This window comes from Frigoribacterium sp. Leaf415 (assembly GCF_001424645.1).
Classification (GTDB): domain Bacteria; phylum Actinomycetota; class Actinomycetes; order Actinomycetales; family Microbacteriaceae; genus Frigoribacterium.
Genome location: NZ_LMQR01000001.1, coordinates 508399 through 566069, shown reverse-complemented (window position 1 = coordinate 566069; position 57671 = coordinate 508399). Strand labels below are relative to the sequence as shown.

51 protein-coding genes (2 of these 51 only partly in view) are annotated in these 57671 nt (G+C 70.8%); 24 read left to right on the top strand and 27 right to left on the bottom strand.

Features of this window, described 5'->3' with window-relative positions; genetic code table 11:
* A protein-coding gene (locus ASG28_RS02655; protein ID WP_055971745.1) for a sensor histidine kinase crosses the window boundary here: on the bottom strand, positions 1–804 show its 5' portion. Its footprint begins 690 nt before the window's first position; only the first 804 of its 1494 coding nucleotides appear in the window; it begins with the start codon at positions 802–804; its stop codon lies beyond the left edge, outside the window.
* Positions 805–967: 163 nt separating this feature from the next.
* On the opposite strand from ASG28_RS02655, the gene ASG28_RS16845 reads away from it, so the two are divergent.
* The gene (locus ASG28_RS16845) at positions 968–1522 is read left to right on the top strand and encodes an Rv3235 family protein (protein WP_235477481.1); all 555 of its coding nucleotides are present in this window, start codon (positions 968–970) and stop codon (positions 1520–1522) included.
* Positions 1523–1597: 75 nt separating this feature from the next.
* Here ASG28_RS16845 and secA read toward each other — a convergent pair whose 3' ends face one another.
* The 6 genes from secA to mtrA form a co-directional block, all read right to left on the bottom strand.
* Entirely contained in the window at positions 1598–4444 is a 2847-nt protein-coding gene (secA, locus tag ASG28_RS02645) for a preprotein translocase subunit SecA (RefSeq protein ID WP_055971742.1), read from the bottom strand.
* 201 nt (positions 4445–4645) lie between these two features.
* Positions 4646–5350, bottom strand: coding sequence for a ribosome hibernation-promoting factor, HPF/YfiA family (gene hpf / locus ASG28_RS02640; protein ID WP_055971739.1), 705 nt, complete (start codon positions 5348–5350; stop codon positions 4646–4648).
* Between the two features lie 117 nt (positions 5351–5467).
* On the bottom strand, positions 5468–6205 hold the full coding sequence (locus tag ASG28_RS02635) for a ComF family protein (RefSeq protein ID WP_055971736.1): 738 nt from the start codon (positions 6203–6205) through the stop codon (positions 5468–5470).
* A 102-nt stretch (positions 6206–6307) separates the two neighbouring features.
* On the bottom strand, positions 6308–7948 hold the full coding sequence (locus tag ASG28_RS02630; protein ID WP_055971734.1) for an LpqB family beta-propeller domain-containing protein: 1641 nt from the start codon (positions 7946–7948) through the stop codon (positions 6308–6310).
* Positions 7949–8000: 52 nt separating this feature from the next.
* Positions 8001–9773, bottom strand: coding sequence for an MtrAB system histidine kinase MtrB (gene mtrB, locus ASG28_RS02625; protein ID WP_235477478.1), 1773 nt, complete (start codon positions 9771–9773; stop codon positions 8001–8003).
* 9 nt (positions 9774–9782) lie between these two features.
* Entirely contained in the window at positions 9783–10463 is a 681-nt protein-coding gene (gene mtrA, locus ASG28_RS02620; protein WP_043594311.1) for an MtrAB system response regulator MtrA, read from the bottom strand.
* 149 nt (positions 10464–10612) lie between these two features.
* On the opposite strand from mtrA, the gene ASG28_RS02615 reads away from it, so the two are divergent.
* From ASG28_RS02615 to ASG28_RS02595, 5 genes are all read left to right on the top strand, one after another.
* Positions 10613–11836, top strand: a complete 1224-nt coding sequence (locus ASG28_RS02615) for a hypothetical protein (protein WP_055971729.1) — start codon at positions 10613–10615, stop codon at positions 11834–11836.
* The gene (locus tag ASG28_RS02610) at positions 11833–12471 is read left to right on the top strand and encodes a DUF4129 domain-containing protein (RefSeq protein WP_055971727.1); all 639 of its coding nucleotides are present in this window, start codon (positions 11833–11835) and stop codon (positions 12469–12471) included. Before ASG28_RS02615 ends, ASG28_RS02610 begins: the two co-directional genes overlap by 4 nt.
* The gene (locus ASG28_RS02605; protein ID WP_055971725.1) at positions 12468–13652 is read left to right on the top strand and encodes a DUF4350 domain-containing protein; all 1185 of its coding nucleotides are present in this window, start codon (positions 12468–12470) and stop codon (positions 13650–13652) included. The genes ASG28_RS02610 and ASG28_RS02605 overlap by 4 nt, the downstream gene beginning before the upstream one ends.
* A 70-nt stretch (positions 13653–13722) precedes the next feature.
* On the top strand, positions 13723–14676 hold the full coding sequence (locus ASG28_RS02600) for an AAA family ATPase (RefSeq protein ID WP_055971723.1): 954 nt from the start codon (positions 13723–13725) through the stop codon (positions 14674–14676).
* Between the two features lie 2 nt (positions 14677–14678).
* The gene (locus tag ASG28_RS02595; RefSeq protein WP_055971720.1) at positions 14679–15971 is read left to right on the top strand and encodes a DUF58 domain-containing protein; all 1293 of its coding nucleotides are present in this window, start codon (positions 14679–14681) and stop codon (positions 15969–15971) included.
* Positions 15972–16002: 31 nt separating this feature from the next.
* On the opposite strand, the gene ASG28_RS02590 is transcribed toward ASG28_RS02595, so the two are convergent.
* A complete protein-coding gene (locus ASG28_RS02590) occupies positions 16003–16998 on the bottom strand; it encodes a stage II sporulation protein M (RefSeq protein ID WP_055971715.1) in 996 nt (331 codons plus the stop codon).
* 18 nt (positions 16999–17016) lie between these two features.
* Here ASG28_RS02590 and ASG28_RS02585 point away from each other — a divergent pair, with 18 nt between their 5' ends.
* Positions 17017–17901: an RDD family protein gene (locus tag ASG28_RS02585; protein ID WP_082454264.1), complete on the top strand. Its 885-nt coding sequence runs from the start codon at positions 17017–17019 to the stop codon at positions 17899–17901.
* A 34-nt stretch (positions 17902–17935) separates the two neighbouring features.
* On the opposite strand, the gene ASG28_RS02580 is transcribed toward ASG28_RS02585, so the two are convergent.
* The 3 genes from ASG28_RS02580 to ASG28_RS02570 all read right to left on the bottom strand — a co-directional run bounded on the left by ASG28_RS02580 (position 17936) and on the right by ASG28_RS02570 (position 19959).
* Complete coding sequence (locus tag ASG28_RS02580; protein ID WP_233568399.1) at positions 17936–18187, bottom strand: metal-sensitive transcriptional regulator; 252 nt, start codon at positions 18185–18187, stop codon at positions 17936–17938.
* A 148-nt stretch (positions 18188–18335) separates the two neighbouring features.
* Positions 18336–19757 (bottom strand): phosphomannomutase/phosphoglucomutase, encoded by a 1422-nt coding sequence (locus ASG28_RS02575; protein WP_055971710.1) that lies wholly within the window; start codon positions 19755–19757, stop codon positions 18336–18338.
* The gene (locus tag ASG28_RS02570) at positions 19747–19959 is read right to left on the bottom strand and encodes a DUF3499 family protein (protein ID WP_054146594.1); all 213 of its coding nucleotides are present in this window, start codon (positions 19957–19959) and stop codon (positions 19747–19749) included. Before ASG28_RS02570 ends, ASG28_RS02575 begins: the two co-directional genes overlap by 11 nt.
* A gap of 71 nt (positions 19960–20030) precedes the next feature.
* Between ASG28_RS02570 and ASG28_RS02565 the strand changes: the two genes are divergently transcribed.
* Positions 20031–20480: a metallopeptidase family protein gene (locus tag ASG28_RS02565; RefSeq protein WP_055971707.1), complete on the top strand. Its 450-nt coding sequence runs from the start codon at positions 20031–20033 to the stop codon at positions 20478–20480.
* A 73-nt stretch (positions 20481–20553) separates the two neighbouring features.
* On the opposite strand, the gene ASG28_RS02560 is transcribed toward ASG28_RS02565, so the two are convergent.
* The 5 genes from ASG28_RS02560 to manA all read right to left on the bottom strand — a co-directional run bounded on the left by ASG28_RS02560 (position 20554) and on the right by manA (position 27700).
* Positions 20554–21969: a DUF5719 family protein gene (locus tag ASG28_RS02560; protein ID WP_055971702.1), complete on the bottom strand. Its 1416-nt coding sequence runs from the start codon at positions 21967–21969 to the stop codon at positions 20554–20556.
* The gene (locus tag ASG28_RS02555) at positions 21962–24793 is read right to left on the bottom strand and encodes a glycosyltransferase (RefSeq protein WP_055971699.1); all 2832 of its coding nucleotides are present in this window, start codon (positions 24791–24793) and stop codon (positions 21962–21964) included. Before ASG28_RS02555 ends, ASG28_RS02560 begins: the two co-directional genes overlap by 8 nt.
* Before the next feature lie 166 nt (positions 24794–24959).
* Positions 24960–25295: a WhiB family transcriptional regulator gene (locus ASG28_RS02550; RefSeq protein WP_167599050.1), complete on the bottom strand. Its 336-nt coding sequence runs from the start codon at positions 25293–25295 to the stop codon at positions 24960–24962.
* 185 nt (positions 25296–25480) lie between these two features.
* A complete protein-coding gene (gene galE, locus ASG28_RS02545; RefSeq protein ID WP_055971697.1) occupies positions 25481–26440 on the bottom strand; it encodes a UDP-glucose 4-epimerase GalE in 960 nt (319 codons plus the stop codon).
* Positions 26441–26533: 93 nt separating this feature from the next.
* Positions 26534–27700: a mannose-6-phosphate isomerase, class I gene (gene manA, locus ASG28_RS02540; protein WP_055971694.1), complete on the bottom strand. Its 1167-nt coding sequence runs from the start codon at positions 27698–27700 to the stop codon at positions 26534–26536.
* Between the two features lie 154 nt (positions 27701–27854).
* On the opposite strand from manA, the gene ASG28_RS02535 reads away from it, so the two are divergent.
* From ASG28_RS02535 to ASG28_RS02525, 3 genes are all read left to right on the top strand, one after another.
* Positions 27855–29051 carry an acyl-CoA dehydrogenase family protein gene (locus ASG28_RS02535; RefSeq protein WP_055971691.1) on the top strand — a complete coding sequence of 399 codons (1197 nt, stop codon included), beginning with the start codon at positions 27855–27857 and terminating at the stop codon, positions 29049–29051.
* 64 nt (positions 29052–29115) lie between these two features.
* A complete protein-coding gene (locus ASG28_RS02530; protein ID WP_055971688.1) occupies positions 29116–30435 on the top strand; it encodes an O-antigen ligase family protein in 1320 nt (439 codons plus the stop codon).
* Positions 30432–31751: a hypothetical protein gene (locus ASG28_RS02525; protein ID WP_055971686.1), complete on the top strand. Its 1320-nt coding sequence runs from the start codon at positions 30432–30434 to the stop codon at positions 31749–31751. The genes ASG28_RS02530 and ASG28_RS02525 overlap by 4 nt, the downstream gene beginning before the upstream one ends.
* A 66-nt stretch (positions 31752–31817) precedes the next feature.
* Here ASG28_RS02525 and ASG28_RS02520 read toward each other — a convergent pair whose 3' ends face one another.
* On the bottom strand, positions 31818–32609 hold the full coding sequence (locus tag ASG28_RS02520) for a polyprenol monophosphomannose synthase (RefSeq protein ID WP_055971684.1): 792 nt from the start codon (positions 32607–32609) through the stop codon (positions 31818–31820).
* Positions 32610–32730: 121 nt separating this feature from the next.
* The gene (locus tag ASG28_RS02515; protein ID WP_157485621.1) at positions 32731–34158 is read right to left on the bottom strand and encodes a hypothetical protein; all 1428 of its coding nucleotides are present in this window, start codon (positions 34156–34158) and stop codon (positions 32731–32733) included.
* Positions 34159–34205: 47 nt separating this feature from the next.
* Between ASG28_RS02515 and ASG28_RS02510 the strand changes: the two genes are divergently transcribed.
* The 3 genes from ASG28_RS02510 to ASG28_RS02500 are packed head-to-tail and all read left to right on the top strand — an operon-like array spanning position 34206 to position 36330.
* Positions 34206–34943, top strand: coding sequence for a glycosyltransferase family 2 protein (locus ASG28_RS02510; protein ID WP_055971681.1), 738 nt, complete (start codon positions 34206–34208; stop codon positions 34941–34943).
* A complete protein-coding gene (locus ASG28_RS02505; protein WP_055971678.1) occupies positions 34940–35311 on the top strand; it encodes a DUF2304 domain-containing protein in 372 nt (123 codons plus the stop codon). Before ASG28_RS02510 ends, ASG28_RS02505 begins: the two co-directional genes overlap by 4 nt.
* Positions 35311–36330, top strand: a complete 1020-nt coding sequence (locus ASG28_RS02500; protein WP_055971676.1) for a glycosyltransferase family 2 protein — start codon at positions 35311–35313, stop codon at positions 36328–36330. The genes ASG28_RS02505 and ASG28_RS02500 overlap by 1 nt, the downstream gene beginning before the upstream one ends.
* A gap of 40 nt (positions 36331–36370) precedes the next feature.
* On the opposite strand, the gene ASG28_RS02495 is transcribed toward ASG28_RS02500, so the two are convergent.
* Genes ASG28_RS02495 through ASG28_RS02485 form a run of 3 tightly spaced genes read right to left on the bottom strand, consistent with a single transcriptional unit; the run spans position 36371 to position 41551 of the window.
* Positions 36371–37765, bottom strand: coding sequence for a hypothetical protein (locus tag ASG28_RS02495; protein ID WP_055971673.1), 1395 nt, complete (start codon positions 37763–37765; stop codon positions 36371–36373).
* 7 nt (positions 37766–37772) lie between these two features.
* Entirely contained in the window at positions 37773–39074 is a 1302-nt protein-coding gene (locus ASG28_RS02490; protein WP_055971670.1) for a lipopolysaccharide biosynthesis protein, read from the bottom strand.
* The gene (locus tag ASG28_RS02485) at positions 39059–41551 is read right to left on the bottom strand and encodes a glycosyltransferase (RefSeq protein ID WP_055971668.1); all 2493 of its coding nucleotides are present in this window, start codon (positions 41549–41551) and stop codon (positions 39059–39061) included. Before ASG28_RS02485 ends, ASG28_RS02490 begins: the two co-directional genes overlap by 16 nt.
* Before the next feature lie 204 nt (positions 41552–41755).
* Here ASG28_RS02485 and ASG28_RS02480 point away from each other — a divergent pair, with 204 nt between their 5' ends.
* Positions 41756–43030, top strand: coding sequence for a glycosyltransferase family protein (locus ASG28_RS02480; protein WP_157485620.1), 1275 nt, complete (start codon positions 41756–41758; stop codon positions 43028–43030).
* A 24-nt stretch (positions 43031–43054) separates the two neighbouring features.
* On the opposite strand, the gene ASG28_RS02475 is transcribed toward ASG28_RS02480, so the two are convergent.
* Both ASG28_RS02475 and ASG28_RS02470 read right to left on the bottom strand, forming a co-directional pair.
* The gene (locus ASG28_RS02475) at positions 43055–45448 is read right to left on the bottom strand and encodes a hypothetical protein (RefSeq protein WP_157485619.1); all 2394 of its coding nucleotides are present in this window, start codon (positions 45446–45448) and stop codon (positions 43055–43057) included.
* Positions 45448–46026: a hypothetical protein gene (locus ASG28_RS02470; RefSeq protein ID WP_055971659.1), complete on the bottom strand. Its 579-nt coding sequence runs from the start codon at positions 46024–46026 to the stop codon at positions 45448–45450. The genes ASG28_RS02475 and ASG28_RS02470 overlap by 1 nt, the downstream gene beginning before the upstream one ends.
* Positions 46027–46204: 178 nt before the next feature.
* Here ASG28_RS02470 and ASG28_RS02465 point away from each other — a divergent pair, with 178 nt between their 5' ends.
* The 6 genes from ASG28_RS02465 (at position 46205) to ASG28_RS02440 (ending at position 52385) form a co-directional block, all read left to right on the top strand.
* Complete coding sequence (locus ASG28_RS02465) at positions 46205–47107, top strand: ABC transporter permease (RefSeq protein ID WP_055971656.1); 903 nt, start codon at positions 46205–46207, stop codon at positions 47105–47107.
* Between the two features lie 5 nt (positions 47108–47112).
* Positions 47113–48342 carry an ABC transporter ATP-binding protein gene (locus ASG28_RS02460; protein WP_055976748.1) on the top strand — a complete coding sequence of 410 codons (1230 nt, stop codon included), beginning with the start codon at positions 47113–47115 and terminating at the stop codon, positions 48340–48342.
* Positions 48314–49360 (top strand): glycosyltransferase family 2 protein, encoded by a 1047-nt coding sequence (locus tag ASG28_RS02455; protein WP_055971653.1) that lies wholly within the window; start codon positions 48314–48316, stop codon positions 49358–49360. Before ASG28_RS02460 ends, ASG28_RS02455 begins: the two co-directional genes overlap by 29 nt.
* An 81-nt stretch (positions 49361–49441) precedes the next feature.
* On the top strand, positions 49442–50572 hold the full coding sequence (locus ASG28_RS02450; protein WP_055971650.1) for a glycosyltransferase family 4 protein: 1131 nt from the start codon (positions 49442–49444) through the stop codon (positions 50570–50572).
* Positions 50569–51411: a glycosyltransferase family 2 protein gene (locus ASG28_RS02445; RefSeq protein ID WP_055971647.1), complete on the top strand. Its 843-nt coding sequence runs from the start codon at positions 50569–50571 to the stop codon at positions 51409–51411. The genes ASG28_RS02450 and ASG28_RS02445 overlap by 4 nt, the downstream gene beginning before the upstream one ends.
* On the top strand, positions 51408–52385 hold the full coding sequence (locus ASG28_RS02440; RefSeq protein WP_157485617.1) for a hypothetical protein: 978 nt from the start codon (positions 51408–51410) through the stop codon (positions 52383–52385). The genes ASG28_RS02445 and ASG28_RS02440 overlap by 4 nt, the downstream gene beginning before the upstream one ends.
* Before the next feature lie 82 nt (positions 52386–52467).
* Here ASG28_RS02440 and rfbA read toward each other — a convergent pair whose 3' ends face one another.
* From rfbA to ASG28_RS02420, 4 genes are read right to left on the bottom strand one after another with little or no spacing between them, the layout of a single operon-like run.
* Positions 52468–53331, bottom strand: coding sequence for a glucose-1-phosphate thymidylyltransferase RfbA (gene rfbA / locus ASG28_RS02435; protein WP_055971641.1), 864 nt, complete (start codon positions 53329–53331; stop codon positions 52468–52470).
* Position 53332: 1 nt separating this feature from the next.
* Entirely contained in the window at positions 53333–53947 is a 615-nt protein-coding gene (locus tag ASG28_RS02430) for a dTDP-4-dehydrorhamnose 3,5-epimerase family protein (RefSeq protein ID WP_055971637.1), read from the bottom strand.
* A gap of 37 nt (positions 53948–53984) precedes the next feature.
* Positions 53985–54215, bottom strand: a complete 231-nt coding sequence (locus ASG28_RS02425; protein ID WP_055971634.1) for a hypothetical protein — start codon at positions 54213–54215, stop codon at positions 53985–53987.
* Positions 54216–54239: 24 nt separating this feature from the next.
* On the bottom strand, positions 54240–55148 hold the full coding sequence (locus ASG28_RS02420; protein WP_055971631.1) for a M15 family metallopeptidase: 909 nt from the start codon (positions 55146–55148) through the stop codon (positions 54240–54242).
* A gap of 256 nt (positions 55149–55404) precedes the next feature.
* Between ASG28_RS02420 and rfbB the strand changes: the two genes are divergently transcribed.
* The 3 genes in view from rfbB to ASG28_RS02405 are tightly spaced (each overlapping or abutting the next) and all read left to right on the top strand, a layout consistent with a single transcriptional unit that may run on beyond the window.
* Positions 55405–56388, top strand: a complete 984-nt coding sequence (rfbB, locus tag ASG28_RS02415; protein ID WP_055971628.1) for a dTDP-glucose 4,6-dehydratase — start codon at positions 55405–55407, stop codon at positions 56386–56388.
* Positions 56388–57278, top strand: a complete 891-nt coding sequence (rfbD, locus tag ASG28_RS02410; protein ID WP_055971625.1) for a dTDP-4-dehydrorhamnose reductase — start codon at positions 56388–56390, stop codon at positions 57276–57278. The genes rfbB and rfbD overlap by 1 nt, the downstream gene beginning before the upstream one ends.
* Positions 57253–57671, top strand: the 5' end (the start) of a protein-coding gene (locus ASG28_RS02405) for a glycosyltransferase family 4 protein (RefSeq protein ID WP_055971622.1). The gene runs 721 nt beyond the window's last position; 419 of the gene's 1140 nt are visible here — the first part of the coding sequence; its start codon is at positions 57253–57255; its stop codon lies beyond the right edge, outside the window. Before rfbD ends, ASG28_RS02405 begins: the two co-directional genes overlap by 26 nt.

The following is a 57671-nucleotide window of genomic DNA, read 5'->3' as shown; positions in this document are numbered from 1 at the left end:
ACGCAGCGGGATCGCCCGCAACGACACCGTGACCCCCCGCGCCTCGATGTCGGTGCGCCAGGGCGCCCGACCCGTGACGACCAGCGGCAGGGACTCGTCGATCACGAGCTTGCCCGCGAGCAGCCCGGTGGTGACCTCGGCCAGCGACTCGCCCTCGAGCTCGCCGGCGAACCCCATGCGGTTGAAGGCCGACAGACCGTTGGGGCTCGCGAAGGTCACCATGCCGTCGACGTCGAGGCGGAGCAGTCCGTCGGAGGCGCGGGGTGCGCCTCGTCGCGGACCCGTCGGCGCCCCGAGGTCAGGGAAGTCGCCGGCGGCGATCATGGCGAAGAGGTCGTTGGAGCACTGGTTGAAGGTCAGCTCTTGGCGGCTGGGGGTGCGGGCCTCGCTGAGGTTGGTGTGCCGGGTGATGATCGCGATCGGTGCGTCGGTGACGTCGGGTCGGCTGGCCCCGAGGCGACGGAGCACGGGCACGGCCCGGACGCGCGTGGGCGTCTCTTCGTACCAGTCGGGTGCGGCCGAGTCGACGATGCGGGTCGTCGTGAACGCCTGCTCGATCTGTCCGCGCCACTCGGGGCGCACCTCTTGTCCGACGAAGTCTCGGTAGAACAGCGTGGCCGAGCTCGAGGGCCGCGCGTGGGCGACGGCGACGAAGCTGCCGGCCTGCGTGGGCACCCAGAGGACGATGTCGGCGAACGCGAGGTCGGCGAGCAGCTGCCAGTCCCCCACCAGCAGGTGCAGCCACTCGACGTCCACCTCGCTCGAGAGGCCCTGGGCGAGAACGAGATCACTGAGCGTCGACACCCGCTCAGTCTAGGTCGACGACCCGTCCGGAGACGTCGGTCGCCTCCGAACGGGACCGCGCGCCCGCGAATTCTCCACAGACCGTCGAGTCGGTCTGGTTTTGCCATTCCACATGTCATATCTTCTAGTCATGCCCGGACGCACGTGAACAGGAAGACTGCCCATGCCCTCGAACACCCACGCCCTCGCCCTCGCCGAGCCCCTCGGGCCCACGGCCCCACCTCGGCCGCACCTGAGACCCGTCCCGCCCCTCGGCGACCCGGGCCCGGCCGTGCCGACCGCCCCGGTGTCGGCCCCCACACCCGGCGGTCGACCGTCCGGTGCCAGGCCCCACGTCCGGCCCGTCCCACCGGTCGGCGCCCCGTCCGAGTCACCCTTCCCGGACGATCCGGACCTGCTCGTCGAGAACCTGGTGCGCTGCGTCGTCGAGATCCTGGCCGGGGCACGCGAACTCGACCAGGTCTCCCGGTGGGTCACCGAAGACGTCTACCGCACCCTCCACAAGCGCGTCGTCCTGGCGGCCCGGGCCCGGTCGGCCCACGGCACCCGTACGCAGCGTCCGGTGTTCACGATCGGCAGCATCCGGTCGAGCTCGCCCGCCGCCGGGGTCATCGAATCGGTCGTCGTCCTGCACGGGCGCGGTCGCAGTCGAGCGGTCGCCGTCCGGCTCGAGACCTACGACAGCCGGTGGCGAGCGGCGGCCGTGCACGTGCTCTGACGGTCTACCGAGACACCCACGACGGACGACGCGCCCCCGAGCAGGGCTCGGGGGCGCGTCGATCGGACAAGGCGATCAGCGGGTCTTCTTGCCGGACGCCCGACGCTCGGCCCGGTTGACCGGAGCCTCGCCGCCACCGGTCTTCTGACCGAAGGCGCCGACCTTGCCGTCGTCCGCCTGACGGGCCGCCGGGCCACCGGCGGCCCGTGCCGCGGCGATCTCGGGCGACTCGGAGCGCTCGGCCTCGTCCTGCGCCTTCTGTGCCTTGGCGGTCGCACCCTTCTCGAGCTGACCGCGCTGGTTGCGCACCTCGACCTCGCCGTCGATGTTGGGAGCCGAGTAGGCCAGCTGCGCCTGCGGCTGCTTCTCGGCCTCGAGCCCCTTGGCCGCGATGACCGGCGCCTCGGCCGCACCGACCTGGCCCTGCACCTCGACCTCGAGGTTGAACAGGAAGCCCACGGTCTCTTCGCGGATCTGACCCATCATGCTCTGGAACAGCGCGTAGCCCTCGCGCTGGTACTCGACGAGCGGATCGCGCTGGGCCATGGCCCGGAGACCGATGCCGTCCTTCAGGTAGTCCATCTCGTAGAGGTGGTCGCGCCACCGACGGTCGATGACCGACAGCACGACCCGACGCTCGAGCTCGCGCATCGCGGGCTCTCCGAGGGTCTCGGTGCGCGCCTCGTAGGCGACCTTGGCGTCGGAGAGGATCTCTTGCCCGAGGAACGCCCGGGTCGCCTTGCCCTTCGAGCCGGCCTCGGTGATGACCTCGTCGATGGTGATCGAGATCGGGTACAGGGTGCCGAGTTCGGTCCAGAGGGCGTCGAGGTCCCAGTCGTCGGGGCTGCCGTCACCCGTGTGCTGGTCGATGACCTCGTTGACGACGTCCTCGAGGAACTTCTGGCTGCGGTCCTTGAGGTCGTCGCCCTCGAGGATGTGACGGCGGTCACCGTAGATGGCCTCGCGCTGACGGTTGAGGACGTCGTCGTACTTGAGGACGTTCTTGCGGATCTCGGCGTTGCGCGACTCCACCTGAGACTGCGCCGAGCGGATGGCTCGCCCGACGATCTTGTTCTCGATCGCGAGGTCGTCCGGCACGTTGCCGCGACCCATGAGCGACTCGGCGGCGCCCGAGTTGAACAGGCGCATCAGGTCGTCGGTCAACGACAGGTAGAACCGGCTCTCACCGGGGTCACCCTGACGACCCGAGCGACCGCGCAGCTGGTTGTCGATGCGACGGGACTCGTGGCGTTCGGTGCCGAGGACGTACAACCCGCCCGCCTCGATGACCTTGTCTGCCTCTTCTTGCACGGCGGCCTTCTGGGCGGCGAAGACGTCGTCCCACGCGGACTCGTACTCGTCGGGGGTGTCCACCGGGCTGAGCCCCTTGGCGTTCATCTCGGCGACGGCGAGGAACTCGGCGTTGCCGCCGAGCATGATGTCGGTCCCGCGACCGGCCATGTTGGTGGCGACGGTGACGGCGCCGGCGCGACCGGCCTGGGCCACGATGGCGGCCTCTCGGGCGTGGTTCTTGGCGTTGAGCACCTCGTGCTTGACGCCCTTCTTGGCGAGCAGTCGGGAGAGGTACTCGCTCTTCTCGACGCTGGTCGTGCCGACCAGCACGGGCTGGCCCTTCTCGTGCCGTTCGACGATGTCTTCGACGACCTGGTCGAATTTGCTCGTCTCGTTCTTGTAGACCAGGTCGGTCTGGTCGATGCGCTGCATCGGCCGGTTGGTCGGGATGGGCACGACGCCGAGCTTGTAGGTGCTCATGAACTCGGCGGCCTCGGTCTCGGCCGTACCGGTCATGCCGGAGAGCTTCTTGTAGAGGCGGAAGTAGTTCTGCAGCGTGACCGTCGCGAGGGTCTGGTTCTCGGCCTTGACCGACACGCCCTCTTTCGCCTCGATGGCCTGGTGGATGCCCTCGTTGTACCGGCGCCCGCTGAGGATGCGACCGGTGTGCTCGTCGACGATCAGCACCTCGCCGTTGATGACGACGTAGTCCTTGTCACGCTTGAACAGCGCGTCGGCCTTGATCGCGTTGTTGAGGAACGAGATGAGCGGGGTGTTCGCCGACTCGTAGAGGTTGTCGATGCCGAGGTAGTCCTCGACCTTCTCGATGCCGGGCTCGAGAACACCCACGGTGCGCTTCTTCTCGTCGACCTCGTAGTCGGTGCCCGCGACGAGTCGCCGGGCGATGGTGGCGAACTCGGTGAACCAGCGGTTGGCCTCGCCCGACGACGGGCCCGAGATGATGAGGGGCGTGCGGGCCTCGTCGATGAGGATCGAGTCGACCTCGTCGACGATCGCGAAGAAGTGGCCCCGCTGCACCATGTCCTGCGCCTGCCAGGCCATGTTGTCGCGGAGGTAGTCGAAGCCGAACTCGTTGTTGGTGCCGTAGGTGATGTCGGCGGCGTACATCTCGCGACGCTCGGCCGGGGTCTGACCGGACAGGATGCAGCCGGTCGTCATGCCGAGCGCCCGGAACACGCGCCCCATCAGCTCGGACTGGTAGCTCGCGAGGAAGTCGTTGACCGTGATGACGTGCACGCCGCGCGAGGCGATGGCGTTCAGGTACGCCGCCGTGGTGGCGACGAGGGTCTTGCCCTCGCCGGTCTTCATCTCGGCGATGTTGCCGAGGTGCAACGCCGCGCCGCCCATGAGCTGCACGTCGAAGTGGCGCAGCCCCAGGGTGCGCTTCGACGCCTCACGGACGGCGGCGAAGGCCTCGGGCAGCAGGTCGTCGAGCGATTCGCCCGAGGCGTAGCGCTCGCGCAGCTCGACGGTCTCGTTGCGCAGCTCGTCGTCGGTGAGGGTCGTGAAGTCGTCCTCGAGCTCGTTGACCGCCTTGGCGTAGGCCTTCAGCTTGCGCAGCGTGCGGCCCTCGCCGACGCGGAGGACCTTCTCGAGGACGTTGGCCACTGGTGTGCTCCCATGTGTTCGGTCGAACCCGCGGAACGCTCCGCGGTCTCGCTGAGGTGATCCGCATCGGAGCACCGAGGTGTCGACGGTCCGTCCTGGACCGGCCCACGATCTTAGCAAGCGTAGTGGCCGACCCCCTGGGAGGCGGCAGGGACGTGCCCGCGCCTCCCGGGGTGTCGGCCACCCGGCGGGATCAGGAGGTCAGCTCACCAGGCCTGCCCGCAGCGCCGTGGCGGTCTCTTGCAGGTCGGGCGAGTCCTGGTCGAGGCCGATCACGCCGTAGTCCCAGCCCTTGCGCCGGTACACGACGCTCGGACGCTCGGTCTCGGCGTCGATGAAGAGGTAGAAGTCGTGACCGACGAGCTCCATGTAGTAGAGCGCGTCGTCGACGGACATGGGCGTCGACGCGAAGACCTTCTCGCGGATGACCACGGGGCAGTAGTCCTCTTCGACCTCGTCGGCGGGGGCCTCGTCGCCCACCACCGTCACGGCACCGGTACGGACCTGGTCGAGCGTCTCGGCCGCGGCGGGTGTGACGCCGACACCGCTGAAGTCGGCCGTGGCCGCCTCGCGCAGCGACGTCGGTCGGTGTTGCCCGCGATGGATCTTCTGCCGGTCCTTCGCCCGGCGCACCCGTTCGAGGAGGCGACCGATCGCGAGATCGAACGCCGCGTACTTGTCGGCGGCCGTGGACTCGGCCCGCACGAGGGGGCCGGGGCCGATCAGGGTGATCTCGACCCGGTCGTCGCCCGCCTGCCCGCCGGACTTCTCGTGGTGCCGCGACACCTTGACCTCGAGGGCGAGGGCCTTCGTGGCCAGCGCGGCGACCTTGTCTGCCTTCTCGGTGGCGTACTCGCGGAAACGATCGGTGATGCCGACGTTTCGACCCGTGACGGAAATTTCCATGACGACCTCCTGTGGCTATCGACGTGCCGCCTGTCAGCCAGGCGGATGTCCTTTCACGCCTTTCGCCCCACCGTAGCGACCCGGACACCCCCGTGTCACGCACCGTTCACCGTTCGCTCAGGCGCGGTCGGCGCCCGACCGCAACGGGGTGGCGGCGAGACAGGCCGCACCGACCACGACCGCGCCCCGGGCGGTCAGTGCACGCCGCGCCTCCTGCAGGGTGCCACCGGTCGTCACGACGTCGTCGACCAGCACGACCCGCGACCCCGCGAGGTCGCGGGTGGCACGCAGACTGCCCTCGCGTCCCCTCAGACGCTGCTGCCGGTCGCGGCCCTTCTGGCCGCTGCCGGCCCGCGCCGTCGGCACGAGCAGGCGCGTGCCGACCACGAGCCCGAGCCGGCGCAGCACCAGGTCGACCGGGTCGTAGCCCCGCCGACGCCGCCCCCGTCGCGACGGCGGCACCGGCACGACGAGCAGCGACCGATCGCCCGTGCCCCCGTCCACGGCGGACGCCCCCTCGTGCGATCCGTGACGGGCGCAGGACTCGAGGGCGGCGGCGAGGGCCGGGGCCAGCACCTCGGCCAGGCGCACCCGGCCGCCGTTCTTGAAGGCCAGCACGACACCCCGCGCCTCGAAGGCGTAGACGAGTCCGGCGAAGACCGGGAGCCCGTCGGGCAGGTCGACCCGGACGACCTCGGGGACGAGCCGACGCCGGCAGTCGTCGCACAGGCCGACGTCGGGCCCGCGGCATCCCGCGCACGAGACGGGTGACACGACGGACAGCGCCTCGCGGCCGGCCCTCGCGAGGGCGTCCCGTGCGAGGACGACCGAACGGGGACGAGAGGGCCGGGGCATCCCGACAGCGTGGACTCCCCCGGACACGCGCACCGCGCCTCCGTCGTCCGAGGGGGACGGTCAGCCCGCCGCCCGCCCTGGGGAGGAGGCGACCCCGGGGCGTCAGCGCTGCGTCGCCACCAGGTCGGCCGTCAGCCCCGTGGCCTGCCAACTGCTGCCCCGGGGTTCGAGCACGTCGCCGTCGGCACCCAGCAGCAGCAGGCGGTCGAAGCCGTTGCCGCCGACGATCGCGACCGCCTCGCCCGACGGGCGGCCGGCGCTCGACGAGTCCCCGCCGACCTCGGACGTCGTCACCCGGGACGACTCGCCCACGGAGGTCAGGACGGCGACGGTCAGTTGATCGGCCCAGGTCGCGTCGACGGGTGCGCCGTCCGGAGCCGACAACTCGAGGGGCTGACCCAGCCGGAGCGGGACCCCGTCGGCGTCCCGCACGACGGCGGCCACGAGGAGGCGCGACTCGCCCTGGTCGTCGAGCAACAGCAACGCGCGGGTGCCGTCCCGCGAGATGCGGAACGTCGTGATGCTCGGACCCGCCGGCAGCGACGTCACCACCGTGTGGGGCGTGCCGTCGAGCGCGTACGCCGTGAGGCTCGACGGGTCGTCGGCGACGACCGACCAGACGAAGCCCGCGTCGTCGAGCGAGGGGGCGACGAGTCCGGTCCGGGCGTCGACCAGCCGGGCTCCCCCCGAGGCCGTGACGGCGTACGTGCCCGACGAGGTGCCGACGGCGGCGCTCGTCTGGTCCGCCGACAACTCGACCGACCGGGGCCGGAGGGTCTCGACCGCGTCCGAGAGCCCCGGGAGCTGGCTCGTGGCGCTCGTGGTGGCGAATCCGAGCACGCCCTCGGTCAGCACGAGGGGCCGGGCGTCGACCGCGGGGTCACGCACCGGCACGGGCTGCTGCATGGCCGGCACGGACAGAGGGGCGCCCTCGACGCTCAGCTCGACGGCGGTCACGGTCGCGAGGGTCGAGAAGCTCGCCAGCAGCTGGGCCTGCATCCGGGCCCGGGCGTCGGGCGTCGCCTCGAGGGCGTCGGCGGTGAGGTCGACGCGGGCCGTCCCGTCGTCCACGGTGATGGCCGTCAGCGACAGCTGGGTCCCCTCGGGGAAGGCCGAGACGACGGCGCCCTGCAGCCAGTCCGACGGCCCGTCGAGCAGCGCCGTCGCGAGGCGCGTGCTCGTCGACGACCGCGCGAGGAACCAGCGTTCGTCCGGCACGAGATAGGTGAACGTGGGGTCGTAGAAGTAGGCGGCGTGCGACCGGAAGACCGAGTCGAAGGTGGCCGGCGACAGGATGATGCCGTCGGGGGCGTCGCTGATCCGCCACTCGCCGCCCTCGCGGACGAACGAGAACGCCAGCGACGTCGTCGTGGACGACGTGGCCGGGGTGTAGTGCCCCGCCGAGTCGACCGTCGCCGAGCCCACGAAGGCGTAGTCGAGCGTCGACCCGCCGACCCTCGAGGTCGAGCCGACCCCGGGGCGGATGGTGACGCTGGCCCGCGGCTCCCACTCGTCGGCGAAACCGGCGCTGAGGAACTGACGCGCCACCCCGTAGTTGTCCTGGGACCCGGTGCCCGCCGAGAGGAAGTCCCGCAGCAGCCTTTCTTGCGAGCTGCCGGCGATCGGACCGTTGGGCCGGAACACGAAGTCGCTCACCACGTCGTCGCTCACGGTGTCGCCCCGCTGCACCTGACCGCCGTCGGGGATGCCCACGCACCCGGTCAGGGCGATCGCGGCGGTCACGAGGGCCGCCAGGACCGCTGACCGGCGGCCCCACGGGCCGTTCCGTCGCCGATCAGTCATCGTCAGCTCCCCACCCGGACGACGACGGGGTCGACACGCCCGGCGCCTCGACGGCCGGGACCGAACCCGACCACGGTTCGCCCGTCACCGGGACGGTCGTCTCGCCCCGACGGTCCGGCGGCACGACCGGCAGGGGCGATCCCTCGATGCGACCGCCGGCCACCCGGGGCAGCGTGACGACGAACCGGCTGCCCGAGCCCGGCTCGGACCAGACCTCGAGCCGACCGCCGTGCAGGGCCGCGTCCTCGAGGCTGATCGCCAGGCCCAGCCCGGTGCCCCCGATGGTGCGCTTGCGGGAGGGGTCGGCCCGCCAGAACCGGTCGAACACCCGCGCGGCGTCGGCAGGGCTCATGCCCACTCCGTTGTCGCGCACGGCCACCGCGACGGCGGTCGCGTCGCTGTCGACCTCGACCTCGATCGGCCGCCCCTCGCCGTGCTCGATGGCGTTGCCCAGCAGGTTCCGAAGGATGCGGCGCAGCCGTCGCGGATCGATCTCGGCCTCGAAGTACCCGCCCCGGGCGACGACCGACACGACGCTGCCGGATTCGGCGGCGAGGGGACCGAACTCGTCGACGCCGTCCTCGACGAGACGCACGACCGTGACGGGCTCGGTCTCGAGTTCGACGGCACCCGCGTCGAACCGCGAGATCTCGAGCAGGTCGGCGAGCAACAGCTCGAACCGGTCGACCTGGGTGTGCAGCAGCTCGGCCGTGCGCGCGGCCGAGGGAGTGAACGAGGTGCGTTGGTCGTAGAGGACGTCGCCGGCCAGCCGGATCGTGGTCAACGGCGTGCGCAGTTCGTGCGAGACGTCACTCACGAAGCGTTGTTGGACGCGAGAGAGTTCGGCCAGTTGCGAGATCTGGCGCTGCATGGCGTCGGCCATCCCGTTGAACGATCGCCCGAGCGTGGCGACGACGTCCTGCCCTTTCTCGGGGATCCGTTCTTCCAGGTGGCCGGCCGCAATCTTCTGGCTGGTCTCGGCCGCCGTGCGGATGGGCCCCACGACGAGCCGGACGACGAGATAGGTGATGGCGCCGATCAACAGCACGAGCGCGAGCGACCCGATGCCGAGCGTCCGCTGCATGAGGTCGAGCGTGGCCTGTGCGTCGCCGAGGTCGTAGACGAGGTAGAGCTCGTACTGGCCCGCGGTGGGCACCTGCAGCGTCGAGCCGACCGCGATGCCGGGCGAACCGCCGCCCAGCGTCGTCGGGGGCAGCGACACCGACTGCATCGAGAGGCGTCCGTCGTCCGCCGCCACCGCCTCGCGGAGGGCCGGCGAGATCACGGAGTCCGGGAAGTCGGGGCTGGCGATGTTCTGGATGGTCTGCGGACTGTTCTGCCCCGGGGTCCGGAGGATGGCGATGCTCGTCCCGCCCGGGCTCGAGGTCGAGCCCAGGATGGCGGTCTGGGCCTCGTTCTGCAGGGCGTCGAGCTCGACCTGGTTGGCGTCCTCGGTGGCGGTGGCCGAGTCGAAGATGTTCTGCGCCAGCAGCGTCGCCCGCACGCTCTCGGCCTCGACCTGCTCACGGCGTTGGTCGTAGAGGCTCGTGCCGATGGTCACCGAGATGAGCGTGCCGATCACGGTCACGGCGACGGTCGACAGCACCACCGTGAGCGCGACGGTGCGGAACGACAACGACGATCGCCAGAAGCCGACCACCCGGGTCGGCCACGTGCGCCACGCCGGTGCCCGCCACGACCACGGACCGCCCGACCGGGCGGGCCCGCCCTGGTCGGGCCCCGCGACCGTCGACACGAGCGCCACCCGACCGGGCTACGAACCCGCGCCGGCGCGGTACCCGACGCCGCGCACGGTCGTGACGATGCGGGGCGCGTCGGGATCGTGCTCCACCTTCGCGCGCAGCCGCTGCACGTGGACGTTCACCAGACGGGTGTCGGCTTTGTAGTGGTAGCCCCAGACCTGCTCGAGCAGCATCTCGCGGGTGAAGACCTGCTGCGGCTTCGAGGCGAGCGCGAGCAGCAGCTCGAACTCGAGCGGGGTCAGGGCGATCGGCGTGTCACCGCGTCGCACCTCGTGTGCCGCGACGTCGAGGCGCAGGTCGCCCACCGTGAGCACGTCGTTGGTCGGCTCGGTGGCCGGGCGCAGCCGGGTGCGGATGCGCGCGACGAGCTCTTTCGGGTTGAACGGCTTGACGACGTAGTCGTCGGCCCCGCTCTCGAGACCGCGGACCACGTCGGCCGTGTCGCCCTTCGCGGTCAGCATGATGATCGGCACGCCGCTCTCGGCACGGATGAGGCGGCAGACCTCGATGCCGTCGAGGCCGGGCAGCATCAGGTCGAGCAGGACGAGGTCGGGTGAGGCCTCGTGGAACGCCTCGAGGGCGCCCGCGCCGTCGCCGCAGAAGTGGGGGTCGAACTCGTCGGCGCGAAGGACGATGCCGATCATCTCGGCGAGCGCCGGGTCGTCGTCGACCACGAGGATGCGCGGGTTCATGTTCTCCGTCTGGGCTGGGCCGCTCGGGAGGCGGCACGTCAGGACAGATTAGTGCAGGAGGCGCGCATCGGCTGGCAGCGCCCGGTCCGGTGTGGAAACATGAACACACTCGTGAGGACGACCTCACGGTCAGGACGACCAGGGGGACCATGACCGATCCGAACGCCTGGAGCACACCGGGAGGCGACACGTCCCCGCCGCGCTGGGGCGAGCGCGTCGACCCGTCGTCCGCCGGCCCCGTCCCCGCCGGGCCCTCACCCGTCCCCGGGGCGTCCCCGGGCGGGTCCACCCCGCCGCCCGCCCCCGGCTGGGCCCCGCCGCCGAAACCGGGTCTCGTGCCGCTGCGCCCCCTGACCTTCGGCGAGATCCTGGGTGCCTCGTTCCAGGTGTTCCGCCGCAACCCGCGCACCACGTTCGGCACGGCCCTGCTGTCGCAGGTCTTCCTGCTGGTGGTGACCGTGGCGATCACCGGCGGCAGCGCCTTCCTCGCTTTCGGACGGGTCGAACAGGCCCTCCCCCGCGACCGTGACGCGGTGCTGGCCGGCGCCGTCGCCATCGTGGCCGCGTCGGCCCTCGTGCCGATCGCCCTGCAGGTGATCGTCACGGCCCTGCTCCAAGGGCTCTTCGTGCTCGAGACGGCTCGTCAGACGCTCGGAGAGAAACTGCGACTCGGCGGCCTCTGGGCGCTGGCCAAGGGCCGCCTGGGCACGCTCGTCGGCTGGTCCGCCCTGCTCACCGCCGCCTACGTCGTGGCGCTGGCACTCGTGGCCGGCGTCGTCGTCGTGGGCGTGGCCGTCGGTTCGGGACCGAGCATCGCCGTCGGCGTCGGGGTCGGGGTCCTGCTCGGGCTGGGCCTCCTCGTGCTCGGCGTGTGGCTGACCGTCAAGACCTGCCTCGTGCCGAGCGCGATCGTGCTCGAGCGGATGACCCTCGGCGCGGCGGTGAGGCGCTCGTGGTCGTTGACCCGCGCCTCCTTCTGGCGGACCTTCGGCGTGATCGCGCTGGTGTTCCTCATGATCCAGGTCGCCTCGCAGGTCGTCGCGACGCCCTTCTCGGTGCTGTTCAGCGTCCTGACCAGCACGCTCGCCCCCACGGGCGACGTGACCGACCCGACCTTCCTCGCCCTGACGGCGGGCACCTACGCCGTGACCCTGGGCATCACGGCGGTCATCGGCGCCATCGGCTCCGTGCTGCAGGCGGCGTCGGCCGGCCTCGTCTACGTCGACCGGCGCATCCGCACCGAGGGGCTCGACCTCGAACTCGTCCGCTACGTCGAGCGCGGTGGGCGGTCGGCCGAGGGGCAACCCGACCCGTACCGCACGCCCGAGGCCCCGCTCGCCCCGACGACTCACCCGGGAGCACCCCGCTGGTGAGTCCCCTTCCCTTCGCCGCCGGGCCCCCGCTGACTCCCGACGCCGACGACGCCCGGCGCGAGGTCCTGCGCGAGCTCACCGGGCCCGAGTACGTGGCGGCGCAGCCGTCCTGGCTCGACCGTGCGGCGCAGGCGTTCTGGGACTGGCTCGGTTCGATCCGGTTCGGGGGGACGGAAGGGGCGCCGGCGGTCGCGGCGATCGTGCTGCTCGCGGTCGTCGTGGTGGTCGTCGTGGTCGTGCTGCTCGTCTACGGGGTGCCGCGGCTCAACCGCCGGTCCGCCCGCGACCTCGTCCTCTTCGGCGACGACGACGTCCGCGACAGCGACACGATGCGTGCCGCGGCCCGGGAGGCCGCCTTCCGGGGCGACCTGACCCTCGCCGTCGCCGAGGCCTTCCGGGCGATAGCCCGCTCGCTGGCCGAGCGGGGCGACGTCGCGGTCTCCCCCGGCACCACCGCACGCGACGTGGCCCGCCGGGCGGGCGACGTCTTCCCCGACCTCCGGGCCGGTTTCGCCGACGCCGCCACGGCCTTCGACGGCGTCCGCTACCTCGACCGCCCCGGCACCGACGAGGCCTACCGGGCCGTCGTCGAGCTCGACCGGCGTGTGACGTCGTCCCGGCGGGTGGACGCGTGACCGTCACCGCACCCTCCGCCGAGACCGGCACCGTCTCGACCCCCACCGTCACGGCGTCGCTCCGCCGCGCCCGGTTCTGGGTCGCACTCGCCCTCGTCCTGGCGCTCGGCGTCGCGGCGACGCTCCTCGTCGGCTCGGGCTCGGGCGAGGGGCGCGCCCTCGGCCCCGCGAACGCCGCCCCCGGTGGGGCGAAGGCGCTCGTCGAGGTACTCGGCCGGCAGGGCGTCGACGTGACCGTGACGACCACCCTCGACGACACCCTCGACCGGCTCGGGTCCGGCGACGGCACGCTCCTCGTCGACGACGCCTCCGGGTTCCTGGTCGGCGACCAGTGGCGGCGCCTCGCGACGGCGACCTCGCACCTCGTGCTCCTCTCCCCCGGGTCCGCCGCACTCGACAGCGTGGCCCCGGGCGTCTCGACGGCCGCCCCGGTCGAGGACGGCACGGCCGCGCCCGCCTGCACGTCGCCGGCCCTCGAGCAGGCGTCCCGGGTCGACGTCACGGGTGTCGCCTACGCCGTCGACGCCCCGGGTGCCGTCCGTTGCCTCCCGTCCGACGACGGTTACGGTCTCGTCGAGCTCGACGACGGCGACGCGAGGGTGTCCGTCCTGGGTGCCACGGGCGCCCTGACCAACGGCGCGATCGCGACGGACGACGACGCGGCCTTCGCGCTCGCCCTGCTCGGCGGGTCCTCCGAGCTGACCTGGTACCTGCCCTCGGCCGGCGACCTGCCCGAGGGCCAGGGCACGCTCGCCACCCTCACGCCCCCGTGGGTGACACCGTCGCTGGTGGTGCTCCTCCTGGCCGGAGTGGCCGCCATGGTGTGGCGGGGTCGACGCCTCGGCGCCCTCGTCGTCGAGCGACTGCCGGTGACCGTCAAGGCGTCCGAGACCACCGAGGGTCGCGCCCGGCTGTACGAACGGTCCGGGCAGCGCCGCCACGCCCTCGACCAGCTCCGCATCGGCACGTTCGGGCGACTCGCACGAACGACGGGCCTGTCGTCCACCGCCTCGGTCGACGAGGTCGTCGCCCAGGTGGCCGCACTCACCTCGGCGGACCCCCGGGGCCTCCGGCACGTGCTCGTGGACGCCGACCCGGCCGACGACCGCGAACTCGTCTCGCTGAGCGACAGCCTGCTCGACCTCGAGCGCGCGGTGCGACGGGCGGTGGCTCCGTCGTGACCCGACCCGCGCCTCCTGCGCCTCGTCCGCCCGCCCCCGCACCGATCCCCACCCCGGAGGACACCACCAGATGAGCTCAGAACTGCAGCAGACCTTCGCCCGAGTCCGAACCGAGGTCGGCAAGGCCGTCGTGGCCCAGGACGGTGCCGTGACGGGCCTGATCGTCACCCTGCTGGCACAGGGGCACGCCCTGCTCGAGGGCGTCCCCGGCGTGGCCAAGACCCTGCTCGTGCGCGCCCTCAGCCACTCGCTGTCGCTCGACACCGCCCGGGTGCAGTTCACGCCTGACCTGATGCCCGGGGACATCACCGGGTCGCTCGTGTACGACGCGAAGTCGGGCGAGTTCGAGTTCCGGGCCGGCCCGGTGTTCACCAACGTGCTGCTCGCCGACGAGATCAACCGCACGCCGCCCAAGACCCAGTCCGCGCTGCTCGAGGCGATGGAGGAACGCCAGGTCTCGGTCGACGGGGTCAGCCGCGCACTGCCGACGCCGTTCCTGGTCGCGGCGACCATGAACCCCGTCGAGTACGAGGGCACCTACACGCTGCCCGAGGCCCAGCTCGACCGGTTCCTGATGAAGCTCACCCTCGACCTGCCGCCGCGCGAGGCCGAGGTCGAGGTGCTGAGCCGCCACGCCGCGGGCTTCTCGCCCCGCGACCTGCGGGCCGCCGGCGTCACCCCGGTGCTCGGCCCCGACGACCTCGCCCGCGCCCAGGCCGAGGTGGCCCGCGTCGGCGCCTCCCCCGACGTGCTCGCCTACATGGTCGACCTGGCCCGGGCCACGCGCGAGAGCCCGTCGGTGAAGATCGGCGTGAGCCCCCGCGGGTCGACGGCCCTGCTCGCCGCCTCGAAGGCGTGGGCGTGGCTGACCGGCTTCGACCACGTCACCCCCGACCACGTCCAGGCCATGGCCCTGCCCGTGCTGCGGCACCGCCTGCAGCTGCGCCCCGAGGCCGAGCTCGAGGGCGTCGACGCCGACGGCATCGTCCGCTCGGTCCTGCAGCAGGTCCGGGTGCCGCTCTAGCCATGGCCGTCACCGGTTGGTTCGTCGCGCTCGTCGCGCTCGGCGTCGTGCCCGTCGTCGTCACGGGCAGCGGATGGGCGATCGTCGGTTGGCTCGGTGTCGTCGCCGCGCTGACCGTGGTCGACGTGGTTCTCGCGGCATCGCCTCGGTCGCTCACGATCCGGCGCGAGCTGCCCGGGGCGATCCGTCTCGGGGAGAGCGCACCCGCCCGGCTGACCGTGGTGAACGACGGTCGACGCACCCTGCGCGGACTCCTGCGGGACGCCTGGCAGCCGTCGGCCGGCGCCACCCCCACCCGCCGCCGCCTCTTTCTGCGGCCGGGACGGGCCGCGACCCTCACCGTGACGCTGACCCCGTTCCGTCGGGGCGAGCGCCGCGCCGGAGGCGTCACCGTCCGGACCGTCGGCCCGCTGCGGCTCGCCGGTCGACAGGCGACGCACGAGGTGCCCGGCGCGGTGCGCGTGCTGCCGCGGTTCTCGTCGCGAAAGCACCTGCCCTCCCGTCTGGCCCGGCTACGCGAGCTCGACGGGCGCACGAGCGTGATGATCCGCGGCCAGGGCACCGAGTTCGACAGCCTGCGCGAGTACGTCCGAGGGGACGACGTCCGCTCCATCGACTGGCGGGCGACCGCACGCCGCGACGACCTCGTCGTGCGCACCTGGCGACCCGAGCGCGACCGTCGCGTGGTCGTCGTGGTCGACACGGGGCGCACGTCGGCAGCTCGCATCGACGACGAACCCCGCCTCGACACGGCTTTCGAGTCGGCCCTGCTGCTCGGGGCGTTGGCCTCGAGGGCCGGCGACCGGGTCGACGTCGTCCTCTTCGACCGTCGGGTCCGGGGACGCGTGCAGGGCGCGACCGGGCCCGCCCTGCTGTCGTCGATGGTCGAGACCATGGCTCCGGTCGAGCCCGAACTCGTCGAGACCGACTGGTCCGCCGTGCCGGCCCTCGTCCGCTCGGTCACGTCCCGTCGGGCTCTGGTCGTCCTGGCGACCACGGTCGACAGCCCCGGCTCCTCCCGGTCGCTGCTCGCGGCGATCCCCCAGCTGACCCGCCAGCACCTCGTCGTCGTGGCGTCGGTCACCGATCCGGCCCTCGACGAGACGGTTCTGCGACGCGGCACCCGCGACGAGGTCTACCGAGCGGCCTCGGCCGAGCGTGCCCGGCTCGACCAGGGCCGGGTCGCCGCCGCCCTGCGTCAGGTCGGCGCCGACGTCGTGACCGGCGCACCGGCCGACCTGCCCCCCGCCCTGGCCGACCGCTACCTCGCCCTCAAGGCGGCCGGTCGCCTCTGACGGAGGCGCGGGGCGGGGCGGCGACGCGGGATCAGTCGGCGACGAGCTGCGTCGCCCCCGCCTCGAACTCGTCGAGGTCGCCGGTCTGCCCGGCCCGGTGGGCCCGCCCGCCGAGCAGCCACTGGTAGACCAGGAAGCCGAGCAGGGCCACGGTGCCGATGCCGATCTTGATCGGCCACGGCCAGGCCTGCCGGGTGACGAACCCTTCGATGACGCCCGAGACCAGCAACGAGAGCGTCAGCCCGACGGCGATGGTCACGAGTGCGCGGCCGTCCTGTGCCAGCGCCTGCCCCCGGGTGCGGGCACCGGGTGCCACCCAGGACCAGAAGATCATCAGACCGGCCGCCCCGGCGACGAAGATGCTGTAGAGCTCGAGCTGGCCGTGCGGGGCGATGTACAGGAAGAACTGGTCCAGCCGCCCCTGGTCGGCCATGAGCCCGGCCGAGATGCCGACGTTCATGGCGTTGCTGAGGATCGCGTACGGCACCCAGACCCCGGTGATCCCGAAGGCCACGCACTGGGCCGCGATGTACGCGTTGTTCGTCCACACCTGGCCGGTGAACGAGGTCGAGGCGCTCTCGGAGTAGTAGTTCACGAAGTCCTGCTCGGCGAACTGCCGGCGGAACTCCTCGCTGCCGAACGAGGCCAGCAGCGCGGGCGTGTTCGCCGCCCAGATCGCGAACACCGCCGCGACGACGAGCGTCACGAGCGTCAGCACGATCGACAGCCAGCGCACCCGGTAGAGGGCGGCCGGCAGCTGCGCGACGAAGAAGGTGGGCAGTTGGCTGAACAGGTTGCGGCCGGCACCCGTGAAGCGCAGTCGTGCTCTCGACAGGGACATCGAGAGCCGGTCGGCCACCACCGAGTCGCCGGTCGCCGTCTTCAGCGCGGACAGCTGCCCGGCCCCGGACTGGTACAGGCGCACGAGCTCATCGGCTTCGGGCCCGCTCGGGCGACTACGTCGGGCGAGGCGGTCGAGCTCGGCCCAGTCGTGGCCGTGGGCGGCGGCGTAGGCGTCGATGTCCATTCTGCTTAGATACTAGGCATGTCCCGCACGAAGGCACGAGGCGCCTCCCCGGTGGTGCTCCGCCCCGACCAGGTCGAGGCCTTCACGGCGGGTGGGGACGAGCTCGTCACGGGCGAGGCGGTGGCTCTCGACCTCCGGCCGACGAGCTTCGTGCTGCGGGCCGCCGGCGTGCTCATCGACTACCTGGCCTACGCCGTGTTGCTCGTCGGCGCGTTGCTGCTCGTCTCGCTGCTCAACGAGGGCGGGGTGCTCGACGATGCGCTGTCGCAGGCGTTCCTCGTCGCATCGATCGGGATCTGCTTCATCGTCGTTCCGACGGTCGTCGAGACGGCGAGCCACGGGCGGTCCCTCGGCAAGCTCGCCGTGGGAGCGCGCATCGTCCGCACCGACGGAGGGGCGATCGGCCTGCGCCACGCCCTCACCCGGGCACTGGTGGGGCTGCTCGAGATCGTCCTGACCAGTGGCGGCCTGGCCGTCGTCGTCGCCCTGCTGAACGGGTCGTCCCGCCGCCTGGGCGACCTGATGGCCGGCACCTACAGTCGCAACGAGCGCGTGTCCAAGGCCGTGCACGTGGTCTACGGCGTGCCGGCGCACCTGCAGGGGTGGGCCGAGATCGCGGACGTCGGGCGCCTGCCCGACGGCCTGGCCCGTCGCATCGCGTCGTTCCTGCAGCAGGCACCGCAGCTCTCCCCCGCCAGTCGGCGACGCGTCGCCGACGAGCTGGCGGCCGAGACGACGCCGTACGTCTCGCCCGTGCCGTGGGGCGATCCCGAGTTCCTCCTGGCCGGCGTCTCGGCACTCCGTCGCCAGCGCGAGTCCGCGGCCCTGGCTCGCGAGTCCGCCCTGCTCGACCGCCTCACCCCGGCCCTGACCGAGACCGTCCCGGGCTTCCCCCGGCGCTGACGGTCGTCGGCGTGGCCGACCACGGCACGCCGGCTCACGACCGGACGAGCCTCGCGATCGCCGCCGACGCCTCGCGCACCTTGGCGTCCGCGACGTCGCCTCCCTCGCGGGCCGCCTGGGCGACGCAGTGGGCGAGGTGGTCCTCGAGCAACTGGAGCGCCACGGTCTCGAGGGCACGGGTCGCCGCACTGACCTGGGTCAGCACGTCGATGCAGTACGTGTCGTCCTCGACCATGCGCTGGATGCCCCGCACCTGGCCCTCGGCCCGGCGCAGACGCTTGACGATCTGCTCCTTGTCGCCGCTGTAGCCGACGTGCGTCGTCGTCGCGTGCTCACCCTGCTGCGCCACCCGCGCCTCCTGCCTGTGTCGTCCGGTCGCCAGGATACCCCCAGGGGGTAACGAGCCCGCCCCGCGACCGCGGCCCGGTCGGCCGTCAGCCGCGGATCAGCCCGAGGACGTCGTCGCGGACGCGCTCCATGCCGGCGGGCGTCGCCGCCTCGGCGTTGAGGCGCAGCAGCGGCTCGGTGTTCGACGGTCGCACGTTGAACCACCAGAACCCGTCGTCGGACGTGCCGCTGACCGTGAGACCGTCGAGCTCGTCGAAGTCGCCGACCCCCGCGTAGGCCTCGACGATGCGCGCGTACGCCGCCGGGACGTCGGTGACGGTCGAGTTGATCTCGCCGCTCGCCGAGTAGGGCGTGTACCGGTCGGTCAGGGTCGAGAGCGGCTCGGTCTGCGCCCCGAACTCGGCCAGGACGTGCATGGCGGCCAACATGCCGTTGTCGGCGCTCCAGAAGTCGCGGAAGTAGTAGTGCGCCGAGTGCTCTCCGCCGAAGATCGCGCCGGTCGACCGCATCTCGTCCTTGATCAACGAGTGGCCGACGCGGGTGCGCACCGGGGTCGCCCCGGCGGCCTCGATGGCCTCGGGCACCGCACGCGACGTGATCAGGTTGTGGATCACCGAGATCTCGGCGTCGGGCTCGGCGGCTCGGACGCGGGCGATCTCGCGGACGGCGACGATCGCGGCCACGGCCGACGGGGTCACGGCGTCGCCCTTCTCGTCGACGACGAAGCAGCGGTCGGCATCACCGTCGAACGCCAGCCCGAGGTCGGCCCCGTGCTCGAGGACGGCCTTCTGCAGGTCGACGAGGTTCGCCGGGTCGAGCGGGTTGGCCTCGTGGTTCGGGAAGGTTCCGTCGAGTTCGAAGTACAGCGGGATGATCTCGATCGGCAGCTTCGGCAGGCCCGCGGCCTCGCCCAGCACCGCCGGGACGGTGAGCCCGCCCATGCCGTTGCCCGCGTCGACGACGACCGTGATCGGCCGGATGCCGGACAGGTCGACCAGTCCGCGCAGGTAGGCGGCGTAGTCGGGCAGCGCGTCGTGCTCTCGCACGGTGCCGGTCTCGGCGACGGCCTCGATGCCGTCGGCCAGGAACGAGGAGGCGCGGTCCCGGATCGAGGACAGCCCCGTGTCGAGGCTGATGCCCTGGGCACCGGCCCGGCTCATCTTGATGCCGTTGTAGGTGGCCGGGTTGTGGCTCGCGGTAAACATGGCCGCCGGGGCGTCGAGCGAGCCGGAGGCGAAGTACGACTCGTCGGTCGAGCACAGGCCCAGGGCCACGACGTTCGCGCCCCGGGCGCGGGCGCCCCGGGCGAACGCGTCGGCGAAGCCCGGCGAGGAGTCGCGCATGTCGTGGCCGACGACCAGGTCACGGCCGGCGCCGTCGATCTCGTCGGCGAAGGCCGCACCGAACGCCTCGACCACCTCGCCGGTGAGCTGACTGCCGACCAGCCCACGGACGTCGTAGGTCTTGACGAAGGCGGTCAGGTCGACGGGGGTGTTCTCAGAGGTCATGGCCCAAAACTACCCGGCGCAGGACCTGCCAGCCCTGCGGGACCGACAACGAGCCCGCGTGGCGGGCGCAGAGGTCGTAACCGTGCGGCTCGACGCGGTCGCTCAGGGGCCCGACGACGACCATCGAGTCGGCGTACACGTACGTCAGCGTCGCGACGGCCTCGTCGTGGCACGTCACCTTGCTGCAGGGTCGACCGTTCATCTGGCGGACAGACTATCGCGAGGTCCCCCGGGGGCCGACCCGCGCCTCCTCGGCAGGCCTACGATGGGCGGATGAGCAAGGCCCGCCGCGCACGCGTCACCGACCGGTCCCGTCGGCGCGACCGCCACGGGCGGGGGTTGCGGTCGTCCGCCGCCGGGCCCCACCTGCCCTTCCTGCGCACGCGGGTCGACCTCTTCGACGACATCGTGGCCGCCACCGCCGACTACCTGCGCGAGGCGTGGCCCGACGAACTCGCCGACACGTCGTTCGAGGTCGCCGGTCTCCCCGCCGAACCCGACCGCACCCGCGTCGAACGCTGGTCGGTCGATCGGGCCGCCGGCCGGGTGGTGCTGTACCGCCTGCCGATCGAGCGGCTCGCACCGTCGAACGACCGACGGGGCGCCGCCGAGGACGAGTGGAACCACCGCGTCCTCGTCGAGGGCTACGTGTTCCGTGCCGTGGCCGACCTGCTCGGCAAGGACCCGTGGGAGCTCGCGCCCGACCGCTGGCGCGACGGCTGAACCGAGCCGGTGCGTCGTCGGGGCCCCCGGACGTCGGGGCCACCCCGGACGTCCCGAGCCCGCGCCGGCGTCGTCAGGGGTAGACGGTCACGGGCGTCGACGCCGGGAACGGCGAGGTCACCGGCCAGGCGGCGATGGCCGCGGGTGCCGAGAAGCTGACGCCCGCCCGCAGGTCGTCGGCGTCCTCGAGCCGGACGGCGTCGCCCGGGCCCACGTCGACGCCGACCGTCGACCCACCGGGCACCTCGACGTCCCGCTCGTCGCCGTCGCCCACGGTGACCTTCGCCGTCACGGCGTCCTGACCCGGGTTCGCGAGCCAGAGGCGTCCGCCCTCACCGTCGGGCACGACGGCCTCGGTGTCACCCGAGAGGCGGGGCGACGATGCGGCCCAGCTGAGGTCCACGCCTCCCGCGTCGGCGGCGACGGTGGAGGTCCGTGCGGCCACGGCGACGGCCGTGGACGATCGCACGGTGGCGGTGTAGACGCCGTCCTCGAGCCCGTCGATGGGCACGTCGGTGACGCGTCCCCCCTCGACCCGGGTCTCGAACGTGGTGCCGGTGCCGTCGTCGGTGGCCAACGAGACGCTCAATTGCGAGGAGTCCCGGCCCGGGACGAGGACGCGCAGCACGGACTGGAGGTCGGAGGACGACGGGTCGGCCAGCGCACCCTCGAGGTTGGCCGAGTCGCGGACGACGATGCCCGTGACGACCGACTCGCGTGAGGGCGCGGCGGACCCGGTCACGATGTCCACGCCGCCGGGTTCGAGGGTGCGGACGACGCTCTGCTGGAGGGTGGCGACGATCTGCCCGCCGCGACTCGACACGTGGACGGCCGGTGAGACGAGTCCGGTCGCGAAGCCGGAGAGCGGCACCACCTTCTGGCTGCGGGGGGCGACGACGATCCCGTCGATGCCGGGGCCCTGCACCTCGCCGGTCTCGGACCGGATGTCGAGGTCGACGGTGGCGTTCACGTCGCTGGGGTTCACGAGGCTGATCAGCGAGACGCGCCCCGTCTCGGTCGAGCCGCCGATCAGCCACGTCGAGCTGGTGGGCTCGGTGCAGGGCGCCGAGGCGAAGCCGCGCAGGTCGCCCTCGTCGACCGACTGGCTCTGGGCCGCCGCGACGAGGGGCACGTCGGTGCCCTCGACGGGCGCGGTGACCACGGACGGTCGCGAATCGCTTCCGTCGGCACCGGCGAGCTCGCCGACGTCGACGTCCCCCTCGCTCGACTGCCGGGCGACGGCGGCCCGGCCGACCGAACTCGCGGTCGTGGCCTGCTGACCCTCGGCGTCCGAGAGCTGCAGCAGCGCACCGGTGCAGACCCGTTGCTGGTCGACGGGCACCGGGGTCACGAGCTGACCCGCCGGCACCGTCTCGAACGAGGGCAGCCGCACGACCGCGGCACCGCCGACGACCGCGGCGGCGACGGCGAGGCCGACGACGCCGACCGCCAGGCGTCCCGTCGTGGAGAAGACCGATCTCTTATTCATCTCGCTCCTCGTCGAAGGTCGTGGCGGGCTGCTCGGCCTCGGGCGTCCCGGCCCGGGATCGACGTCGTCGCGGCGACGTCGGGATGGCGAGCAGCAGGGCGGAGCCGAAGACGAGTCCCCAGCTGATCAGGACGATCGGACGCAGCGGTCCGGCAGCCGGACGCGCGTCGCGCTCGTCCTGCGCCTCCACGTACCGCCAGAGGAGACCGTTGGACGTGTCGCCGACGGGCAGGAAGTCGGCGTCGGCGTCGAGCGCCTCGCCCGCGCGCTGGCCGAGCCGGTCGGCGTCGCCGTCGTCGTCGGTGGCCGTCAGCAGCACGAACCCGACACCGAGTCGACGCAGGTCGTCGGTCGGGTCGAAACCGCTGCGACTGACGAGGTTCCCGGCCAGGACGGTGAGGTCCTCGTTGACCGAGGTGAGACGTTGTGCGGTCGAGTCGAGCGTCGACTGGTCGTCGAGCGTCGCTCCCTGCCCGTGCTCGAGCGACACGGCGAGCGAGCCGTCCGGCTGAGGCGTGAGGACGAGCGTCCCGACGTCGGGCGTCGCCTCGGCCTCGGCCGTCACGTAGGCCGACAGGATGCGGCCCGAGCTCGGACGGACGTCGGCCACAGGGCCGAACGACGCGACCACGGTGGGGGCCGCGGCGGCCACCGCCAGCACGGCGACCAGGGCACCGGCCGGCGGGGCGACCCTCGGCAGCCGGTCGAGGGTCACGGCCGCGGCGCCGACGAGTCCCAGCAGGTAGAGGCTCAGTCCGCTCCCGGCCCAGATCGTGGTCGTGTCGCTGCCGACGCCCGTGACGGACACGTGGGTCGCGGCGACGGCCGTGAGGTAGCCGAGCAGGGCGAGCGCGAGGGCGGGGACCGCGCGGCGCTGCGAGCCGACGAACGGCGAGGCCACGGCGAGCAGCGCCAGCGGGGCGATCGCGACGGCGACCAGGACGGCGAGCGTGGCGGACGAGAAGCCCGTGCCGGCGATCAGGGCCGTCCAGCCGTTGAGCCCCGTCTCGGGCGACGTGAGCAACAGCTGCAGCGGCGACGCGGGGTCCGACCTCGTGGGGACCCCTGGGTCGGCGAACACGGCCCACCAGGTGCCCCGCTGCAGCTGGGCGACGACGAGCGGGGCGAAGAGGGCAAGCGCCGGGAGGGGCACCGCGACGAGGCGATGGGTGCCGCGGGGGCGACTGACGATCGACCCGAGCCAGCCGACGAGCAGGGCCGGGACGAGCGAGGGCGCGGCGGCGGCGACGACGGCGAACAGCAAGGAGGCGGTGGCCCCGGCCGTCCACGACCTCGCGGCACCGATCATGGCCCAGACCAGGAACGGGAGCGCCACGTGCGCGAGGACGGCGCCCAGGTGTCCGGACTGCAGCCCCGACATCAGCGGCGACGAGAGGGCGTAGAGCGCCGCGGCGACGGCGGGCACCCAGGTGCGACGGGTCACGCGGCGGGTGGCGAACCACGCCCCCAGCGCCGAGAGCGGCAGGGCCACGACGTAGACGCCGACGACCGCGGTGGACGGCGACCAGGGCGTCAGGCTGCCGAGGACGGCGACGAGCGCGGCGAACGGGTCCGAGGGGCCGACGAACCCGGTGCCGATCTCGCGCCAGCCGTAGCCGACCGACGACCACAGCTGACCCACCGAGGTGCTGAGCGGCAACAGCCCGCCACCCGTCACGGCCGGGTTGCCGAGCAGCGGCAGGAACGCGACCACGCCGACGACGGACGCGACCAGCACGACCCAGAGACCGCCCGAGTGGACGAAGCTGGCCCGCGGATCGGGCGCGTCCTCGACGACGGCGACCTGGGCGTCACGTTCGGTGACGCGGCGTTCTCGCAGTAGCGCGCGCGACGCCCGCAGGGGCTCGACCGAACTCCACCCGACGCTCTTGGTCCGGGCGAGGGCCCGGCGGGCGGACCGCACGTGCGAGCCGCCGAAGGCCGCCTGGAACGCGGTGGCGAACTCGCCCACCACCGCTCCGGGGTTCTTGGTGAGGAGGTGCCAGACGCTCCGGACGACCGCCAACGGCACGAGGCTCAGCCAGTGCAGCGGCAACAGGACGGCCGCCGAGTAGACGAGGCGCCGGTGCAGTTGCGCCGCACGGCGGAGGCGCGCTCGACGGGCGTGACCGACGGGTCCGTGGCCGAACTCCTCCGGCGGTCCGGCGCTGTCGACCTTCGCATCGGGCACGAGCACCACACGGTGACCGGCGAGACGGGCGCGGATCGAGAAGTCGAGCGCCGCGTCCACGTGCGGCAGCGCGGGATCGAAGCCGCCCAGCGCGGTCCAGACGGTGCGACGGACGAGCATGCCGCCCGCGGCGACGCCGAGCACGTCGTCGGTGACGTCGTGCTGGCCCTGGTCGAGCTCGTTCTCGACGCGGGCGAGCGAGGCGCCGTACCGGGTGACGGTCTCGCCGAACTCGGCGATGACGCCGGGCTGGCCCCACCGCATCAGCTTGGGCCCCGCGACCGCGACGGACGGCGACACCTCGACGGTCGTCATGAGGTGCTCGAGCGCCTCGGGCGCGGGCGCGTTGTCGTGGCCGAGCAGCCAGACCCATTCGTCGGGGTCGCCGTCGCCGGGGTCGGAGAGCCGCACGCCGTGCGCGGCGGCGGCACCGAAGGTCTTCGCGTCGGGCAGCGAGGCCAGCTGGGCGGCACCACTGAGCGACAGTCGGCCCGCGGCCGAGTCCTTGCCGCCGGTGTCGACCACCACCAATGCCTCGGGGGGCCGCGTCTGACGCGACAGCCCGTCGAGGGTTCGGTCGAGGTAGGTCGCTCCACCAGGGGCGACGAGGATCGCTGTGACTCTCGGCTGCATGACTCGTGCAGCCTAGGTCGCACCGACGCGGGCACCGACTCGGCGCGCCGACGCGACGAGCGAGACGTGGCGACCCGCGCCTCCTGGTCCCTCGACCTCGGCCCAGGACGACGGAACGGCACCGACCCGGAGGGGTCGATGCCGTCGGAAGCCGAGGAGGCGCGGGTCAGGCCCGCTTGCGGAGCTTGCGTCGCTCGCGCTCGGACAGCCCGCCCCAGATGCCGAAGCGCTCGTCGTTCTGCAGTGCGTACTCGAGGCACTGGGCCCGGACGTCGCAGGAGGCACAGATCTTCTTGGCGTCCCGCGTGGAGCCGCCCTTCTCGGGGAAGAAGGCCTCGGGGTCGGTCTGGGCGCAGAGCGAGTCCGCCTGCCAGGCCAGCTGGTTCTCGTCGTCGGCGACGGTGGTGCGCGACGCCGACGATCCGACGCCGGGGACACCCAGCTGGATCGGGTCGACGTGCCAGTCGTCCGGGACGCCGGCGCGGTTCTCGTGGATGCCCACAGCGCATCTCCCCTCGTGTCGATCGCCCGTGAATGTACGCGACAAGGTAATTACACCGGTGTCATTACCCATCCGTCAAGTCGAGGGCCAATAAACCCTCCACCCCCCGATCAGGGGCAAGGGAGCCCCGGCGTGTCGGGGGACGTTTCGACCGGAACGGGTGACCTTGGCCGCGGAGTCGTCCGTCAGCCGCGAGGCGCGGCCTGCCAGGCGCTCGTGACCATCTCGAGGAGCGTGTGCCGCATCTCCCAGTCGAGGTCGCGCGCCGCCAGGCTGCCGTCCGCGACGATGCGGTCGGGGTCGCCGGGGCGACGCGGAGCGATCTCGGGCGTGAAGTCGATGCCGGTCCCCTCGCGCATCGCGGCCATGATCTCGGCGACCGAGACGCCCCCGCCCGAACCGAGGTTGTAGGCGGGCTCGACCGGCTCGCCCGCGTCCAGTCGGCGGGCCGCGGCGACGTGGGAGACCGCCAGGTCGGCGACGTGGACGTAGTCGCGGACGCAGGTGCCGTCGGGGGTGTCGTAGTCGTCGCCGTTGATGCGCGGGACGCGTCCCTCGACGAGGGCCGCGAAGACGAGCGGGAAGAGGTTGTGCGGGCTGGCGTCCCAGAGGTCGGGTCGGCCCGAGCCCACGACGTTGAAGTAACGCAGGCTCGTGTGGCGCAGACCCTCGGCCACGGCCTGGTCGCGCAGCAGCCACTCGCCGATCAGCTTGCTCTCGCCGTACGGGGACGCGGGCGCCTTGGGGGTGTCCTCGGTCACGAGTTCGGTCGGCGGGGTGCCGTAGACGGCCGCGCTCGACGAGAACACGATCCGGTCGACGCCCCGGCTCGACATGGCCTCGAGGAGGCGGGCGGTCCCCGTGACGTTCTGGTCGTAGGTGTGCAGCGGACGCTGGACCGAGACCCCGGCGTACTTGTACCCCGCGACGTGGACCACGCCCGTGACGCCGTGCCGGTCGATGGTCTGCTCGATCAACTCGCGGTCGAGGATCGAGCCCCGGACGAACGGCACGTCGGCGGGCACGAACCCCTCGAGGCCCGACGAGAGGTCGTCGAGCACCACCGCGTCGATGCCCGCCCCCGTGAACTCGCGGACGACGTGAGAACCGATGTACCCGGCACCGCCGGTGACCAACCATGACATGGGGCCAACCTACCGGGTGCCCGGCGGGTCGTGGCGGGTGGTGGCGGGCCCGGCACGTGGCGCGCGGCGGCGGTCGACGGCCCCGCCCCCGACTCAGGCCGGCGTGGCCACGTACGCGGTGCCGTCGCCGGTCATCGCGAGCCGGACCTCGTCGGGCGTGACGAACGCGGACTCACCCCGGCCGAGCCGGATGGTGCCGTCCTGCCCCTTGACGTGGACCTCGCCCTCGGTGACCAGGACGATGCTCGGACCGCCGATCTCGACGACGGCCCCCGGCCCCGAGGCGTCGACCCTCAGCAGGGCGAAGGCCGTGCCGTCGGGCGCGAAGCGCTCGACCCCGCGGGCGACCGCGGTGGGCTCGAGGCGGGGCACGGGCAGCGGTTCGAAGTCGAGGACCCTCAGCAGTTCGGGGACGTCGACGTGCTTGGGAGTCAGCCCGCCGCGCAGCACGTTGTCGGAGGGGGCCATGAGCTCGACGCCGAAGCCACCCAGGTAGGCGTGCACGTTGCCGGCGGGCAGGAACAGGGCCTCGCCGGCCCGCAGCGTCACCCGGTTGAGCAGCAGCGAGAGGACGACGCCGGGGTCGCCCGGGTAGCGCTCGGCCAGGTCGACGACCGTCGCGACGCTCGCTCCCTCGGCCCGGTGGGCGGCGGCGAGCTCGCTGACCGCGGCGATGGTCGCGGCCGAGTCGTCGTCGGCCTGGAAGAGGAACGCGAGGGTCGACCGAAGGGACTCGCCCAGGTGCCGACGGAGCCGGTCGAGGCGCCCCGAGCCGTCGTCGAGGAGGTCGACGTCGGCCAGGGTCTCGGCCGGCTCGCGGAACCCGCAGAGAGCGTCGAAGGTGTCGCTCAGGGCCACGATGATCTCGGGCTTGGCCGAGGAGTCCTTGTAGTTGCGCTCGGGGGCGTCGAGCGGGATGCCGGCGGCTTCTTCGCGAGCGAACCCCTCGCGGGCCTGCTCGGGGGTCGGGTGCGCCTGGATCGACAGAGGCCCGTCGGCCGCGAGCAGCTTGAGCAGGAACGGCAGGTGGTCCCGGTCGCGCCCGAGGGCCCGGGCCGGCTCGGCGGCGAACCAGTCGGCGAGGGTGTCGGCACCGCCCACCACCGCCGGGGCCACGACGACGCTCGGCGAGCCAGGGTGCGCGCCGAGCCAGAGCTCGGCCTCGGGGCGCCCGCTCGCTCGACGACCGAGCAGGTCGGCGATGGCCGTCGTCGAACCCCAGGCGTAGTCGCGGGGCGTGTTGGTGATGGCGAGGAACATGGCTTTACCTGCTTGTCGAGGTCGTGCTTGGTCGCCCCCTACAAAGCCGTGCGGTCGACGACGCCGGGGTGTTGACCAAAGCTACCAATCCCTTGGTCACGGCCGGGGCGCTGCCTAGGCTCCTGTCGTCCCGACACGAAGCAATGGAGCACGGATGTCATCAGCGACCCTCACCTCGTTCACCTCTCTCGTCAGCGACTTCTACGGCTACGAAGACCTGCTCTCCGACCGCGAGAAGGGTGTGCTGGCCGATCTGCGCCGCTACCTCGAGACCGAGGTCAAGCCCGGCGTGAACCGCCACTGGGCGGACGCGACCTTCCCGCACGAGATCGTCAAGGGCCTCGCCGGCCTCGGCCTGTTCGGCATGCCGTGGGAAGAGACGCGCCCCTTCGAGAACTCCGCCGTCTTCCGCGGCTGGGTCGCACTCGAGCTCGCCCGCGTCGATGCGTCCGTCGCGACCTTCGTCGGCGTGCAGAACGGCCTGGCGATGGGGTCGATCGGCGTCGGGGGTTCGCCCGAGCAGCGCGCCGAGTGGCTTCCCCGCATGGCGAGCGGCGACCTGGTGGGTGCCTTCGGCCTGACCGAGCCGTTGTCGGGGTCCGACTCGGCCCAAGGACTCCGCACGATCGCGACCCGTGACGGCGACGACTGGGTGCTGAACGGCTCCAAGCGGTGGATCGGCAACGCCACGTTCAGCGACATCACGATCATCTGGGCCAAGAGCGCCGAGGACGGCCAGGTCAAGGGGTTCATCGTCCCGACCGACACCCCGGGCTACACGGCGACCAAGATCGAGGACAAACAGAGCCTCCGCATCGTCCAGAACGCCGACATCACCCTCGAGGACGTCCGCGTGCCCGAGCGCAACCGGCTCCAGCAGGCCGATTCCTTCCGCAGCACGGCGGCCGTGCTCCGCCTGACCCGGGCCGAGGTCGCCTGGGCGGCCGTGGGCAACTCGATCGGCGCCTACGAGGCGGCCCTGGCGTACGCCAACGAGCGCGTGCAGTTCGGCAAGCCCATCGCCAAGCACCAGCTGATCCAGGACCTCCTGGTGAAGTGCATCGGCAACATCACCGCGTCGATCGGCATGGTTGTGCGGTGCTCCCAGATGCTCGACGAGGGCACCCAGCGCGACGAGCACGCCTCGCTCGCCAAGGCGTTCACCACGGCCCGCATGCGTGAGACGGTCGGATACGCCCGCGAGGTCATGGGCGGCAACGGCATCGTCCTCGACTACGACGTGGCCCGGTTCTTCGCCGACGCCGAGGCGCTCTACAGCTACGAGGGCACCCGCGAGATGAACACCCTCATCGTGGGCCGCAGCATCACGGGCCAGGCAGCCTTCGTCTGATCCGACGGGCGGGGTGGCCCCTGGTCGCCCCGCCGCGCCTCCCCCGTCGTCTAGCCTGGTGCCCATGACCTCGACGCTGCCCGCGCGGCCCGCCCGAGTGGCGCCCGCGCGCGGAGCCACGACGTTCGCGACACTCGCGTTCCTCGTGCTCTTCGGCGGCGACGTCCTGCGCAACGGCACCGGCTGGTGGGGCTGGGGGGCGGCCTGCGTCGCGATGGTGGTCGCCGCCGTCGTCCTCGTCGTGCGGCACCCGCCCCGGGTGCGGACCCTCCCGCGCCTCCTCGTGCTCTTCCTGGCGTTAGCCGTCGCCTCCATCGCCTGGTCGCAGTACCCGGCCGGCTCGGCGATCGGCATCGTCCTCACGCTGATGACGAGCGTGGGCGCCTTGGCGGTCACCGTCGTCGCTCCGTGGCCGGCCATCGTGACGGCCCTCGGACGAGCGTTGCGCATCCACGTCGTGGCCTCGCTGCTGTTCGAGGTCGTCGTCGGGCTGTTCGTGCGACAGCCGGTGTGCCCGGTCTACCTCGACTGCACCGGGCAGCCCGCGGCGTGGTTCTGGTCGCGCGACGTGCTCTTCGAGGGCGGTCGCATCCAGGGGCTGCAGGGCAACAGCAACATCCTGGCGATCATCGCCTTGCTCGCCCTGATCGTCACGGCCGTCGAGGCCGCGAACCGGTCGATCTCCCGCGGTTCGGCGGTCGTCGGGCTCGCCGCCTCGCTGCTGGCACTCGTCCTGACCCGGTCGGCGACGGTCGCGGTGGTCGCGGTCGCCGTCGGCCTCGTGCTGCTGCTGGTGCTGGCGACCCGCCGCCGCGAGCCCGGTCGCCGTGCCCCCGTCCTCGGCGCGGCGGCGATCGTCGTCGTGGCGGCCGTCGCCGGCGCCGTCCTCGCCCGAGGCCCCCTGCTCGGGCTGCTCGGCAAGAGCGGCGACCTGACGGGCCGCACCGACATCTGGTCGGCCGTCTACGACCTGGGTGTCCAGCACCCCGTCGTGGGCTGGGGCTGGGTCAGTTACTGGTTCCCCTTCGTCGAACCCTTCACCGACCTCGCCGAGCGCAACGGCGTCGTGTACCTGCAGGCGCACGACGCGTACCTCGACGTCTGGTTCCAGCTGGGGTGGGTCGGCCTGATCCTCTTCGGCCTGACCATCGTCGGGGTCGTGCTGCGGTCCTGGTGGTGGGCCGTCGACCGCCGGATGCTGGCCCGCGAGGTCGCGGCCCCGTGGTCGGCCCTCGACCTGCTGCCGCTGCTGCTCGTGACGGCCCTGCTCGTCCACGGGTTGACGGAGTCCCGCTTGATCGTCGAGTGGGGGTGGGCCACGTTCGTGATCGTCGTGCTCGTCACCCGACGCGACCCCTTCGGCTGGACGGGCCACGACCGGTGACCTTCGGCCACGACCACGGGTTCGACCGCGACCGGGACCCCCTGCGCCGGTACCTCTCGGCCTGGATCGGCTTCTCGGCCGGCGGGCACTTCTCGCAGGCGCTGTCGGTCGCGATCGTCCTCTACGCGTTCTCGACGCAGTCCGTGCGCGCCCTGATGGGGTGGCCCGGGTCGCTCGCCGTCCTGGGCACGCTCGTGGTGTTGGCGGCGCTCTCGCTCGTCGGCGGTCGGCACCACATCGAATGGCACGGCATCCTGCCCGTGTCCCTCATGGCCCTCTTCGGGTTCATGGGCCTCAGCGTCTTCTGGAGCGAGTACACCTGGGTGACGATCGGCGGGGTGGCCTACGCCGTCGGATTCGGCGCGCTCGGGCTCTACCTGGCGCTCGGACGCGACCTCGTGCAGGTCGTGAGGGCGTTCGGCGACGCCCTGCGCATCCTGCTCGTGATCTCGTTGTCGCTCGAGGTGCTGAGCGGACTGCTGATCGACCAGCCGATCGCGTTCCTGGGCATCCAGGGCAACCTCGCCGCGGGCGGGCCCATCCAGGGCATCTCGGGCACCCGCAACTACCTGGGGTTCCTGGCGACGCTCGCGGTGATCACCTTCGCCGTCGAGTTCCTCACCCGATCCGTTCCCCGACGACAGGCCGTGGCCTCGGGCGTGCTCGCCCTCACGGCGCTCGGCTTCGCCCGCTCCCCCGCGACGGCGATCGCGGTCATCGTCCTGATCGTGGCGGGCGTGGCGCTCGACGCGCTGCGGCGCGCCCCCGAGTCGAGACGGTCGCTCATGCAATCGGTCTTCGCGGTGATCGTGGTGCTGGGGGGCGCGCTGGCCTACGCGGGCCGCTCGCGCCTCCTCGATGCCGTCGACGCGACCAGCGACCTGTCGGTGCGGTCGCTGCTCTGGGCTCGCATCCGCGAACTGGCCGCGGTGCACGACATCGTCGGCTGGGGCTTCGTCGGACAGTGGCCGACCGGCATCTTCCCCTACTCGACGATCATCGCCCCGAGCGGCCGACCGCACGAGACGGGCCTGAACGCGTTCTTCGACATCTGGTTGCAGCTGGGCCTCGTCGGGGGCCTGCTGCTCGTCGTGGCCGGCACCCTCGCGTTCGTGCGCAGCTGGATCACGGCGTCGGGCCACCCGATCGTGGCCTACGTCTGGCCGGCGCTCGTGCTCGTGCTGATCGGGGTGACGGCCGTCGCCGAGAGCTTCGTGCTCTTCGAAGGAACCCTGATGACCTTCGTCACCATCGCGACCATCGCGGCCCGCAAGCGGTCGTGGCGGTCACGCCTGCCGCAGGCGACCGGCCGGTAGGAGGCGCGGGTCGGGTCGCGCACCCGTGGCCGATCCCGAGCTGCGCCCGCCGCCCTCTGCCCGACGTCAGTCCTCGACGACCCAGCGAGGCCCGGGGCGCTTGCCCAGCAGGGTCTGCAGGCGTCGCCGGACACCCCACTTCGTCACCCGGAGCATGGCCTCGACGACGATGGCCTGGCTCATCTTGGACTCGCCGAGCTCGCGTTCGCGGAACTCGATGGGCACCTCGACGACCCGGCCGCCGCCGTCGAGGACGCGGAGCGTCATGTCGACCTGGAAGCAGTAACCCTTCGAGTCGATGCCCGTGAGGTCCATCGCCTGGAGGGCCTGGCGGGTGTAGGCGCGGAACCCTGCCGTGACGTCCTTGAGCTGGAGGCCGAGGGCGAGACGGGCGTAGAGGTTGCCGCCGCGGCTGAGGACCTGGCGGGAGACCGGCCAGTTGACGACCGAGCCACCCGGGACCCACCGCGAGCCGATCGCGAGGCTCGGGGCGGACGCACCGGCCGCGCTGACGAGCGAGATCATCTCGGGCAGCTTCTCGGGCGGGTGCGAGCCGTCGGCGTCCATCTCGATGACGACGTCGTAATCACGCTCGAGGCCCCAGCCGAAACCCATGACGTAGGCGGAGCCGAGCCCGAGCTTGCCGGTGCGGTGTGCCACGTGGATGCGCTCGTCGTCCGCTGCCATCGTCTCGGCGAGCTCACCGGTGCCGTCGGGGCTGCCGTCGTCGACCACGAGGACGTGGACCTCGGGGACCGCGGCGAAGAGTCGCCCCAGGATGATCGGGAGGTTCTCGACCTCGTCGTAGGTGGGGAGGACGACGAGGGCGCCGGCGCCGGTGTGGGCGGAGGTGGTCATGCGATGCTTCCGGTTGCGGGGAGCCGGTGACGCGTGGGCGTTCCGGTCGGCTGGGCCGTGGACGGCACGCCGATGACGACTCTAGACCGAGGGTCCGACCCGGCCCACACGGGTCGCGTGTTCAGGGAACCTCGTCGACGACCTCGCACGACAGGAGGGCACCCCAGCCCGCCGGAGCCCCGGCCACGTCGGCGACCTCCGCCCCGTCGTCGCAGACGTCCTCGGCGACCCCCAACGATCCCTCCCACCGAGGTCCGTCGGCGCGCACCGTGTCCGGGCCGACGAACCAGGCCGCCGCGACGATCGCGAGAGCGACGAGGGCGGCCGCACCCGCCGCCCGAAGACGTCGTCGTGTCGAGAGGAGCAGCGCGTCGACGGCGCACAGCACGACGACGAGGAGGAACATCGACGGCACCACCGCATAGCGCGTCAGCCCGAGCTCCGACACCCGCCCGGGGTCGGCGAACCAGAACTTCGTGTCGGGACCGTGGTTCACCACGACGTCGAGGGTCCAGAGGCCGACCGACGCGACCGCCGCCACGGAGGCGAGGACCATCCGTTCGGGAGCCACCGAACCGGATGCGTCGTCGTCCGACCGGCGAACGGTCGAGCGTCCGACGGACCGGATCACGACCAGCGCCGACGCCACGAACGGAACGGCCGCGACCAGGACCACGGACCATCCGGCACCGTCGAGCAGTCCGCCCATCGTGGAGGCGGAGGGTACCCAGGTACCGAGGACGACGGACGTCAGGTAGCCCAGGACGACCTGCGGCACCGTCGAGGCGGCACCGGGGGCGTCCGCTCGCGGCGTGAGCGCTGAGACGACGACCTGGACGACGAGCGCCGCGCCGAGGACGGCCACGGGCACGAGATCCCGGCGCGTGGGAGCGGGCCGACGGCGGAGGAGCCGCGCCAGGACGACGAGCGGGACGAGGAGGACGGCCTGGATCTCGGTCAGGCCGACGAGCAGCGCCGCGACGGCGGCGAGCACGGTGGCGGTCGTGCTCCGGTACCGATGCAGCAGGAGGAACGGGGTGAGCCACAGCAGGTACCAGTGCAGGTTGGCGAGGTTGCCCGCCACCTCGAGCGGCCCGAGCGGCACGAGGACCGTCACGGCCGCGAGCGCGAGCCGGACGGCATTCGACGGCACGAGACCGCGCGAGCAGGACCAGACCCCGGCGGCGACGACGCCAGCCACCAGACAGGCGAGGACCGTGACGCCCGACGCGAGGCCACCGACGGGCAGCCACGACCACGCGAGATCGGCCACGACGCGGGGCACGAGGTGCAGGTAGCCGTCGTACGGGACGAACCAGGTCTCGAAAGGACCGCCGGCCGCTCGCTGCTGGACGAACACCCGCCCGTCCTCGGCCCAGAGGGTGTCGCGGGCCGCCGGCGGCAACCGCAGCCAGGCCACGAGGGCTGCGACGGCGGCGATCGCGACCACGCCCAGGACGCCTCCACCTCGGCGCGCAAGAAGACCGGGCCGCCCACCCGAAGCGGGCGTCGCCCCACGGGTCCCGGGGGTCGGGGTCGAGGTCGTCATGGGCCCATTGTGCCGGTCGGGGCCCGACCTGTTGGCACCATCGGACCATGTCATCGGCCCTGGCGCAGACTCTCATCGTCATGCCCGCGTACAACGAAGAGGACGTCGTCGCCGACGTGGTCACCGAGGTCTTCGACAAGCTGCCCGGCGTCACCGTCCTCGTCGTGAACGACGGCTCGCGGGACGACACGGTCGCCCGCGCGCGATCCGCGGGAGCGACCGTGCTCGACCTCCCGTTCAACCTGGGGGTCGGCGGAGCCATGCGCACCGGCTTCAAGTACGCACGGCAACACGGGTTCCGGTACGTCGTCCAGGTCGACTCCGACGGGCAGCACGACCCGGCCGGGGTGCCGCTCATCCTCGACGCCCTGGCATCCGTCGACGTGGCCATCGGTGCCCGCTTCGCCGGCGAGGGCGACTACCAGGTCACGGGCCCGCGCCGATGGGCGATGGTCGTGCTGGCGGCGGTCATCGGTCGCATCGCGCGGACGAAGCTGACCGACACGACCTCCGGGTTCCGCGGCGCCGGGCCCCGGGCGATCGAGATCTTCGCCCGGCACTATCCCGCCGAGTACCTGGGTGACACCGTCGAGTCCCTCGTGCTGGCGGCACGGGCCGGTTGCTCCATCACCCAGGTGCCCGTCTCGATGCGCCCCCGGGCCGGCGGCACCCCGTCCCACAACCCCGTGAAGGCCGCCGTCTACCTCGGACGGGCCGGTCTCGCCCTGATCATCGCCCTGTGGCGGCCTCCGCTCGCCCTCAGCGTGGAGGCCCCGACCCCATGAGCGTCACCACCTACGTCTTCGGCATCGTGTCGGCCGTGCTCGTGCTCTACGTCGTCTTCGAGATGCTCCGTCGTCGACGCGTGCGCGAACGCCACGCCCTGTGGTGGATCTTCGCCGGCGTGCTCGCGCTCGTCGTGGCCGTCTTCCCGGGCATCCTGACCGGGGCCGCTGCAGCCCTCGGCATCACCGCCCCGACCAACCTCGGTTTCTTCCTCAGCACGATCATCCTGTTCCTGGTCTCGGTGCAGCACAGCGCCGAACTCACGGTGCTCGAAGACAAGACCCGCACCCTGGCCGAGGACGTGGCCCTGCACGACGAACGTCTCCGGCGCCTCGAACGCTCCGTCCACCGGGCGGATCAGGCCTGATGGGTCTTCCCCGCGTGACCGTGGTCACCCTCGCCTACGGCGACGAGCCGGTCCTGCACGACTCCGTGTCGTCGGTCCTCGCCTCCACGGGCGTCGACGTCGACGTCGTGTTGGTCGACAACGGGTGCACCAGCGATGCGGTCTCGACGCTGCCCGCCGACCCGCGCCTCCGGGTCGTCACGCCCTCGGAGAACCTCGGGTTCGCCGGTGGGGTGAACTTCGGGGCACGACTGGCCGAGGGCGAATTCCTCTCGCTCGTCAACAGCGACGCCGAGGTGCGGCCCGACACCCTGGCCAAGCTGGTCGCCGTCGCGTCCCGACCCGAGGTCGGCATCGCGAGCGGAAGCATCCGCCTGGCCTCCGACCCCGAGGTGATGAACTCCGCCGGCAACCCCGTCCACGTCGTGGGGCTCAGCTGGGCGGGCGGGCTCGACGAACCCGCCGCGCACCACGCCGAGGAGGCGCAGGTCGCGTCCGCATCGGGTGCCGGCCTGGTCCTCTCCCGCGACCTCTGGCTGCGCCTCCGCGGGTTCGCCGACGAGTACTTCGCCTACCACGAGGACGTCGACCTGAGCTGGCGGACCTGGCAGCAGGGGCTGCAGGTCGTCTACGTGCCCGACGCCGTCGTTCTGCACCACTACGAGTTCAGCCGGAACGCGCTCAAGATGTACCTGCTCGAGAAGAACCGTCAGATCTTTCTGCGGACGGCCTACGGCCCTCGACTCCGAGCGCTGACGTGGCTGCCCGCCACGGCACTCGACGTCGCCATGCGCGTGGTCGCTCGCGCGCAGGGGTGGTCGGACGAGAACGCGCGGGCCCACCGTTGGATCAAGGACAACTCGTCGTGGTTGCGGGAGCGACGCACGTGGGTGCAACAGGTGCGGACCACGTCCGATCGCGACCTCGTGCCGCTGCTCACGGCGACGCTGGATCAGCAGGTGTTCCCGCTGCCCCGCGGCGCAGGCGTGCTCCAGACCGCGATGCGCACCTACTGGGCCGTCGCGCGCCGACTCGTCTGACGTCGGACGTCGGCTCGACGCATTCGGCCGTCCCCGGACGTCAGCTGCCGAGCAGCGATGCGACGAAGATCGGTGCGGCGACGACGGTCAAGACGACGCCGACGCGCCTGTTCCGACTGAGCAGGATTCCCGCGCAGAGCAGGAAGGCGGGCAGCATGGAGATGCCGTACCGCACCGGGAGGGTGAAGTAGAACCCGCTGACCGCCATCACGCCGACGGCGAGGAGCGGCCCGGCGATGAGCGCCATGACGAGTGCCGCCCACGAGACGAAGCGTTCGGGGCTACCGGGACGCGCGGTGACGACGAGCCCCACCACCCCGGCGATGGAAAGCCACGACACGGCGGTCGCGGCGACGACGAGGGCGATGGAGTTCGCCACCCCGGTGGGGTCCTGGGACGTGCCGCCCAGGAACTTGAGACTCTCTTGGATGGCCGACTTGATCGAGAAAGTCTGGGAGACGCCCTGGTCCGGTGACGGTCCGCTCGAGGCGGTCGCCCGGATGACGACCCAGACGGCCTGTCCCGCCACCGACGCGACGACGGCCACGACGGCGGCGATGGTGGATCGGCTGAGCGACCCCGCCACGAACCAGGGGCGACCACCCGGCGACTCCGAGGCGTCGCGGCGAGCCCGGGCGAGGGACCACACCAGCAGTGCCAGCGCGGTCAGACCGACGGCCGCCACGTTCTGCACCTTGAACAAGACACCGGCGACCGCGATCACGACGAAAGCGACGTGCCCGGAACGGCCGGTCATGATGCGGAGCGCCGTGTAGAGCAGCCCCGCCCCGACCGCGAGCGAGGGCGCGTCGGTGCTGAGGTAGGTCGAGGACCAATAGGCCGCAGGTGTCGCGATCAGGAGGGCCCCGATCCCCACGGCGACCCAACGACCCACCGACAGCAGCCGCATGGACGCGTAGAGCAGCACCATGCCGAGCGCCAGCCAGAGTCCGCCCACCAGGGTCGCGGCGTCGAGGAGGCCCACCCCGAACCAGGTCAGCGGTTGCGCGGCGACCCAGGTGGTCGCGAAGTAGAGCGGTGTGTAGATGTCGGCACTCGTGACGCCCTCCATCGGGAAGGCGTCGTCGGCCTCATCTCCGGCCTCGACCTCGGAACACAAGGCCGGGTTGGGATCGAGCGCCAGGCGGACGCCGTTGCAGGCGATGGCCTCGCGCGCGAACTCCCCGGTCTCTTCCCCCTGGGTGACGATGAGTTGAGTCGGCACCTTGCCCAGGTAGTCGACGTACACCCACTCGTCGATCGGCGACATGGCCGTGTTCTGGGGAGCGTGGACCAGCACCATCACGAAGGACAGCAACACGAGCACGACCGGGCCGACGAGACGGGTGAGACGGGACCGGACGGAATGCGGCGGGAGGGGGTCGACAGTGCCCCGTCGGAAGGTGGCGTCGGGATCGGCGCTGATGTCTGACACGGGGTTCCTACTCGTCGTTAACGGGATCGCTCGCATGCCCCGGCGTCGTGGGAGCAGACTCGACCACGGGGCCACCCCGGCCGCGGCCCGGGACTCGGAGGTTCAGGACGACCATCGCGACGAGATTGACCGACGACCCTACGAGGAAGCCCAAACTACCAGCCTGGACGCCGAGGGACGGGCCGGACACGACGATGACCGCCAGACCTCCGACGAAACCCGAGATGGACGCGAGAGCCACCTGGCGCGACCGGCCGGCGGCCAGAAGGAGCGCCGCGGGCACCAAGGCGATGGTGAAGACGAACACTCCGAGCATCAGGAACTGCAGCAGGGGCACCGCCTCGACGCCGACGGCCGGATAGAACAGCGGCAGATAGATCGGGGCCAGGGCGGCGACGACGCCGAACCCGAGAGCCATGACGCCTGCCAGCCCGATCACGAGCCCTGCCGTCCGGCGGTCCCGGAGGGAGGCACCGTCGCTGCGATGGGCGAAGGCCGGGATGACGATCTGGCTGATGGCCTGACCCAGCATCGACGCCGGCGTGGCGAGGGTGAAGGCCGCGGCGTAGACCCCCGCCTGGACGCCGGGGCCGTAGTACTGGGCTGCGAGCATGGCCAGTTGCAGCAGACCGTTCGTGGTCAGACCGGCCAGGACGTTCCACGCCGCGAACGACAGCACGCCGTCGACACCGCCCGTCGCCGGCTGACCGGGTCCGGACCGAGGCCAGTTCACGACGGCGAAGACCGTGTACGCGACCGAGAGGGGCACGAGAGCCCACGCCGGGTCTCCGACCACGGCGACGACCGCCACCAACCCCAAGCTGAGCGCCGCCGTGAGACCGTCCCAGAGCGCGACGCGAGCGGCACGGTGACGACCGAGTTGGACCCCTCGGGTGTACGCGTAGACGCCGTACCCGGCCACGAGCCAGGCCGCCGACAGGGCGACCCCCAACCCGTTGCCGAGCACGAGCGCCATCGGGACGGCCGCCAGAGCCAGGGCTGCCGTCGAGGCAGCCATCGAGCGATCCAACAACCGGGCGAGCGGCCTGGTCCCGGCCTTCTCGTGGGCCGCGACGGCGAAGAACCGCGAGGCCGCGGTACCGGCTGCCGTCGGCCACAGGAGGGCGGCGAAGATCGAGAGCGAGAGCAGGGCACTCGCGTGCCCGAGAGCCTCAGTGCCGAACACCCGGCCGAGCACGACGGTGTACGCCAGGCGCGAGACGCCCTGGACGACGATGCCCGCCGTCGACAAGACCGCCGACGAGGCCAGTGCGCTCGACCGGGCGGACGTCGTCAGCGGTTCTCCCACCGGGTGCGCACCTTCGACACGACTCCCCCGACGCCCTCCACTCGGTAGTAGTGGTAGACCCGTCCCAGATCGTGACGGAGGCCGTACTGCTTGCGTCGGTTGCGGACCTGCACCTTCGCATGGGTCAGGGCGGTGTGGTCGGGTTCGCCGGAGCCGCCCTTCTTGTCGGCCGCGCGCACGGGCTCGCGGACGAACTCGACCAGGGGCGCGAGGACGTTCTCCCAGGTGAACCCCTCGCGTACACGCTTGACGTTCGCCACGTGGCGGCGTCGGGCCGAGTCGTCGAAGAGGACCGACTCGAGGGCGTTCGCCAGTCCGTCGACGTCGCGTTCGCTGACGACCATGCCGAGGTCTTCCTTGGCGACGAGCTCGGCGAACGAGTCGCCGTCGGTCGTCACGATCGGCAGCTCGGCCCAGAGGTAGTCGAGGATGCGGGTGCGGAACGAGAACGTGGTCTCGAGATGCTCGTAGTGCGTCGAGACGCCTGCGTCCGCCTCGCGCAGGTAGGCCCCCCGATCGTCGTAGGGAATCCAGGACTCGTTGAAGAACACGTGGACCCCGGTGAGTCCGAGCTCGTCGGCCACGGCACGGACCTTCGCGACGATGTCCATCTCGGGTACGTCGGGGTTCGGGTGCTGCACGCCCATGAAGAAGAGCTTGACCTCGGGACGGCGCCCGGCCAGCTCACCGATGGCCCGCACCAGCGTGATCGGGTCGAACCAGTCGTAGATGCCCCCGCCCCAGACGACGAGCTTGTCGTCGACACCGATCCCGGGAAGGACCCCCTTGACCACGGCGCGGTCGTGGCGCGGAGGGGTCGACGACAGCCCGAACGGCACGACACCGATGAGGCTGCGCAACTCGGGGTCGCGCGAGTAGGTGCGGGCGTTGACCCGGCCCGATCCCGCGAGCTGACCGAGCCAGAAGAGGCGCTGACGCTCGGAGGCGCAGATGAAGTAGTCGCCGAGCTCGAGTTGGTGGTTCAGGGTGTCGGCGGCGTCGAGGATCTGACGGTCCCACGCCTCGACGTCGGTGCTCCGACCCTGCTCGAGCTGTTCGAGGTGGAGCGGATCGTAGACGTCGACGACCAGCACCTTCCGGGTCGACTCGAGCACGGGGAACAGCCGCAGGGCGTGCCCCTGGACGATGATCACGTCGGCCCAGGCCTCGTGCTCGACCATCTGCCTGGGGTGACGGTGGGGAACCGTCACGACCTCGAAGCTGTCGTCGATCGACGTCGAACGAGTCATGCTGACCACGCGGACGTCGTGTTCGAGTGCGAGCTCGCGCGCCATGTTGGTGGCCCGGATGGCAGGACCCGCCATCTTCGCTCCGATGGAGTCACCTGTGACGATCAACACCCGTCGGCGCTTGACGACCTCGAGCACGTCGAGGGACGCGACGATCTTGTCGTATCCGGCCAGATAGCTCTCGATCGGGTAGGCCGGCTCGTCGCGGTTGCCGAACAGGTCGAGCAACTGCCGATCGTCCCTGACCCGCGACGCCTGGATCTCCCGTCTCGATTCGGTGAGCGACGGCAGCATCTCGACGAACTGGTCGATCCCGTAGATGCCCGCCATGCCTTTCTTGGGCACCGGTCGGGTCTCGACGGAATCGTCGCCCGGGTTGCGCAGGTCGAGCTCGGTGGAATCGAGTTCACTGCGACCGACGGCACGCCGGACCACGAGAGCCAGCGCGCCGGGCAGGGCCTTGTCGAGCTGCTCTTGCCCGAGGTTCTTGTACAGCGTGAACAGGGCGTTCCGTTCGAGCAGGTAGGTCTCGCGGAAGTCACCGAACTTGTTCATCGACGCGTGGTGTTTGTGGAACGCGACCGACCGCGGTTGGTAGCGGAACCGCCACCCGAGCAGGTTGAGACGCCATCCGAGATCGACGTCGTCGTAGAACATGAAGTAGCGGTCGTCGAACCCGCCCAGCTGGTCGAAGAGGTCCGCGCGGATGAACATGGCGGCACCCGTGCCGAAGAGGACGTCTTTCTCGACCTCCCAGGCACCCGTGTCGGGGCCACCGGCATGGGGTTTGTAGCCCATGCCGTACCACGTCATGGCCGCTTCGGTGAAGTCGACGTTGACGCCCTCCCAGTCCAGCACCTTGCTGGCGACGGCTCCGATGTCGGCGCCGGCGGCGAAGGTGTCCATCGCCGCGCGGATCCACGAGACGTCAGGCCGGGCGTCGTTGTTGAGGAACGCGACGATCTCGCCCGAAGAACGTTCGACTCCGAGGTTGCAGCCGCCGGTGAAGCCCAGGTTGCCGCCGGACTCGACGAGCGTGAAGTCGAGGGACGACGCCTTGAGGCGTGCGACGTGATCCGCCCCGGAGTCGTTGTCGACCACGATGATCTCGAGCTTGTCGGCCGGCCAGTCCTGGGCGGCGAGACCCTCGATGCTCGTGAGCGTGTCGTCGGTGCCCTTGTAGTTGACGAGGACGACGGAGACGACCCCCGGTTTGCGGTCTTTCATGGATTCCCTTCGTCGGCGCGACATCGCCCGGCGCGTGGGCGACGAGGGCGCAGACAGCGCCACGGCAGGTCGATCCTACATTCCCCGGGAGAGACGGCCTCGCCCGGCGCGGCCCGGCGAGCCTGCGCGGAACTCGCCACAGGTAGAGTGACCACCGTCGTCATCGAAGCGATCGCCTCGATGCCCCCTACCCCACCCGAGAGCATGACCGTCACGACAGAGCAGCCGACCCCGACGCCGGACATCTCCGCGCACTACCGTTCACTCACCTCGGGAGAGCGTGCCGTCGGGCCTCGCGGGACGATCATGTTCTGTGTCTCGACGGCCGATCTCTCAGAAGGCAAGGGAGACCTCTACGTGGCCGCCGGCCTCGCGTCCGCCCTCTCGGCCGAGGGGTGGGGAGTCAGCTTCTGGCCTGCCGAGCGGTGGCACGAAGAACCGCCCGTCGCGACGGACGTGGCCGTCGTGATGATCGAGTCGTTCGTCCCCGGGCTGCTCCCGCCGTCGACCGCGACCATCGCCTGGGTCCGGAACTGGACCGCGTCCTGGGCGAGACTCCCCTATCTCACCGAGTTCGACGGAGTGTGGGCCTCTTCCGGTCTCGCGTCAGAACACCTCGAGGCACGTTTCGGGCGCCCCGTCCCGGTCGTACCGATCGGAGTCGACGACGCACTCTTCGTCGATCCGGGAGTCGAACGCGACTTGCCGATCGTGACCACCGCCAACTTCTGGGGCGTCGAGCGGCGCCTCCGTGCCGTGCTCGACGATCTGAGCGACACACACCCCGTCGTGTGGTTCGGAGCGAACGGCGCGCATCTCGAACGATCTCCGCGCATCGACCACAGAGACCGTGTGGACTTCTTCGACCTGCCGGGGGTGTACGGCCGCAGCCAGCTGGTCGTCGACGACGTGATCGATCCTGCTGCCGAGTTCGGCAGCCAGAACAGCCGCATCTTCGAGGCACTGTCGACCGGAACGCCCGTGACGACCAACACGAGTGCCGGCCTCGCCGAACTCGGGCTCGCACACCTCCCTGTGTTCGACGACGCGGATTCCCTCCGGCAGATCGTCGAACGGTTCATCGACCCGTCGCCAGAGCAGGGGCACGAAGTCGCCGAGTGGACACGTCTGGTCCGCGACCGTCACTCCTATGCCGCACGCGCCCGATCCGTCGCTCCTCTCCTCGACGAGGCCATCGCCGGTGCCCGTGGCCGATCCTCGCGTTCCGAGATGCTCCGCTGGATCACGGTGAAGCAAGAGGAGCTCCGACACGCCTCGCGCGAACGCGACGGGCACCTGATCACGGTGCGACGCCTCGAACGAGAGGCCGAGGCCTTGGCCGACACGATCGGCGCCCTGCAGGGCAGGCTGGCCGAGACGGTCGGCCCCCTCGAGGAACTGCGCGAACTCAAGGGCAGCCGGGCCTACACGCTGCTCGAGCGATACCGCTCCGTCGCCTCCCGGGCACGCGGCCGCTGAGCCTTTCGCACCAGCCCCGTCCCGTCATCTGACGGTGACGGTCGCGCAGGCAGCCCGATTCTCGCCCGGGCCGACGTTGATGGCGAAGGCGCACAACTCGTGGGTGCCCGCGCGCAGCCCGGGAACCGACACGTCGAACTGGTGGTTGGCGCCGTACGGAGGGTAAGTCGTGGCGAGTGAAGGCTTCGCCACGTCGGCCGTGACCTTCGTCGTCAGGATGCCGTCGACGTAGACGTGCACACGCAAGGCCTCGACGGAGTCGGGGTCGATCGTCCACCCTCGGAGGCGCGCCGTTCCCACCGCAGGAGACGATGCCTCGTCGAGGAGGATGGCCGGGGCACCGCTCACGGCCCGAACGGACGAGCACGCGACCGTGTTGGCGCCGACGCCCACGTTGATCGCGTAGAAGCAGATCTGGTGGGTGCCCGGACCGACGCCCGCGAGAGTGGTCGAGAAAGCATGACCCGCTCCGTATCCGGGGAAGGCGGTCGCGAGGGATTCCTTGGAGACGTCGGCCGAGAACTTCGTGTTGAGCACTCCGTCGACGTAGACGTGGACGCGGACGGGATCGACCGTGTCGGGATCGACGGACCAGCCCCGGACGAGCACCTGGCCGAGATCGGTGGCCCGAACCTCGTCCAGGTACAACGCGGGCGGACCCTGCGGTCCGACCACGTTCACGCAGCCACCCGCGTTCTCACCGGGGCCCTGGTTGATGGCGTAGACGCAGACTTGGCGAGTACCGCTGGCGACACCCGTGAGGCTCGCGGTGAAGGCGTGCCGAGCACCGTAGCCGGGGAACGCCGTCGCGAGCGAAGCCTTCTCGACGTCGGCCGTCAGCTTCGTCGTGAGGACTCCGTCGAGGTAGACGTGAACGCGGACCGGATCGACGGTGTCGGGGTCGAGGGCCCAGCCCCGCAATGTGACGACCCCCGGCGAAGTCGATGACGCCTGGTCGAGGTAGATCTGCGGTGAGCCCGACGGTATCTGGACGGTCGAACAGCCGAGGCGGGTGTCCTGACCCGAGCCGACGTTCGTGATGGTGGTGCAGACGCTGTGCGCACCCGGAGCGACGCCCGTGGCCGTGAGGGTGAAGGCGTGTCTGCTGCCCCACCCCGGGTAGACCGCGGGAAGGCTCGGCTTGTCGACATCGGCCCGAGCGGTAGCGACCTCACGGCCGTCGACGCTCAGACGGACCGTGACGGGGTCGACGACGTCGGGGTCGATGGCCCACCCACGCACGGCGATGGTCGCGGGCGAGGCGGAGACCTGGTCGATGTAGCCGAACGGGGACCCGGAAGCCACGGTGAACGAGCGGCACTCGAGCAAGGTGTTGCCCCCGGCCATGACGTTGATGGCGATCGCACAGATGCTGTGGGCCCCGGGAGCGACGCCGGTGATGATCTTGGAGAACCCGTGGCGCGTGTTCGACGCGCCGAGGGTCGGCGCCAGATGCGGATAGTCGATGTCGGCCGTAGCGCTGGTCACCCCCTGACCGTCGATGTAGAAGTCGACGCGGATGGCCCCGGTGGTGTCGGGATCGACCGCCCAGCCGCTGATGGCGACCTGTCGGAACCCTGCGGTGGCCGCGTCGACGTAGCCGAACGGGTTCGTCCCGCCGGTCGTGGACCCGAACCAGTCGGTGTAGAGGCGGAAGAAGTTGCGGTTGCCGTACGCCGAGCAGGAGTCACCGGTGCCGTACATGTTGTTGAGGGCAGCCGCGTTCGGCGTGTACGGCGTGTAGATGTACAGCGAGGCCGTGGCCTGGTTCTGGATGTACACGGGCTTCGTGCCGCAGGAGGCGTTGGGGTGGTAGAAGATGTTGTTCGTACGGCCCGCCTGGTAGCTCCACGACGTGGGCGTCGCCGCGTAACGCTTGAACTGCAGCGCGGCGCCGTAGACCTGGTTGAAGAACCCGTAGTACTGGGCGTCGCAGGCGGCCGTGTCGGGGCACCCGAACCCGGTCGCCGAGCGGTACATGTACGCCGTGGGCGCGGAGGACGTGACGATTCCCTGCTCTTTCTCGAGCAGGACGAGCAGGACCTTGGGGCTGATGCCGCAGACCTGCGAGACGTTGTAGATGATGCGGGCGGCCGATTGCCCCGCGCCTCCGGGGTAGGTGCCGCAACGCTGGCCGCTGTCCTGGCGCGTCGTGGTGTCCATGGAGTAGTTCCTCAGACAGGTGGGACCCGAGGTCGCGCGACAGGTGGGGACCTGTTGGTTCAGGAACGACTGGATGCTGTCGAGCGACATCGATTGGGCGTCGTAGAAGTTCTTGTCGCTGATGATGTTGCCGGCGTCGAAGTCGGCGCCCGACGCGGCTTCGGCCCGATCAGGGGCTGCTGCCACGGAGAACGCCGTCAGGGCGGAGGCCGCCAACGCGAAGGCCACCAGGGGGGCCAGCCACTTCTTCATCATCAGGGCACCTCGATTTGCTGGGGATCTGAAGCGACGGACTCGTTGCCCACCACGTAGCGAATGGTCACGCTCCACGAACCCGACGACAGTTCTGAGCGGGGGACGGAGAATTGCCCGCAGTCGACACTCGACGCGGAGGCCTGCGGGGTGCTCGTTCGCTGGACGGTCACCGAGCCTCGCGTCACCACGAGTCGACAGGTGCCGTCGGGATCGAGCTGCCCGCTGACCACGCCGCCGACTTCGAGCCGCGACTCGGCGGCGTTCCACGAAGCGAACGTGACCAAGGGCGAGGCCGGATAGTCCGCGGGGTCGGGATCGACCGCCGGCTCGGTGCTCGTCGCCTGAGGGAAGGGCTGCCCCGCGATGCCGGTGGTCGGTGCGGCGCCGGGTTCATCGCCGTTCGGCGTCGGCGTCGGCGTCGACGTCACCGGGCCGGTGGACACACTCGCCGAGGCGGTGGGCCGCACCGTGGGCCCCGAGTCGTCTCCCGTGGCTGTGCAGGCGGCCAGCCCCAGGACGACGACCGCACCGAAGGCGGCGGAAGCGAGGACGGAGCCACGGCGTTGGTCGTGGGGCATTGTTGTGACCTGTCTGATCAAGAGGTTGGAATCCACCGTAACCCAGCCTCCCGTCAGGTTCGGCGATCGACTCGTCATCGTTATCTGACGAGTGCGGCCCCGGCCTCGTGAGGCCGACACTGCGAAACGGCACGGCGGTTATGCTTGCCCAGTCCATTTCCGCCGACCGGATCGCGTGATGACCTCCAATTCCCGTATCGAAGCCCTCTCCCACGAACCACTCGTGGTGATCGGGGCTCCCGCAAAGGCGTTCCGCGGCACCGGCAAGTCCCTCCGCGACATCGTGGGCCAGCGCGAAATGCTCTCGCTGCTCGTCCGCCGTGATCTCAAGGCCCGTTACAAGGACAGCGCTCTCGGATTCGTCTGGTCACTCGTCCGCCCGTTGACCCAGCTGCTCATCTACTACGTGGTACTCGGTCAGTTCCTCGGGGCGGCTCGAGGCATCCCCGACTTCGCGATCTACGTCTTCACAGGGCTGACGGCCTACACGTTGTTCAGTGAGATCGTGGCCGGGTCGACCAGCTCGATCGTCGGCAACAGCGGTCTGATCAAGAAGGTCTACATCCCACGCGAAGTGTTCCCCCTCGCCAGCGTGGGCGCCGCTCTCTTCAACTTCTGCATCCAGTTCGGCATCCTGCTGGCGGCCACCCTCGTCCTCGGCAAGTTCCCCCTCACCTCGGAGCTGGTCTACCTCGTCCCGGCCCTGCTGGTGATCGTCGTGTACGGCACCGCACTCGGACTGGTCCTCTCCGCGCTCAACGTGTACCTCCGCGACGTGCAGTACCTCATCGACGTGGGGCTCATGGTCCTCTTGTGGGCCTCACCCATCGTCTACGCCTGGTCGCAGGCCAAGTCCGTCCTCGGTGACGGGTTGCTGTTGCAGCTCTACACCGACAACCCCCTGACCCTCTCGGTGCTGTCGTTGCAAAGAGCGATCTGGACCGCCGGCCACGACAGCGTCGTGTACCCGGAGCACCTGATGCTCCGCCTGCTCATCGCGCTCGCCGTGGGGCTGGTCCTCCTCTTCGGCGCGCAACGCGTCTTCTCCCGCCTCCAGGGCAACTTCGCCCAAGAACTGTGAGCACCATGACCACGGACGACATCCTCAGCACCCCGCCACGCCCCGCCACCGACGCCCCGGACGTCATCGTCGTCGAGGGGGTCTCCAAGCGGTTCACGGTCCGGAAGGACAACTCCCTCAAGGAGCGACTCGTGACCCTGGGCAAGATGGGCCGACGACACCGCCAGGACTTCTGGGCGCTGAACAGCGTCGACGTCACGATCAAGGCCGGTACCACGGTCGGTCTGATCGGGCAGAACGGCTCGGGCAAGAGCACGTTGTTGAAGGCCATCGGAGGCATCATCCAGCCCACCACCGGCACCGTCTCGCGTCGCGGGCGCCTCGCCGCGCTCCTCGAGCTCGGCGCCGGCTTCCACCCCGACCTCACCGGTCGCGAGAACGTCTTCCTGAATGCCGCCCTGCTCGGCCTCACGCGCCAGGAGACCGAGGCCCGCTTCGACGACATCCTGACCTTCTCGGGCATCGGCGATTTCATCGACACACAGGTGAAGTTCTACTCGTCGGGCATGTACGTCCGTCTCGCCTTCGCCGTGGCCGTGCACACCGACCCCGACGTCCTGCTGGTCGACGAGGTCCTGGCCGTCGGCGACGAGGCGTTCCAGCGAAAATGCCTGGACAAGATCCGTTCGTTCCAGGCCGAAGGGCGAACGATCATCATCGTCACCCACTCGCTCGCCCAAGTGCAAGAGCTCTGCACCAGAGCCGTTTTCCTGAACAAGGGAACCGTCATGTTCGACGGTGATCCGAACGACGCCGTCGCCCTCTTCCGGGACCTCCTGGAGGATCGGCGTCAGACCGAGGCCGAAGCCGCTCACGACCCCCTCGTCGGCTCCGGCCACGTGACGAGTGTCGTGGTGTCGGCCGCCGGTCGCGGCGAGGGCACCAAGGTGCTGCCCGGAGACGACCTCGAGGTCACGATGGAGTTCGAGCACGCCACCGGCATGGACGAGTGGATCGCTGCCTTGCAGATCAACAGCGCGTCCGGCCAGGTCGTCTACGGCACGACGAGCACTCGCATGGGCATCGACCTACCACCGCTCCTGGGCACGCGGCGCCTGCGTTTCGTCCTGAAGGACGTCGCGTTCGGCGAGGGCAAGTACTTCGTCAACGCGTCCCTGATGGACCCTCGAGGCGTCCACGTCCACGACCTGCCGCAGGGTGCCTCCTTCGACGTCCCCGCCTACGCGCTGGCCGTGGGCACCGTCCATGCCGAGCCCGAGCTCGTCCAGCTCTGAGCCGACGACGCTCGTCGTCGTCGTCAACTGGAACAACGCAGCGCTCACTGCACGCTGTGTCGAGGCCCTCGACTCCCAGGTCGGCGGTACCGACTTCGACCTGATCGTCGTGGACAACGGCTCGGAGGACGACTCGGTCGAACGCCTACGGCCCGCTCTCGGAAGCCGGCTTCTGGCGCTCGGGCACAACGGCGGTTTCGGGGCCGGGGTGAACGCAGCGATCCGTGCCCGCAGGGCTGACCGGTACATCCTGGTGAACAACGACGCGGTACCCGCACCTCGTTTCGTGGCCGAACTCACGGCCGCCGCCGACCGGGCGTCCGATCACGTGGCAGCGTTCACGGCGCGTCTCGAGCTCGAGGGACGATTCGTCCCGGCACCCGTCGACGACGCCGCTCCCGACGACTTCGTGGCAGCCGACGGGTCGCGGTGGAGGCGGGCCGATGAGGGCGCCGTGCTGGTCAACTCGACCGGTGGCGTCCTCGATGCGTCGGGCAACGGCCAGGACCGTGACTGGCTCAGCCCAGCTGAGAGGTCTGGTGGTTCGAGGGTCTTCGGTTTCTCGGGTGGCGGCGCGCTGCTCCGAGCACAGGCCCTCGACCGGGTCGGCTTGTTCGACGAATCGCTCTTCATGTACTACGAGGACACCGAGCTGAGTTGGCGCCTGGCGGAGCACGGCTTCGTCGTCGAGCACGTCCCCGAGGCCGTGCTGGTCCACCGCCACTCGGCCTCCTCGGGGACGTCGTCCTGGGTCTTCCTCTTCCACAACACCCGAAACCGGATCAAGGTCGCCGTCTGGCACGCCTCGGCCCCCACCGTGGTGCGCGCGGTGCTCCGAACGCTGGTGCGGGTCGTTCGATCGCCGCGTGACACGTCCGCGGCCGCCGTCCGGTCCGGGTACTTCGCGGCCCTCCGCGACCTGCCGTCCGACCTCCGACGACGTCGTCGGTTCACCCGACAGGCGACGCACGGCCGTCGTGAGATCGACACCCGGACAGGTCTCCGGCGTACGCCCTGAGCCCTGCCGACTGCATGTCGAGCGGGACCACGAGACTATGCTTGTCGACGGTCCATCGAGTCGATCAGGGAAGGGCGGCGTGTGCCACACATCTCCGTTCTCGTCGACGGCACGGCCATGCCGTCCGCTCTGGGAGGCGTCGGCCGCTACGTCGAGGGCCTTTCGGGCGCGCTGGCCGACCTCGACGTCGACCTGACGATCGTGGTGCGTCCCGAACACGTCGCGCACATGCGTGAGGTCGCGGCCGGCGCACGGGTCGTCGCCGCACCCGGGTGGACCACCCGCACGCCCCTGCGGTTCCTCTGGGAACAGACCGGACTGCCCCTGCTCGCCCGGCGTCTCGGCGTCGACGTCGTCCACTCGACGCACTACACCTTTCCGGTCCTGCGCAGACAAGGCTCCGTGGTCACGTTGCACGACGCCACGTTCTTCAGCGATCCCCAGTGGCACTCGACGATCAAGAGGCTCTTCTTCACCGCGTGGACGAGGGCCGCGCTGCGTTCGGGGCGACCGTGCGTGGTTCCGAGCGACGCGAGTGCCCACGAATTCCTGCGTCACGTCAGCCGGTGCCGCTCGACCGTGACGACGACTCCCTTGGGGGTCGACTTCACGGTCTTCCATCCCCCCACTGACGCAGAGACCGCCTCGTTCCGGGCTTCCCTGGGTCTCGAGCCAGACCACCGCTGGATCGCGTTCCTCGGCACGATCGAGCCCCGCAAGAACGTCGGAGCCCTCGTGCGGGCGCACGAGCGCCTCCGCGGCGAATCCGCCGACGTCCCGTTCTTGCTGGTCTCCGGTGCACGCGGCTGGGACACCGATGCTCTCACCGCCCTCGACGACCAACCTCCAGGAGGCGCGGTGCGTGAACTCGGGTACCTGCCGGTCGACGAGCTCCGCAGTCTCCTCGGCGGCGCGGAGGTCGTCGTCTACCCCAGCCTCGGCGAGGGCTTCGGCCTCCCCGTGCTCGAGGCCCTGGCCTGCGGTGCCTGCGTCCTGACCACGGACAGGCTCTCGCTACCCGAGGTCGCGGGCGACGCGGCCGCTTACACGGAGCCCGACGAGGACTCCCTGGTCGAGGCCCTTCGGACCCTCCTGGCCGATGCGGACCGTCGCGCCTCCCTCCGCGGTCGTGCCGTTCCCCGGGCCGGCCGTTTCACCTGGCTGGCGACCGCCGAGGCCAGCCTCCCGGCGTATGACGAGGCGGCCTCATGACGCCCCGGGTGGCCGTGGTGACCGTCACCTACAACACAGGCGAGACGCTCCGTCCTCTTCTGGCGAGCATCCCCCGGGCCAGCTCAGACCCGGTCGTGACCGTGGTGAGCGACAACGGCTCGAGCGATGTCGACCTCGTCCGGTCCATCTCGCAAGAGAACGGCGCCTCGTTCGTCGTCTCGGGCCGGAACCTGGGTTACGGGGGCGGTGTGCGGCACGGTCTCTCGACCGTCACGGACCCGGTCGAGTTCGTCCTGGTCACCAACCCTGACGTCGTCCTCGGCGACGGGGCCATCGACCGTCTCGTCGAGGCCGCAGAACGGCTACCCCGAGCGGGCTCACTCGGACCCAAGATCGTCGACGAGACGGGCGTCGTCTATCCGTCGGCTCGGCGTCTTCCGTCGTTGCGGACCGGCATCGGTCATGCGGCCTTCTCCCGGCTCTGGCCGGGCAACCCCTGGAGCCAGTCCTACTGGGCCGCCCGAGAGACCGCGGTCGAACGCACGGCCGGGTGGCTGTCCGGAGCCTGCGTGCTCGTCCGACGATCCGCCTTCGACGAGATCGGGGGCTTCGACGAGGGCTACTTCATGTACTTCGAGGACGTCGATCTGGGGGCGCGGCTCGGACGTGCCGGGTGGGACAACGTCTTCGTCCCGACTGCCGTGGTGATGCACAGCGGAGCCCATTCGACCTCCGGCAGTGCCAAGACGATGGAACGGGTTCACCACGACAGCGCCTACCGGTACCTGTCCCGTCGCTACCGTGGGCCGCTCCTCGGGCCGCTTCGAGCGGCGCTGAAGGTCGGACTACGAGTCCGTAGCTGGTGGGTCACCCGATGAGGCGCCCCTCCGTTCCGCAGGTTCGGGCCCGCCTTCGTCACGAGTCGAGGCGGCTGGCCCGGCGCGCGCTCGAGACCCTGGGCCAGGGTGAACGCCTCGACGTGTTCCTCGCCCGGCGCCGCGCGCTCCGTGCCCTCGCTCCCGGCGGCTGGCATCAGCGCCTCCTGACGCTGCTCGAGAGCGGCGTGGTCCTGTCGACCACCGGCCGTTGGGCCTCCGCCTCACGGGACTCCGTCCCGCTGGTGGTGTGTCTCTGGAATCGACCAGAACGCATCGACGACATCATCACGATGCTCGAGTCACTCGATCCGACACGACCCGTGCGGCTACTGCTCTGGAACAACGCGGTCGACGAACGCGACTCCTACGCCTGGTTGCAAGACCACGAACCCCGGGGGGCCCTGGCCAGCATCGACCTGGTGCACAGTGCCGCGAACATCGGTGGCCTCGCCCGCTTCGTGGCGGTCCGCTTGCTCCGCAACGCCGGCTACGAGGGCCCTGTCCTGATGCTCGACGACGACCAGGACGTCACGCCGTCGTTCGTGGTCGACCTGTTGGCCGACTACCAGCCTCGCAGCATCGTCGCCTGGTGGGCCTTCGACTTCGGTCCGTCGTACTGGGACCGGGTCCAGATCGATCCGGGTGATCGTGCGGACCACGGCGGGACCGGTGGAACCGTGCTCGATTCCTCGTTGGTCGACGACGACCGGTTCTTCCTGTCGCTCCCCGAGCGTTATGCCTTCCTCGAGGATCAGTGGATGTCCCATTACGCCCGTTCGCTCGGCTGGACGATCGTCAAGGCCGACACCGAGATAGGGTTCGTGCTCGAGCACAAGAATCAATACCACGGCCTGCACGAACGCAAGGACGAGTTCCACCGGCACCTGACGGACGGGACCGTCCCGACCGGTCGCCCCCTGCGCTCGTCGTCCCGCGGACGTCGCCGCGGTCGGTTCCACCGCGCCGGGTCCTGACCGACGAACCACCTGTGCGTCCTCGGAACCCACGAAGGCCCGCCCGCCCCAGGGGCGAACGAGCCTTCGTCGAGTGGTGGGGTCAGACCGACAGAAGACGTTGCAGGTAGACGCCGTAGCCGCTCTTGGCCAGGGGGGCCGCAAGGGCGGCCAGCTGCTCGTCGTCGATCCACCCGTTCCGCCAGGCGATCTCCTCGATGCAGCCGATCTTGTGCCCTTGGCGGTCTTCGATGACGCGCACGTACTCGGACGCCTGCATCATCGATTCGAACGTCCCCGTGTCGAGCCAGGCCGTGCCGCGGTCGAGGACCTGGACCTGGAGACGACCCGCGTCGAGGTACCGTTCGTTCACCGTCGAGATCTCGAGCTCGCCTCGCGCGCTCGGTTCGATCGTCTTGGCGATCTCGATGATCTCGTTGTCGTAGAAGTAGAGGCCCGGCACGGCGTAGTTGCTCTTCGGCGCCGCCGGCTTCTCCTCGATCGAGATGGCACGGAAGGCCTCGTCGAACTCGACGACTCCGTAGGCTTTGGGGTCGGCGACGTGGTACGCGAAGATCGTCGCCCCCTCGACATCGGCGTTCTTCTTGAGGTTCGAGCCGAGACCGACCCCGTGGAAGATGTTGTCGCCCAGGACGAGTGCAACGCTGTCAGAACCGATGAACTCCTCACCGATGATGAAGGCCTGGGCCAGCCCGTCGGGTGAGGGCTGCACGGCGTACTGGATGTCCATCCCGAATTGTGACCCGTCGCCGAGCAGTGCGCGGAACTGCTCGTTGTACTCGGGGGTGGTGATGACCAGGACCTCGCGGATGCCCGCCATCATGAGCGTCGACAGGGGGTAGTAGACCATCGGTTTGTCGTAGATGGGCATGAGCTGCTTCGAGATGCCCTTGGTGATCGGCCAGAGACGCGTGCCAGACCCGCCTGCGAGGATGATGCCCTTCATGTCAGTTGCCCTCCTGCACGTCGAGCGACGCGTAGAAGGCCCGCATGTCGGACCAGGTCGGAAGGAGGCCCGCCGACACCGCCCCGGAGAGCGACGGAGCGGCGGTGTCCTTCGGGGAGAGCAGAGGTTCGCCAGCCGCTTCGGGGAAGACGAGGCCGATCTCGGGGTCGAGCGGGTTGATGCCGTGTTCGCGCTCGGCACGGAACGTGTCGGTGACCAGGTAGCTGACCGTCGCGTCGTCGGTCAGGGCGACGAAAGCGTGACCGAGCCCCTCGGCGATGTAGATGGCACGGCGGTCGACGTCGTCGAGCAGGACCGTGTCCCACTGGCCGAAGGTCTCGGACCCGACACGGATGTCGATGACGTAGTCGAGGACGGCGCCGTGGGTGACGGTGACGTACTTCGCCTGGCCCCGCGGGACGTCGGCGAAGTGGATGCCCCGAACGACACCCTTCTTCGACACCGACGTGTTCGCCTGTCGCAGATCGACGGAGTGGCCGACCACGTCGGCGAGGGCGTCGAATCGGTACCACTCGAGGAACACGCCACGGTCGTCGCCGAACTGCTTCGGCGTGATCTCGTAGCTGTCTGGGATCTTCAGTTCGCGGATCTGCACGCCGGAAGTGTACCAACCGACGGCGCGCGACCTCGGATCAGCGTCGCGAGTAGTCGGCCCCGGTCTTCAACTCGGACCGTGGGATCGACAACGAGGCGAGGATGTCGTAGAAGCCGGCGGCGTTGATGTTGCGCGGAGCCATGCCGACGGCGCGGAGGGCGACGACGGTGGGCTCGGTCGTCACGTGGCGCAGCATGCGCGGCGCGACGACGCACACGTAGCCGCGTCCGACCTCGGGAAGGGTGTCGTAGCAGTGAAGGACGATCATGGTTTTCCTCTCAAGGGACGGGCGTCAAGCCCGCCAGTAATCCGCGTCCGTGACGACGGCGGACCGGGGGATGGACAGAGCGTCGACCAGGAGTTCGAAGTGGCTGCGGGAGATGGCGTCGAAATAGGGCACGCCGATGGCCCGGAAGGCGTTGACCTTCTCGATGGTCGTGAAATGACGGAGGAAGCGGAAGCCGAGGACGCAGGTGTAGCTCGTTCCGACGCCCGGCATGGCCTCGGGCACACGGAGGGCGATCAGACCGGAGTCGTTCTGGACGGCGTTGGCAGGCCCCGTGTACGCGGAGACGAAGTCGAAGTGCCATGGTTCGGGTCGGGAGAACGTGTTGCCCGTGGGGCTCCAGCCGAACGACGGCGCGTTCGCGTCCATCCATCGCTTCGCGCTCGAACCCGACGTCTCCACTCCGGAGCCGAAGTCGCAGGAGATCCCCCAGCCGTGGTTGCTCGTCCCCGGATAGGCCGCGAGGTTCCCGGTGCCGGCCTGGTACCTGTTCCAGTAGTCGACCTGCCGATCGTAGGAGCGGTAGCCCTCCGTGATCCGGAGAGGCCGTCCGACGGCGCTCTGGAAGGCGAGTCCGAGCCCGAAGAACTGACGGGCCGCGTCGTCACGCAGGAACCCGCTGCCGGCGACCGACGCCGGCACGAGCTCCAGCATCGAGGCAGGGATGCGCCCGTTGGATTGGCCACCCCAGGCGGACAGTGCCGCCTGCGCCACGGCCTCCTCGACCGTGTCGACGCCGACGGTCGCCTCGGCGAGGAGCAAGGCCGCCCGGGCCGAACGGGGACGTAGACCGTCCGCCGCACCCACTGCGACGGCCGCTGCGCCGACGGCTCCGGCATAGGCCAGCAGTCGACGGCGGTCGAGGACGGACGCGCCGGCGGGCAGACTTCTGGAGTCGGAGTCGTCGAGGGGCATGCGAAGACGTTCGCACGAGAGTCGCCGACGGTCCAGACCTTTCTCCCCGGGTCGTGTCGTCCCCCGAGCTCTGTACCCCGGTTTTCCGGTCCTCCTGAGGAACGCCTCCCCCCACGACTGGGGGCAGTCGACGGGCCGGGTCGATCCACCCGCCGTCGGTGACCGCCACGGCCGGGGGCCGCCCGGTCCTCCCGGAGGCGAGCGACCCGTCCGATAAGATGGATCGACCGCCTGCGATCGACCCCAAGGGACCACTGTGAAAATCCTCGTCACCGGTGGAGCCGGCTTCATCGGCTCCAACTTCGTCCGCCGCACGCTCGAAGACGCCTACCCGGGCCTCGAGGGGGCCGAGGTCGTCGTCCTCGACGCTCTCACCTACTCGGGCAACGAGGCCAACCTGGTGAGCGTCGCCGACTCCCCCCGCTACACGTTCGTCAAGGGCGACATCCGTGACGGCGCCCTGCTCGACACGCTCTTCCCCGAGGTCGACGCCGTCGTCCACTTCGCCGCGGAGTCGCATGTCGACCGCTCGGTCCGCGACGCGTCGATCTTCGTCGAGACCAACGTGCTCGGCACCCAGCAGCTGCTCGACGCCGCCCTGCGCAACGACCTGAAGCGCTTCGTCCACGTGTCGACCGACGAGGTCTACGGCTCCATCGCCGAGGGTTCGTGGGCCGAGGACCGCCCGCTCGAGCCGAACTCGCCCTACTCCGCCTCGAAGGCCGGCAGCGACCTGCTCGCCCGCAGCTACCACCGCACGCACGGGCTGAACGTCTCGATCACTCGCTGCAGCAACAACTACGGCCCGTACCACTTCCCGGAGAAGGTCATCCCGCTCTTCGTCACGAACCTCATCGACGACGTGCACGTCCCGCTCTACGGCGAGGGCAACAACATCCGCGACTGGCTGCACGTCGACGACCACACGCGCGGCATCGCGATGGTGCTCGTCAACGGCCGCGCGGGCGAGATCTACAACATCGGCGGCGGCACCGAGCTCACCAACAAAGAGCTCACCGAGATGCTGCTCGAGGCCACCGGCAAGGATTGGTCCTACGTCGACCGCGTCCAGGACCGTCTGGGCCACGACCTGCGGTACTCCGTCGACATCTCCAAGATCCGCGACGAGCTCGGCTACGAGCCCCAGGTCCCCTTCGAGAAGGGCCTCGCCGACGTCGTCCAGTGGTACCGCGACAACCGCGAATGGTGGCAGCCGCTCAAAGAGCGCGCCGCACTCTGATGGCCGCCGCCCAGAACTCCAAGTACCTCGTCACCGGGGCCCGGGGCATGCTCGGCACCGATCTCCTCGAAGCACTCTTCGGGCGTGACGTCACGGTGCTCGGCCGTGCCGACCTCGACGTGACCGATCGGGACGCCGTCTTCGCCGCCGTCCGGGGGCACGACGTCGTCATCAACGCCGCCGCCTACACCGCCGTCGACGCGGCCGAGACCGACGAAGAGGCCGCGCTGGCCGTGAACGGCACCGCTGCCGGCCTCCTGGCCGAGGCCACCGCCTCCGTCGGGGCGAAGCTCGTCCAGGTCTCGACCGACTACGTCTTCGACGGCGACGCCAGCGAGCCCTACCCCGAGGGCGCCCCGATCGCGCCGGTGAGCGCCTACGGCCGTACCAAGGCCGAGGGAGAGAGGCTCGCCCTCGCGGCCAACCCCGAGGGCACCTACGTCGTGCGCACGGCGTGGTTGTACGGCGCCCACGGAGGCAACTTCGCGAAGACCATGGTCAAGCTCGCGGCGTCACACGACACGGTCAAGGTCGTCGACGACCAACTGGGGCAGCCGACCTGGACGGCCGACCTCGCGGCGCAGATCGTCGCCTTGCTCGACTCCGACGCCCCGGCCGGCGTGTACCACGGCACCAACTCGGGCAGCGCGAGCTGGTTCGAGTTCGCCCAGGCGGTCTTCGAGGAGGCCGGCCTCGATCCTGCCCGCGTCCTGCCGACGGACAGCTCGGCCTTCGTCCGCCCCGCACCACGCCCGAGCTACAGCGTCCTCGGACACGACGCGTGGGCACGGGCCGGGCTGACGCCCATGCGTCCGTGGAGAGAAGCGCTGGCCGAGGCCGCGAACAGGGGAGTGTTGCAGACCGATGACCACGCTGCGAGTAGTCGTTGACCAGATCCTGGCTCCCATCCCCGGGGGCATCGGTCGGTACACCGAAGAACTGACCCGGGCCCTCGTCGAGACCGCTCCCCGCGGTTGCGAGGTCGAGGGGGTCGTGGCGGCCCATCCGCAGACCGACTACGACCGGTTGAGCGACCTACTGCCCGGCCTGTCCCACGTCTCCAAGTCACCACTCGGGCGCCGCGAGTTGGCACTGGCGTGGCAGGGCGGCGTCGTCGGCCTCCCCGGGCGCGGCATGGTCCACGCGACCAGCCTGTTCGCCCCCCTCTACCGGCACGACCGCGCACTCGACCCAGGAACACAGACGGTCGTCACCATCCACGACACCGTCCCGTGGACCCACCCCGAGACCCTCACCCCGCGCGGCGTCCGCTGGCACAAGGC

Coding starts and splice junctions, on each gene's coding strand:
- ASG28_RS02600 (WP_055971723.1), top strand. CDS start 13,723: ATGAGCTCAGAACTGCAGCAGACCTTCGCCCGAGTCCGAACCGAGGTC.
- hpf (WP_055971739.1), bottom strand. CDS start 5,350: ATGGAAATTTCCGTCACGGGTCGAAACGTCGGCATCACCGATCGTTTC.
- ASG28_RS02425 (WP_055971634.1), bottom strand. CDS start 54,215: ATGATCGTCCTTCACTGCTACGACACCCTTCCCGAGGTCGGACGCGGC.
- ASG28_RS02480 (WP_157485620.1), top strand. CDS start 41,756: ATGACCGTCACGACAGAGCAGCCGACCCCGACGCCGGACATCTCCGCG.
- ASG28_RS02585 (WP_082454264.1), top strand. CDS start 17,017: ATGTCCCGCACGAAGGCACGAGGCGCCTCCCCGGTGGTGCTCCGCCCC.
- ASG28_RS02465 (WP_055971656.1), top strand. CDS start 46,205: ATGACCTCCAATTCCCGTATCGAAGCCCTCTCCCACGAACCACTCGTG.
- rfbA (WP_055971641.1), bottom strand. CDS start 53,331: ATGAAGGGCATCATCCTCGCAGGCGGGTCTGGCACGCGTCTCTGGCCG.
- ASG28_RS02515 (WP_157485621.1), bottom strand. CDS start 34,158: ATGACGACCTCGACCCCGACCCCCGGGACCCGTGGGGCGACGCCCGCT.
- mtrA (WP_043594311.1), bottom strand. CDS start 10,463: ATGAACCCGCGCATCCTCGTGGTCGACGACGACCCGGCGCTCGCCGAG.
- ASG28_RS02475 (WP_157485619.1), bottom strand. CDS start 45,448: ATGATGAAGAAGTGGCTGGCCCCCCTGGTGGCCTTCGCGTTGGCGGCC.
- ASG28_RS02440 (WP_157485617.1), top strand. CDS start 51,408: ATGAGGCGCCCCTCCGTTCCGCAGGTTCGGGCCCGCCTTCGTCACGAG.
- ASG28_RS02535 (WP_055971691.1), top strand. CDS start 27,855: ATGTCATCAGCGACCCTCACCTCGTTCACCTCTCTCGTCAGCGACTTC.
- ASG28_RS02455 (WP_055971653.1), top strand. CDS start 48,314: ATGCCGAGCCCGAGCTCGTCCAGCTCTGAGCCGACGACGCTCGTCGTC.
- ASG28_RS02500 (WP_055971676.1), top strand. CDS start 35,311: ATGGGTCTTCCCCGCGTGACCGTGGTCACCCTCGCCTACGGCGACGAG.
- ASG28_RS02555 (WP_055971699.1), bottom strand. CDS start 24,793: ATGCAGCCGAGAGTCACAGCGATCCTCGTCGCCCCTGGTGGAGCGACC.
- ASG28_RS02505 (WP_055971678.1), top strand. CDS start 34,940: ATGAGCGTCACCACCTACGTCTTCGGCATCGTGTCGGCCGTGCTCGTG.
- ASG28_RS02510 (WP_055971681.1), top strand. CDS start 34,206: ATGTCATCGGCCCTGGCGCAGACTCTCATCGTCATGCCCGCGTACAAC.
- galE (WP_055971697.1), bottom strand. CDS start 26,440: ATGTCATGGTTGGTCACCGGCGGTGCCGGGTACATCGGTTCTCACGTC.
- ASG28_RS02520 (WP_055971684.1), bottom strand. CDS start 32,609: ATGACCACCTCCGCCCACACCGGCGCCGGCGCCCTCGTCGTCCTCCCC.
- ASG28_RS02420 (WP_055971631.1), bottom strand. CDS start 55,148: ATGCCCCTCGACGACTCCGACTCCAGAAGTCTGCCCGCCGGCGCGTCC.
- ASG28_RS02560 (WP_055971702.1), bottom strand. CDS start 21,969: ATGAATAAGAGATCGGTCTTCTCCACGACGGGACGCCTGGCGGTCGGC.
- rfbD (WP_055971625.1), top strand. CDS start 56,388: ATGGCCGCCGCCCAGAACTCCAAGTACCTCGTCACCGGGGCCCGGGGC.
- ASG28_RS16845 (WP_235477481.1), top strand. CDS start 968: ATGCCCTCGAACACCCACGCCCTCGCCCTCGCCGAGCCCCTCGGGCCC.
- ASG28_RS02595 (WP_055971720.1), top strand. CDS start 14,679: ATGGCCGTCACCGGTTGGTTCGTCGCGCTCGTCGCGCTCGGCGTCGTG.
- ASG28_RS02615 (WP_055971729.1), top strand. CDS start 10,613: ATGACCGATCCGAACGCCTGGAGCACACCGGGAGGCGACACGTCCCCG.
- manA (WP_055971694.1), bottom strand. CDS start 27,700: ATGTTCCTCGCCATCACCAACACGCCCCGCGACTACGCCTGGGGTTCG.
- ASG28_RS02635 (WP_055971736.1), bottom strand. CDS start 6,205: ATGCCCCGGCCCTCTCGTCCCCGTTCGGTCGTCCTCGCACGGGACGCC.
- ASG28_RS02570 (WP_054146594.1), bottom strand. CDS start 19,959: ATGAACGGTCGACCCTGCAGCAAGGTGACGTGCCACGACGAGGCCGTC.
- ASG28_RS02565 (WP_055971707.1), top strand. CDS start 20,031: ATGAGCAAGGCCCGCCGCGCACGCGTCACCGACCGGTCCCGTCGGCGC.
- ASG28_RS02460 (WP_055976748.1), top strand. CDS start 47,113: ATGACCACGGACGACATCCTCAGCACCCCGCCACGCCCCGCCACCGAC.
- ASG28_RS02445 (WP_055971647.1), top strand. CDS start 50,569: ATGACGCCCCGGGTGGCCGTGGTGACCGTCACCTACAACACAGGCGAG.
- ASG28_RS02575 (WP_055971710.1), bottom strand. CDS start 19,757: ATGACCTCTGAGAACACCCCCGTCGACCTGACCGCCTTCGTCAAGACC.
- ASG28_RS02470 (WP_055971659.1), bottom strand. CDS start 46,026: ATGCCCCACGACCAACGCCGTGGCTCCGTCCTCGCTTCCGCCGCCTTC.
- ASG28_RS02530 (WP_055971688.1), top strand. CDS start 29,116: ATGACCTCGACGCTGCCCGCGCGGCCCGCCCGAGTGGCGCCCGCGCGC.
- ASG28_RS02590 (WP_055971715.1), bottom strand. CDS start 16,998: ATGGACATCGACGCCTACGCCGCCGCCCACGGCCACGACTGGGCCGAG.
- ASG28_RS02485 (WP_055971668.1), bottom strand. CDS start 41,551: ATGAAAGACCGCAAACCGGGGGTCGTCTCCGTCGTCCTCGTCAACTAC.